At 57.0% G+C, this 57,671-nt stretch carries 50 protein-coding genes and 1 other annotated feature (2 of these 51 cut by a window edge); of the genes, 20 read left to right on the plus strand and 30 right to left on the minus strand.

Annotation, left to right across the window (positions count from 1 at the left end):
• The 5 genes from ACUXAC_RS11485 to ACUXAC_RS11505 form a co-directional block, all read right to left on the minus strand.
• On the minus strand, positions 1–404 hold the 5' portion of the coding sequence (locus ACUXAC_RS11485; RefSeq protein WP_063989367.1) for a fimbrial protein. Its footprint begins 235 nt before the window's first position; 404 of the gene's 639 nt are visible here — the first part of the coding sequence; it begins with the start codon at positions 402–404; its stop codon lies off the left edge, out of view.
• 71 nt (positions 405–475) lie between these two features.
• Positions 476–1,240, minus strand: coding sequence for a fimbria/pilus periplasmic chaperone (locus ACUXAC_RS11490; protein WP_048321394.1), 765 nt, complete (start codon positions 1,238–1,240; stop codon positions 476–478).
• Positions 1,241–1,321: 81 nt separating this feature from the next.
• Positions 1,322–3,856 carry an outer membrane usher protein gene (locus ACUXAC_RS11495; RefSeq protein WP_072271313.1) on the minus strand — a complete coding sequence of 845 codons (2,535 nt, stop codon included), beginning with the start codon at positions 3,854–3,856 and terminating at the stop codon, positions 1,322–1,324.
• A 46-nt stretch (positions 3,857–3,902) separates the two neighbouring features.
• Positions 3,903–4,439, minus strand: a complete 537-nt coding sequence (locus tag ACUXAC_RS11500; RefSeq protein WP_060421578.1) for a fimbrial protein — start codon at positions 4,437–4,439, stop codon at positions 3,903–3,905.
• A 78-nt stretch (positions 4,440–4,517) separates the two neighbouring features.
• A complete protein-coding gene (locus ACUXAC_RS11505) occupies positions 4,518–5,039 on the minus strand; it encodes a fimbrial protein (protein WP_025302212.1) in 522 nt (173 codons plus the stop codon).
• A gap of 665 nt (positions 5,040–5,704) precedes the next feature.
• Between ACUXAC_RS11505 and ACUXAC_RS11510 the strand changes: the two genes are divergently transcribed.
• The 3 genes from ACUXAC_RS11510 to ACUXAC_RS11520 all read left to right on the plus strand — a co-directional run bounded on the left by ACUXAC_RS11510 (position 5,705) and on the right by ACUXAC_RS11520 (position 7,595).
• A complete protein-coding gene (locus ACUXAC_RS11510; RefSeq protein ID WP_047728024.1) occupies positions 5,705–6,025 on the plus strand; it encodes a hypothetical protein in 321 nt (106 codons plus the stop codon).
• Between the two features lie 141 nt (positions 6,026–6,166).
• On the plus strand, positions 6,167–7,084 hold the full coding sequence (locus ACUXAC_RS11515; RefSeq protein WP_072265445.1) for a fimbrial protein: 918 nt from the start codon (positions 6,167–6,169) through the stop codon (positions 7,082–7,084).
• A gap of 19 nt (positions 7,085–7,103) precedes the next feature.
• Positions 7,104–7,595: a fimbrial protein gene (locus ACUXAC_RS11520; RefSeq protein WP_225528983.1), complete on the plus strand. Its 492-nt coding sequence runs from the start codon at positions 7,104–7,106 to the stop codon at positions 7,593–7,595.
• A 99-nt stretch (positions 7,596–7,694) separates the two neighbouring features.
• Here ACUXAC_RS11520 and ACUXAC_RS11525 read toward each other — a convergent pair whose 3' ends face one another.
• The gene (locus ACUXAC_RS11525) at positions 7,695–8,900 is read right to left on the minus strand and encodes a serine hydrolase (protein WP_038881127.1); all 1,206 of its coding nucleotides are present in this window, start codon (positions 8,898–8,900) and stop codon (positions 7,695–7,697) included.
• A gap of 466 nt (positions 8,901–9,366) precedes the next feature.
• Between ACUXAC_RS11525 and ACUXAC_RS11530 the strand changes: the two genes are divergently transcribed.
• Both ACUXAC_RS11530 and ACUXAC_RS11535 read left to right on the plus strand, forming a co-directional pair.
• Positions 9,367–10,734 (plus strand): pyridoxal-phosphate dependent enzyme, encoded by a 1,368-nt coding sequence (locus tag ACUXAC_RS11530; protein ID WP_060440321.1) that lies wholly within the window; start codon positions 9,367–9,369, stop codon positions 10,732–10,734.
• A 12-nt stretch (positions 10,735–10,746) separates the two neighbouring features.
• Positions 10,747–11,892 (plus strand): trans-sulfuration enzyme family protein, encoded by a 1,146-nt coding sequence (locus ACUXAC_RS11535; protein WP_025302206.1) that lies wholly within the window; start codon positions 10,747–10,749, stop codon positions 11,890–11,892.
• 59 nt (positions 11,893–11,951) lie between these two features.
• On the opposite strand, the gene ACUXAC_RS11540 is transcribed toward ACUXAC_RS11535, so the two are convergent.
• Together ACUXAC_RS11540 and ACUXAC_RS11545 are read right to left on the minus strand one after the other, a co-directional pair.
• Positions 11,952–12,974 carry an isopenicillin N synthase family dioxygenase gene (locus tag ACUXAC_RS11540; RefSeq protein ID WP_225529063.1) on the minus strand — a complete coding sequence of 341 codons (1,023 nt, stop codon included), beginning with the start codon at positions 12,972–12,974 and terminating at the stop codon, positions 11,952–11,954.
• Positions 12,919–13,155, minus strand: a complete 237-nt coding sequence (locus ACUXAC_RS11545) for a hypothetical protein (protein ID WP_072271032.1) — start codon at positions 13,153–13,155, stop codon at positions 12,919–12,921. Before ACUXAC_RS11545 ends, ACUXAC_RS11540 begins: the two co-directional genes overlap by 56 nt.
• Before the next feature lie 107 nt (positions 13,156–13,262).
• Here ACUXAC_RS11545 and ACUXAC_RS11550 point away from each other — a divergent pair, with 107 nt between their 5' ends.
• On the plus strand, positions 13,263–13,919 hold the full coding sequence (locus ACUXAC_RS11550) for an HAD family hydrolase (protein WP_004938759.1): 657 nt from the start codon (positions 13,263–13,265) through the stop codon (positions 13,917–13,919).
• Between the two features lie 89 nt (positions 13,920–14,008).
• Entirely contained in the window at positions 14,009–14,629 is a 621-nt protein-coding gene (locus ACUXAC_RS11555) for a glutathione S-transferase family protein (protein WP_049202237.1), read from the plus strand.
• 13 nt (positions 14,630–14,642) lie between these two features.
• Here the strand turns inward: ACUXAC_RS11555 and ACUXAC_RS11560 are convergent, their stop codons facing one another.
• Positions 14,643–15,743: a PQQ-dependent sugar dehydrogenase gene (locus ACUXAC_RS11560; RefSeq protein ID WP_342121249.1), complete on the minus strand. Its 1,101-nt coding sequence runs from the start codon at positions 15,741–15,743 to the stop codon at positions 14,643–14,645.
• 131 nt (positions 15,744–15,874) lie between these two features.
• Between ACUXAC_RS11560 and ACUXAC_RS11565 the strand changes: the two genes are divergently transcribed.
• Both ACUXAC_RS11565 and ACUXAC_RS11570 read left to right on the plus strand, forming a co-directional pair.
• Complete coding sequence (locus ACUXAC_RS11565) at positions 15,875–16,294, plus strand: GNAT family N-acetyltransferase (protein ID WP_041034264.1); 420 nt, start codon at positions 15,875–15,877, stop codon at positions 16,292–16,294.
• Between the two features lie 11 nt (positions 16,295–16,305).
• Positions 16,306–17,289: a magnesium and cobalt transport protein CorA gene (locus ACUXAC_RS11570; protein WP_055312326.1), complete on the plus strand. Its 984-nt coding sequence runs from the start codon at positions 16,306–16,308 to the stop codon at positions 17,287–17,289.
• A gap of 63 nt (positions 17,290–17,352) precedes the next feature.
• Here ACUXAC_RS11570 and ACUXAC_RS11575 read toward each other — a convergent pair whose 3' ends face one another.
• The 4 genes from ACUXAC_RS11575 to speB all read right to left on the minus strand — a co-directional run bounded on the left by ACUXAC_RS11575 (position 17,353) and on the right by speB (position 22,016).
• On the minus strand, positions 17,353–18,165 hold the full coding sequence (locus ACUXAC_RS11575) for a nitrilase-related carbon-nitrogen hydrolase (protein ID WP_060440325.1): 813 nt from the start codon (positions 18,163–18,165) through the stop codon (positions 17,353–17,355).
• A complete protein-coding gene (locus ACUXAC_RS11580) occupies positions 18,162–19,589 on the minus strand; it encodes a purine-cytosine permease family protein (RefSeq protein WP_342121248.1) in 1,428 nt (475 codons plus the stop codon). The genes ACUXAC_RS11575 and ACUXAC_RS11580 overlap by 4 nt, the downstream gene beginning before the upstream one ends.
• A gap of 31 nt (positions 19,590–19,620) precedes the next feature.
• Positions 19,621–21,006: a sodium:solute symporter gene (locus ACUXAC_RS11585; protein WP_087762231.1), complete on the minus strand. Its 1,386-nt coding sequence runs from the start codon at positions 21,004–21,006 to the stop codon at positions 19,621–19,623.
• 77 nt (positions 21,007–21,083) lie between these two features.
• The gene (gene speB / locus ACUXAC_RS11590) at positions 21,084–22,016 is read right to left on the minus strand and encodes an agmatinase (RefSeq protein ID WP_033637774.1); all 933 of its coding nucleotides are present in this window, start codon (positions 22,014–22,016) and stop codon (positions 21,084–21,086) included.
• Positions 22,017–22,264: 248 nt separating this feature from the next.
• Between speB and ACUXAC_RS11595 the strand changes: the two genes are divergently transcribed.
• Positions 22,265–23,170 carry a LysR family transcriptional regulator gene (locus ACUXAC_RS11595; RefSeq protein WP_060421547.1) on the plus strand — a complete coding sequence of 302 codons (906 nt, stop codon included), beginning with the start codon at positions 22,265–22,267 and terminating at the stop codon, positions 23,168–23,170.
• Here the strand turns inward: ACUXAC_RS11595 and ACUXAC_RS11600 are convergent.
• Complete coding sequence (locus ACUXAC_RS11600; protein ID WP_100396918.1) at positions 23,161–24,351, minus strand: MFS transporter; 1,191 nt, start codon at positions 24,349–24,351, stop codon at positions 23,161–23,163. The two genes, ACUXAC_RS11595 and ACUXAC_RS11600, sit on opposite strands and share 10 nt — an antisense overlap.
• Positions 24,352–24,488: 137 nt before the next feature.
• Between ACUXAC_RS11600 and ACUXAC_RS11605 the strand changes: the two genes are divergently transcribed.
• Positions 24,489–25,373: a LysR family transcriptional regulator gene (locus ACUXAC_RS11605; protein ID WP_084826523.1), complete on the plus strand. Its 885-nt coding sequence runs from the start codon at positions 24,489–24,491 to the stop codon at positions 25,371–25,373.
• A gap of 15 nt (positions 25,374–25,388) precedes the next feature.
• Here the strand turns inward: ACUXAC_RS11605 and ACUXAC_RS11610 are convergent, their stop codons facing one another.
• A complete protein-coding gene (locus ACUXAC_RS11610; RefSeq protein WP_015377257.1) occupies positions 25,389–26,213 on the minus strand; it encodes an SDR family oxidoreductase in 825 nt (274 codons plus the stop codon).
• Between the two features lie 229 nt (positions 26,214–26,442).
• On the opposite strand from ACUXAC_RS11610, the gene hisL reads away from it, so the two are divergent.
• From hisL to hisIE, 9 genes are all read left to right on the plus strand, one after another.
• Positions 26,443–26,490 carry a his operon leader peptide gene (gene hisL, locus ACUXAC_RS11615; protein ID WP_100396937.1) on the plus strand — a complete coding sequence of 16 codons (48 nt, stop codon included), beginning with the start codon at positions 26,443–26,445 and terminating at the stop codon, positions 26,488–26,490.
• Positions 26,466–26,592 (plus strand) — a sequence feature (His leader region). Its footprint overlaps the gene before it by 25 nt.
• A gap of 71 nt (positions 26,593–26,663) precedes the next feature.
• Entirely contained in the window at positions 26,664–27,563 is a 900-nt protein-coding gene (hisG, locus tag ACUXAC_RS11620) for an ATP phosphoribosyltransferase (protein ID WP_049202244.1), read from the plus strand.
• 4 nt (positions 27,564–27,567) lie between these two features.
• Complete coding sequence (gene hisD / locus ACUXAC_RS11625) at positions 27,568–28,875, plus strand: histidinol dehydrogenase (protein ID WP_100396917.1); 1,308 nt, start codon at positions 27,568–27,570, stop codon at positions 28,873–28,875.
• Complete coding sequence (gene hisC, locus ACUXAC_RS11630) at positions 28,872–29,960, plus strand: histidinol-phosphate transaminase (RefSeq protein WP_033646737.1); 1,089 nt, start codon at positions 28,872–28,874, stop codon at positions 29,958–29,960. The genes hisD and hisC overlap by 4 nt, the downstream gene beginning before the upstream one ends.
• Positions 29,957–31,024, plus strand: coding sequence for a bifunctional histidinol-phosphatase/imidazoleglycerol-phosphate dehydratase HisB (gene hisB, locus ACUXAC_RS11635; protein ID WP_033637767.1), 1,068 nt, complete (start codon positions 29,957–29,959; stop codon positions 31,022–31,024). Before hisC ends, hisB begins: the two co-directional genes overlap by 4 nt.
• A complete protein-coding gene (gene hisH, locus ACUXAC_RS11640; protein WP_004938803.1) occupies positions 31,024–31,614 on the plus strand; it encodes an imidazole glycerol phosphate synthase subunit HisH in 591 nt (196 codons plus the stop codon). Before hisB ends, hisH begins: the two co-directional genes overlap by 1 nt.
• Positions 31,615–31,619: 5 nt before the next feature.
• Positions 31,620–32,357, plus strand: coding sequence for a 1-(5-phosphoribosyl)-5-[(5-phosphoribosylamino)methylideneamino]imidazole-4-carboxamide isomerase (hisA, locus tag ACUXAC_RS11645; protein ID WP_060421534.1), 738 nt, complete (start codon positions 31,620–31,622; stop codon positions 32,355–32,357).
• On the plus strand, positions 32,339–33,115 hold the full coding sequence (hisF, locus tag ACUXAC_RS11650) for an imidazole glycerol phosphate synthase subunit HisF (RefSeq protein ID WP_041034248.1): 777 nt from the start codon (positions 32,339–32,341) through the stop codon (positions 33,113–33,115). The genes hisA and hisF overlap by 19 nt, the downstream gene beginning before the upstream one ends.
• Entirely contained in the window at positions 33,109–33,729 is a 621-nt protein-coding gene (gene hisIE, locus ACUXAC_RS11655; RefSeq protein WP_060440333.1) for a bifunctional phosphoribosyl-AMP cyclohydrolase/phosphoribosyl-ATP diphosphatase HisIE, read from the plus strand. Before hisF ends, hisIE begins: the two co-directional genes overlap by 7 nt.
• Positions 33,730–33,803: 74 nt before the next feature.
• Here the strand turns inward: hisIE and gndA are convergent, their stop codons facing one another.
• The 15 genes from gndA to ACUXAC_RS11730 form a co-directional block, all read right to left on the minus strand.
• Positions 33,804–35,210, minus strand: a complete 1,407-nt coding sequence (gene gndA / locus ACUXAC_RS11660) for an NADP-dependent phosphogluconate dehydrogenase (protein WP_060440334.1) — start codon at positions 35,208–35,210, stop codon at positions 33,804–33,806.
• Between the two features lie 270 nt (positions 35,211–35,480).
• Entirely contained in the window at positions 35,481–38,918 is a 3,438-nt protein-coding gene (locus ACUXAC_RS11665) for a GT99 family glycosyltransferase N-terminal domain-containing protein (RefSeq protein WP_100396916.1), read from the minus strand.
• 4 nt (positions 38,919–38,922) lie between these two features.
• Positions 38,923–40,242, minus strand: a complete 1,320-nt coding sequence (locus ACUXAC_RS11670; RefSeq protein ID WP_100396915.1) for an ABC transporter ATP-binding protein — start codon at positions 40,240–40,242, stop codon at positions 38,923–38,925.
• Complete coding sequence (locus ACUXAC_RS11675; RefSeq protein ID WP_100396914.1) at positions 40,232–41,065, minus strand: ABC transporter permease; 834 nt, start codon at positions 41,063–41,065, stop codon at positions 40,232–40,234. The genes ACUXAC_RS11670 and ACUXAC_RS11675 overlap by 11 nt, the downstream gene beginning before the upstream one ends.
• A gap of 106 nt (positions 41,066–41,171) precedes the next feature.
• Entirely contained in the window at positions 41,172–42,020 is an 849-nt protein-coding gene (locus tag ACUXAC_RS11680; RefSeq protein WP_187322181.1) for a glycosyltransferase, read from the minus strand.
• A 170-nt stretch (positions 42,021–42,190) separates the two neighbouring features.
• Positions 42,191–43,057 carry a dTDP-4-dehydrorhamnose reductase gene (rfbD, locus tag ACUXAC_RS11685; protein WP_187322180.1) on the minus strand — a complete coding sequence of 289 codons (867 nt, stop codon included), beginning with the start codon at positions 43,055–43,057 and terminating at the stop codon, positions 42,191–42,193.
• Positions 43,057–43,590, minus strand: coding sequence for a dTDP-4-dehydrorhamnose 3,5-epimerase (rfbC, locus tag ACUXAC_RS11690; RefSeq protein ID WP_049202254.1), 534 nt, complete (start codon positions 43,588–43,590; stop codon positions 43,057–43,059). Before rfbC ends, rfbD begins: the two co-directional genes overlap by 1 nt.
• Before the next feature lie 414 nt (positions 43,591–44,004).
• Complete coding sequence (galE, locus tag ACUXAC_RS11695; RefSeq protein ID WP_100396912.1) at positions 44,005–45,021, minus strand: UDP-glucose 4-epimerase GalE; 1,017 nt, start codon at positions 45,019–45,021, stop codon at positions 44,005–44,007.
• Between the two features lie 145 nt (positions 45,022–45,166).
• Entirely contained in the window at positions 45,167–46,540 is a 1,374-nt protein-coding gene (gene cpsG / locus ACUXAC_RS11700; RefSeq protein WP_387445669.1) for a phosphomannomutase CpsG, read from the minus strand.
• A 1-nt stretch (position 46,541) separates the two neighbouring features.
• Positions 46,542–47,966, minus strand: a complete 1,425-nt coding sequence (locus ACUXAC_RS11705) for a mannose-1-phosphate guanylyltransferase/mannose-6-phosphate isomerase (protein WP_084826538.1) — start codon at positions 47,964–47,966, stop codon at positions 46,542–46,544.
• 276 nt (positions 47,967–48,242) lie between these two features.
• Positions 48,243–49,619 (minus strand): TolC family outer membrane protein, encoded by a 1,377-nt coding sequence (locus tag ACUXAC_RS11710; RefSeq protein ID WP_084826539.1) that lies wholly within the window; start codon positions 49,617–49,619, stop codon positions 48,243–48,245.
• A 2-nt stretch (positions 49,620–49,621) separates the two neighbouring features.
• Entirely contained in the window at positions 49,622–50,953 is a 1,332-nt protein-coding gene (locus ACUXAC_RS11715; RefSeq protein ID WP_038881050.1) for an HlyD family type I secretion periplasmic adaptor subunit, read from the minus strand.
• Between the two features lie 54 nt (positions 50,954–51,007).
• Complete coding sequence (locus ACUXAC_RS11720) at positions 51,008–52,774, minus strand: type I secretion system permease/ATPase (protein WP_047728091.1); 1,767 nt, start codon at positions 52,772–52,774, stop codon at positions 51,008–51,010.
• Between the two features lie 381 nt (positions 52,775–53,155).
• On the minus strand, positions 53,156–55,762 hold the full coding sequence (locus tag ACUXAC_RS11725) for a beta strand repeat-containing protein (protein ID WP_187322179.1): 2,607 nt from the start codon (positions 55,760–55,762) through the stop codon (positions 53,156–53,158).
• A 316-nt stretch (positions 55,763–56,078) separates the two neighbouring features.
• A protein-coding gene (locus ACUXAC_RS11730) for a right-handed parallel beta-helix repeat-containing protein (protein ID WP_387444490.1) crosses the window boundary here: on the minus strand, positions 56,079–57,671 show its 3' portion. It continues 279 nt past the right edge of the window; only the last 1,593 of its 1,872 coding nucleotides appear in the window; the start codon falls outside the window, past its right edge; it ends in the stop codon at positions 56,079–56,081.

Genomic DNA, 57,671 nt, shown 5'->3' on the forward strand with positions numbered 1-57,671 from the left:
GCGGCAAACGCCACGGACACCGCAGGTTGACTGCCGCTCCAGGCCAGAACCCCGGTCCAGGCGTCGCGGTTGCTCGCCGGCGCCCGCAGACAGTCTTTCAGCGTCAGCTCGAACGCCACCGGCGTGCCGCGATCGCCCGGGCGCTGGAAGTGCGCCGTCCCCGTCTCCCCCAGCCACACTTCCTGACGAGCGGTGGTCATTTCCAGACTGCAGGCGCTTTCCGTCAACGCGCCGTAGACGTGGAGCGTGCCGTTCGCGCCCTCCACGTCCCAGTTGTCCACCGCGCGGGCCGGCGGCATCAGCATCAGCATCGTGCCTGCCGTCAGCGGTACCATCAGCGCGGCCAATACCGTCAGGCCGATAGTGCGTCGCTGATGACGTTCATAGGCCTTTCCCAACAGCATGGGGATCTTTCGTTGCATGATTCGTTCACTCCGCTGTATTCACTCTGTCTTCCCTGCTTGCGCGCGGATCGTCATTTGGCGACCGGCACGACCTGGCAGGCATTGCCGGCGCAGCGGAAGTTCAACTGCGGCCGCCCACCGTAATCGTTGATGTATGCCAGCGACGGGCCGTTGCCGAGGCTCGCGGCGGAGACGTTCAGCGGGGCACTGGCCTTCGGCGCCACCATCAGCGGTTCAAAGCCCGCCGCTCCTTTTCCGCCCTTGCCGGCGCTCGCCTCAACGATCGTCACGTAATAAGGGGTCGGGTTGTTCACCACGTACTTGTCGCCCTGCCGGGTCAGCGTCAGCTGCTCCTGCCACGGTGCGGCGTTCTTTTTCGGGGCGAGCGCCGCCGGGCGATAAAACATTTTGATGCGCGTCTGCAGCGCTATCTGCAGCGTGTTCGGCTTATTGCTGCGCGGCGGGATCTCGCGCAGGTTGAAGTAATACAGCGTCTCCCTGTCCTGCGGCAGCTGACGCGCGGCCGGCAGCGACTGGATCTTCACCTGGCTCGGTTTACCCGGCTCCACCCGTTGCACCGGCGGCAGCACGGTGAAAGGGCTTTGGATTTTGTTGCCGCGATCGTCTTCGATCCATCCCTGCGCCAGATACGGCAACTGTTTGTTCTGGTTACTGATGTTGAGACTGACCGTTTTCAGGTCGCCGTCGAAAATCACGCGCGTGCGATCCAGCGCGATAGCCGCATGAGCGGGCAGGCTGACCGCGCCGATCGTCAACGCGGCGGCGAGCGGGCCCACAAGGAAAACGGTCTTTCTGGTCATAGTCAGATTCATCATGTCTTCACGGTTCCAGTCGGCCGTAAGCGGACGAGCCCGCCCCGGCGGTTTAGCGGCGGAGCGGGCTCCGCCGGGTGTATGTCAGTTGGCGTCAGCCGCCGGCTTGCTGCCGGCAAGAGGACGGCAAGGCAGCAGCAACGTATTCATCAACATTTCGGCCGGCAGCGGCGACGGCAGCTGGATTTCACACTGCGCCGCGCCGTTCCAGTGCACGCTCATGCGCTCGCCGGGGTTAAGGCCGGACAGGTAAACGCTGCCGCCGTCATTGATGATGCCGGTCTCCTGTTTGCGGGCATTCAGCACCGTGGCGCCAAACGGCGGCTCGCTGCCGTCCGCCAGCTTGACGATCGCCATCGCCTTCTCACCGGCAATCACTTCAAACTTGCGGTAGCCGATGGCCCCCTCGGTCAACGTGGCCTGCACCACGGAACGCGTCGCCTCGACGTTGTCGCTCAGGCTGTTGAGATCGATGCTGGCCTTGTTGCGGTAGTAGCTGTTTACATCCGCCACCACCGCCTTGCCGTAACGGTTGGTCAGCACCGTACTGCCGTAGCCGCGCACCGGCACACCGGCGACGCCTTCGGTATCGAGCAGCAAGCGCGTCCCGCCCGGCGTGTTGACGCGGTGCAGCACCGCCCCTTCCGCCGCCATCGTCAGGCCGCCCTGCGCACCGATGCCGACGGCGCTGTAGCGGCCGGCCTGGTAGCTGGCGTTGGCGTTGATCTGCGCCATGTCGCCCTGATGGCTGTAATAACCGCTGGCCGTCGCTCCGCTGCGTGCGGCGCCGGCGCTGATCTGATAGTTGTTGTGTTCATCGACCCGGTTGTAGTACCCGACCCGGTGAGCGTTCTCTTCGCGATCGAGCGTCATGTTGTAACTGAGCGTGCCTGCACTGCCCCAGGGCAGCGACAGCGACAGATACATCCCGTCGTCGTTGCGCTCGTTATAACGGTTGCGATAGGCCGACAGCGACACGCTGACGTTCTTGAAATCGCCGATGTCGAAGTAGCGCGATACCATCAGGTTGTAACGATCGTTCGGCGCCCGATCCCAGTAGGTTTGGTGGCTGTAGTTGAGATAGGTGCTCAGCCCCAGTTCGCGGAACTGCTTGTTGAAGGTGATGGTGTACATCTCCTTGCTCTTGCCGCTGCGCCCCCCTTCGTAACGCGCATCCAGGTAGTCCCCCATGCTCATGAAATCTTCCTGGGAGAAGCGGTAACCGGCAAAGGTGACCTGGCTGTCGTATTCATCGAAGTTCTTCGAATAGCTCAGCCGGTACGAACCGCCGGTCAGCGTGCCATCCTGCGGCAAACGCGCACGCGACTGCGTGGCATCGAACGACAGCGCCCCCAGCGCCATCAGATCGCGCCCGATCCCCAGCGACAGCGCGTTGTAATCGCCGCCGGCGATGCCCCCGCCGTACAGCGACCAGCCGTTGCTGATCCCCCAGGAGAACTCGCCGGTGCCGAACATCGGCCCGCGCAGATGGTGCCCCCACTCTGACGGTTTGCCCGTCGCCAGCTTGTAACGCACCGTACCCGGCCGCGTCAGATAAGGAATGTTGGCGGTGTTCATCTTGAACTCCTGCACGCTGCCGTCTTGCTCTTCGACACGCACGTCCAGCTCGCCGGAAACCGCATCGTTGATGTCCTGAATGCGGAACGGCCCCGCCGCTACCTGCGTTTCATACAGCACGCGCCCCTGCTGGCTGACCACCACCTTGGCGTTGGTTTTCGCCACGCCGGTCACTTCCGGCGCATAGCCGCGCAGGTTGGGCGGCAACATGCTGTCGTCGGATCGCAGACTGACGCCGGTAAAGCGCAGGCTGTCGAAAATGTCGGAGTTCAGGTAATCCTCACCCATCGTCAGCCGCGAACGCAGCGCCGGGATCGCCCGGTAGGCGTAATAGCGGCTCCAGTCGAACTGTTTATCGGTAGGCTGAGAAGAACCGGTCTGATGGTTGAGGTTGGCCTGCCAGTCGGCGCGCAGACGCCAGGCGCCCAGGTTGGCGCCACCGGTACCGTTGCCGCTCAGGCTGTAACTGCTGCCGCCTTTCTGATGCTTTTGCGTTTGGGCGTTGACGTTATAGTCAAACAGCAGCCCGGGAATACCGTCATCCCAGCGCGAAGGCGGGTCCCAGTTTTCCGAGCTGTATTCCAGATAGGCCTGAGGAATGTTCAGATACAGTGAGGAGCTGGCAAGATCGCCGCGGGCTTCCATCCCCGCCAGACTGGAAGCGTCAAGGCAACGGCCGCCGTGCGTCCAGTTCAGCGTGCTTAACAGTTTTTCTTTCAGCCCCAGTTGGTTGACCAATTCCGGCGAAAGACAGGCTTCGCTGCCTTTTGGATCGTTCTCGGGCGCCATAAACGTTACCGGCTGTTCCGGCAGATCGTTCTTATTGACGTGCACCACCATGGTATAAACGCCCGGCATGATGTAGCCGCTGCGCGTAAATTGGCTCAGATCGATATTTTTACGATCGTTGATGTCCAATACGTCGGTATTGAATTGAATCACGTCGGCGGCATAGACCAACGCGATTGGATTTCCCAGAGAAAGGGCAACGCAAAGCCCCAAGGCCTGAAGACGAAATAACTTCCCTGCCGGTGAAAGCATAATAAAGTCCTTTCAATAACGAATTAACCGTCAGTACGAGAAAAAATCAAAAATAATCCAGCTTAAAACGCACTGTGGAAAAATACGCTCCCACCTTCAACGGCTGGTGATTCGGCATCAACGTCATGGAATAATTCAGCACTCGGTTTCCCGGTATTATTCCCTCCATCGGCAAAGGTTTCCCTGGAATAACCGCCGTGCCGCTGCTGTCTTTTATCTCCAAGGCAACGCCGCGCGCATCGCCCTGTACGCCAAACAGAGCACCTTCCGCATAACCATCAAACGTGACCTGAAAGAATTTCCAGTCAGGCTTGTTTTCCGGCCGTTCCAAAATGCAATTGACCAATTCGATACTGAAAGGTTTGGTCATCCCCTGGCCGTCACGAATGATCTGTCCGAGAGGAATAGTGTCCATATCGATCGTCTGATCGCGGCTGCCGGCAGCAATGGCGCAGGCGGTGTCGATAATGGCGCCGTGCATGTTGACTTTGCCCCACCCCTGCGCGGCGGAAATTGCATAGCCGGGCGCAAACGCCAACGACGCCAAAAGAACGGCACCCGCTCGATTCCTTGGTAAAAACATCGCGACATTCCTTTGACAGGGAGATTCACCAGGCATGCGGCGAACCCCATGCCTGGTTGATTAAGCCTTCGGACTCACTTACTGATAAGCCAGGGTGAAATCGGCTACGGCAGTGAAATCGCCCGGAACGATGGCGGCGGAAGCGCCTTCACCCTGCAGGTAGGCGGCGAAATGCAGAGTGTTGTTGCCGGTGTTCAGGGTCTGCGCGGTAGTCGCTTCACCCAGTTTGATCGGCTGACCATTGTAAGAGATGGCTACGCCGGCGCCGCTGGCGGTACCCGCGATACCCAACAGATCCTTGTCGGTGGACGACGCTACGCCGCTGAAGGTGGTTTTAACGGTTTTCAGCGTGGTGATATCACACTGCTCCAGTTTGATTTCAAACGGACGCGGGTTGGATTTGCCGCCGTTTTTCAACGCCACGTTGGAAACCTGGCCCAGATCTACGGTCTGATCGATCGACTCGGGTGCAATAGAGCATGGCGCATCAATAATAGAGCCCGTGAAGGTGACCTTACCGTGTCCCTGATCGGCTGCCTGTGCAAAAGAACTTGCGCCAAATGCAATCACTGCAGCCATCATGATTTTGTTAAGTTTCATAGAACCTATATTCCTTATAAGAAAAAATGCATATTCCAATCAAGAAAAAGAGCAACAGGAAACCCGCTCGCGCTTATATATGCGCAGCCCTGATTCTTTAGCATCTTGCTGGTTGGTTAACTGCCAAAACCCAAAGGCACCGACAATAAACATGTCGATTACGGCAAGTTCGCAGCGGCCCACCCATTAATGAATTCGTCATATAAAAATAAACAAAATCACAACAGGCAGAGACCAATACTTTCTAATCCGCCCTTCTTGTCCGGCGATGAATATTCTGGCAAATGCCTCCAAGCAAAAAAAGGCTTTTTTTGATCAAGGCGAACATTCGCAATTTATTTCCTAATTGAAGTTAATTTACTGTTATTTTTAGGCTCATAGATCGTAAAAGATGCTTTTATAGAGCAATATCCTGTTTTTCTGTGATTCCCAAGTAATCAGATCGCAAAGTGGCACTTTGTGAATATAATAAACCAAAATTTTAGGTTTCAGCGTGACGCCACCCCTGCCTTGGTATAGGTAAAAACGGGGCGGGCAACGCCTTTTTTTTCAATCCTGATAAATAGATAGGATTTTTCTTTGTTCGCGTTTTACCTCGTTGTTGGTAGGCAGCGAAAGTTTGTTTTTTCTTAGGAATACGGCAATCGGAATACAGAGGAAGTGCTATGGAAGCGTTATCTCCGAAACAAAAGGAAATACGGCAATTGCAGCACGATCTGCTGCAAACATTATTTGCGCAGTCACCCCGCAAGTGCCCCGTCGCCGGTCTGCCGCCGCCGCAGCAATGGCTATCGACGCGGCAACTGGCCAATGCCGTTAACGTCGGTGTTTACCGGGCTCGGCGGCTGTTGTTGGATCTTGTCGCCCGGCAAAAAGTGATTGTGACGGACGGCTCTATCAACAACTCGTTGAGGTGGTATCCCACCGCGTTGCTGAACGGTGATAACGACGGCATCCCCAACAGAGATGCCCTCACTCCCCTTTAACGGAATAAATATGGCCAACCGGCCTGATTGGCGATATTTCATTGCGGAGTAATGCCGCACACTATTTATATATATTGGGATATTATCGTGAGAAAAACAGCCCTGCTATTTTTACGTTGCTGCCTGGCATTATCTTTCTTCATGCTGCTTGGCAATGCCAACGCATTTACCTGCCGCACGTCCGATGGCGGACTGATTCCACCCGGGGGCTCGACCACGCCGGTTGACGTCCGGGTACGCATCGGGCCACAGCTTTCTTATGGCAAAAACGAAATCGTCAACGTCAGCCAGGTCACCTGTAAAAACGACGTCGCGAGCTGGTATGACTATCTCAAAACCGACAGCCCGGCGCTGTCGATGAACAGTGCGATTTTTGGCACCATCGGCAGCGGTACCACCATCAACGGCAGCGATTACAACTCTCCGGTGCCATCAGGTATCAGCGTACTCAGCCTTACCGGGTTACAGACCCAGTCGGTCGCCATCCGGGTCTATATCGTGTTGAACCGTTTCCCAACGCCGGACATCAAGGTGAACAAGGGCGACGTCATCGGCCAAATAAACTTTATTCAGACCAACGATCAGCCGGGTTGCCCGCAGTGCGGCGTTTATCGCTGGCGCCTGATCGCCGACAACGACGCCTACTTCGTCACCACCAGTTGCACCATCAACAACGGCCAGCAAATCAATGTCGACTTTGGCCAGATCCGCCAGGACTTTCTGACTCAAAGCGCCAGCGACGCCCAAATCAAACAGGACAAGGCGCTCAGCTACCAGTGTGACGACCAGAGCGCGACGCAGGATATTCTGATCCGCATGGTCAGCGACGCCAGTGGCTTCTCCAGCGATTTTATCAAAACCAGCAACCCTAACGTCGGCGTGGCCATGGTGTACAACGGCGCGGTGGTAAAGCCCAACAATGCCTTCAGAACGCGCATCGTCAACGGGCTGGGCAACGACACCGTAACCTTTGTGCCGGTGAAGAACAATGTGCCTTACACCAGCATCGCCACCGGCCCGCTGTCAGGCTCGGCCACGCTGATCTTCAGCGCACCTTGAAACGGGAGCCAGAATGAACATGACGAAAAAAACACGCTGCGCTCTGCTGTGGTCGCTGAGCCTGATCAGCGCCACCACCCAGGCCGCCGACCAGGGCACCAAGGTCAACATCACCGCCACCGTGGTGGCGCCTCCGCCTTGCGTGATCAATGACGGGCGCACCATCGATATCGACTTCGGCAAGGTCGGCATCAAGCGCATCGACGGCAATCGCTATATGCAACGCATCGATTACAGCATCAAATGCGAGTTTCTGGATAACAGCCGCCAGCTGAAAATGAAGATCATGGGCGGCGCGGCGGCCTTCGACGGCAGCGTGTTAACCAGTAGCGTCAATGGATTGGGCATCAAGCTGTTGGCCAACGGTAAGGCCTTCGCCATCAATACGCCGCTGAACATCGATTACGCCAATCCGCCGACGCTTGATGCAGTGCCGGTGAAAAACAGCGCCGTCACCCTGGCGGAAGGCGATTTCACCAGCGGCGCCACCATGCTGGTGGACTACTTTTAATCACCGCGACCCAGGAACTCGCGAAAAAAAGCCGCAACGTCTCCGTTGCGGCTTGGTCGAGAATCTTGCGCCCGGGGCGCGCGCCTCACATCAGGGTATTTAGCCGAAGATCCCGCCGAACCACTGGCTCAGCTTCATCATCACCATATCCCAGATGCGGCTGAAGAAGTTGCCCTCTTTCACCTCTTGCATCACCACCAGCGGGTGTTGCTCGATGGTTTTGCCGTCCAGCTGGAAATCGATGGTGCCGACCACCTGGTTTTTCGCCAGCGGTGCTTCCAGCGTCGGCTGGGTCAGCTTGTAGCTGGCCTTCAGGTTTTTCATCTGCCCTTTCGGAATGGTGACCGAGGCGTCTTTCGCTACGCCGAGCGGCACTTCGCTGACGTCGCCGAACCACACTTTCTGGGTGACGAACGGCTTATCGGCCTTGATCGGCGTCGCGGTTTCATAGAAGCGGAAGCCCCAGGTCAGCAGCTTTTCGCTTTCACTGAAGCGTACGCGATCGCTCGGCGCGCCCAGCACCACCGAGATCAGACGCATCGGGCCGTCGGTGGCCGACGCCACCAGGTTATGGCCGGCGCCGCTGGTGTAACCGGTCTTGATGCCGTCGACGTTCAGGTTGCTGCTCCACAGCAGGCGGTTACGGTTAATCTGGCGGATCTTGTTAAAGGTGAACTCTTTTTCTTTATGCAGCGCGTATTCGTCCGGCACGTCGCGGATCAGCGCCTGGCTCAGCAGCGCCATGTCGCGCGCCGTGCTGTACTGCCCTTCCGCATCCAGACCGTGCACCGTCAGGAAGTGGGTATTCTGCAGGCCCAGGGATTTGGCGTAGTTGTTCATCAGGCCGACGAACGAATCCTGGCTGCCCGCCACGTAGTCCGCCAGCGCGATGCTGGCGTCGTTGCCCGACTGGATCACGATGCCCTTATTCAGCTCCAGTACCGGCACCTGATCGCCCGGCTTGATGAACATCAGCGAAGAACCGCGCAGCGCCGGGTTACCGGGCGCCCAGGCGTCTTTGCCGACGGTGACCAGGTCTTCCGGCTTGATCTTGCCGGCCTTGATCGCCTGGCCGATCACGTAGCTGGACATGATCTTGGTCAGGCTGGCGGGATCGAGACGGGTGTCGGCATTGCCTTCGGTCAGCACCTTGCCGCTGTTGTAATCCATCAGAATGTAGGCCTTGGCGTCTACCTGCGGCGGCGCCGGCGGCTCGGCCGCGTGCACGGCCGGGGCGGCCAGCAACAGGATGCCTACGCTGAAGGTCAGTTTTTTCAGGGAAGTGGATAAGTTTTTTTTCATCATGACGTCGCCAGAGTGTCCATTCAAACCATTGAAATAGCGTTAACTTTCAAACATGTTCACGTTTTAAGCCAACCAGCGAGAGTGGCCCGGTGCGCGCGTGCCGGCCGCAACCCCCTGCGGCGCCCATAGCGGGTAACGCAACGCACCGAAAATGCCCTTGCTGTGAGTTTATGTGATTTATCTTATTTTTGCAGGGTTTAGCGTGAATTTTCAGCATTTTTACATAACTGTACGCAGGCCCCCGCTTATCGTTCAAAAAAGCATCGCGACGCGTATTTTTGCATCCACCCACGGCTACACGGCCAAGCATCTGCACCGCTAAACATCTGCGCATCTATACGTCTAAAAAAGATTAATATATTCCATAATGGCATATAGAACCGTTATTTGTTCTTTTTAAAGCGCTTATCCTCAGCGCTATCATCCATATAACGACTTTTATACCGAATAATCCTGGAGATGAGTCATGGCGATCCCCCATTCCGTCATCGAGATGATTGGCAATACCCCGATGCTGGAACTGACCCAGTTCGATACCGGCCCGTGCCGGCTGTTCGTCAAGCTGGAGAATCAAAACCCCGGTGGTTCGATCAAAGACCGCGTGGCGCTGTCAATGATCGAGCAGGCCGAGCGCGACGGCAAGCTGCAGCCGGGCGGCACCATCATCGAAGCCACCGCCGGCAATACCGGCCTGGGACTGGCACTGGTGGCGGCGCTGAAAGGCTATAAGCTGCTGCTGGTGGTGCCGGACAAGATGAGCCGCGAGAAGATCTTCCACCTGCGCGCACTGGGCGTGGAAGTGCTGCTGACCCGCTCGGACGTCGGCAAGGGGCATCCGGCTTACTATCAGGATTACGCCAAACGCCTGGCCGGGGAGATCCCCGGCGCCTTTTATATCGATCAGTTCAACAACCCGGCCAACCCGGCGGCCCATACCACCACCACCGCGCCCGAACTGTGGCAGCAGATGGAGCATGACGTAGACGCTATCGTGGTTGGCGTCGGCTCCGGCGGCACGCTGGGCGGGCTGAGCCGCTATTTCGCCGACGTTTCGCCGCAGACGGAATTCGTGCTGGCCGACCCTGCCGGCTCTATCCTGGCGGACTATCTCGACAACGGCCACATCGGGGAAGCGGGCAGCTGGCTGGTGGAAGGCATCGGCGAAGACTTCGTCCCGCCGCTCAGCGACTTTGACCAGGTCCGCCACGCTTACCGCATCGGCGACGCAGAAGCCTTCACCACCGCGCGCGATCTGCTGCGCAAGGAAGGCGTGCTGGCGGGCTCGTCCACCGGCACCCTGCTGGCCGCCGCACTGCGTTACTGCCGCGCACAGACCGAACCCAAGCGGGTAGTGACCTTTGTCTGCGACAGCGGCAACAAATACCTGTCTAAAATGTATAACGACCACTGGATGCTGGAACAGGGCCTGCTGAGCAAACCGCAGCACGGCGATCTGCGCGATCTGATCGCCTACCGCCACGACGAAGGCGCCGCCGTTTCTGCCGCGCCGGACGACACGCTGGCGATCGTGCACGCCCGCATGCGGCTGTACGACATCTCGCAGCTGCCGGTGCTGGAAGGCGATCGGGTGGTCGGCCTGATCGATGAGTGGGATCTGCTGAACGCCGTCCAGGCCGACGCCGCCCACTTCAGCCTGCCGGCCAGTAGCGCAATGACCAAGCGGGTCCATACGCTGCAAAAAGAAGCCGGCTACGAAGAATTGCAGGCCACTTTCAACCATGGCCACGTCGCGGTGGTGCTCGACGGCGAGCGCTTCCTCGGCCTGATTACCCGCACAGACGTGCTAAACGCCTGGCGCCAAAAATTACGTTAATAAGGACCCATTATGGCCAAGTTTGATACGTTGACCGTTCACGCCGGTTACACCCCGGACGCCACCGGCGCCGTGATGCCGGCAATTTACGCCACCTCCACCTACGCCCAACCGGCGCCGGGCGAGCATACCGGCTACGAATACTCCCGCAGCGCCAACCCGACGCGCACCGCGCTGGAAAGCGCCATCGCCGAACTGGAAGGCGGCAGCCGCGGCTACGCCTTCGCCTCCGGCCTGGCGGCCTGTTCCACGGTGCTGGAGCTGCTCGATAAAGACAGCCACCTGATCGCGGTAGACGACCTGTACGGCGGCACCTATCGCCTGCTGGAAAAGGTGCGCAGCCGCACCGCCGGCCTGCGCGTCACCTACGTGTCACCGGCGGATCTCGCCGGGCTGGAACAGGCGATCGAGCCGGATACCAAAATGATCTGGGTGGAAACCCCGACCAACCCCTTGCTGAAACTGGCGGATCTGAGCGCCATCGCCGCGATCGCCAAAAAGCATCAGCTAATCAGCGTGGCGGACAATACCTTCGCTTCGCCGTATCTGCAGCGTCCGCTGGATCTGGGCTTTGACGTGGTGGTGCACTCCGCCACCAAATACCTCAACGGCCACTCCGACGTGGTGGCCGGCGTCGCGGCGGTGGGGGATAACCCGGCGCTGGCGGAGCAGCTCGGTTTCCTGCAAAACGCGGTCGGCGGCATTCTCGATCCGTTCAGCAGCTTCCTGACGCTGCGTGGCATCCGCACCCTGGCCCTGCGCATGCAGCGCCACAGCGACAGCGCGCTGCGCATCGCCCAGTGGCTGGAGAGCCAGCCGCAGGTGGAAAACGTCTACTATCCCGGCCTGCCGAGCCACCCGCAGCATGAGCTGGCGGCGCGCCAGATGACGCGCTTCGGCGGCATGATCTCGGTGCGGTTGAAAGGCGACGACGCCTATGCGCGCCGGGTCATTCAGCGCTCGCGCCTGTTCACCCTGGCGGAAAGCCTGGGCGGCGTGGAAAGCCTGATCAGCCAGCCGTTCAGCATGACGCACGCCTCCATTCCGCTGGAACAGCGCCTGGCAACCGGCATCACGCCGCAGCTGGTGCGCCTGTCGGTGGGGATTGAGGATGTGGAAGATCTGATCGCCGATCTGCAGCAGGCGCTGGCGGAATAATCGCCCGAATCAATCGCCATCAGCCCGGCCGGCGCGCCGGGCTTTTTTGTGCCTGATGTTCAGACGCCGATGACGTCCCGATAAAAGCGCTGTGCCACATCGGGGTGGGAACGGATGCGGCCTTTCAGGTAGTTATACCCCACGTCGCGCAGCAGCGGATTGAGCGGATCGCTGGCCGGGCCGCGCGCCTGCGCCGCCAGCGACGGCGGCAGTTGATACAACGGCACCACCGCGTCCAATCGCGCGCCGAGGAAGAAGGCGATCGACAGCCTGTCGCGCCCCGCCGGCGGCGTTTCCACCCGGTGCACCGTGGCGCGCAGGTAGCCGTTGGTCGCCAGCTCCAGCAGCTCGCCGATGTTCACCACGAAGGTGTCCTCACGCGGCTGGGCGTCAATCCACCGCCCTTCGCTCACCTCCACCTGCAGCCCTTTTTGCGCGTCCTGCAGCAGGAAGCTGAGAAAGCCGGAGTCCTTGTGCGCGCCGACGCCCTGTGCGCTGGCGGTAGCGTCCCGCCCCGGGTAGCGAATCAGTTTGATGTGTTCGTTGGGCTTCTCGCCGTACAAGCGATCGAAAGCCTGCTCCGGCAGCGACAGCGCCAAAGCGAAAGCGCGCAGCAGCCGCAGCGACATGGCGGTCATCGCCTGTTGCCACTGCAGCAGCAGCGGTTTCAGCGTCGGCAGCGCCGCCGGCCACTGGTTTGGCCCCTGCAGACGCGCCCAGCGCGGGGTGTCGTCAGACAGCGTTAGCGCCGGGCGTTCGGCGCCGATATCGAACTGCTCACGCCAGTCCGGCTGGCCACGCGTCAGCTCCGCCGCCGCCCGGTTGTAACCACGAAAGTGCGGCGAATGCACCATCTGCACCGCCAATTTGTCGGCTTCCGGCAGCGCGAATAATTGTCGCGCGACCTGCTGCAGCCGCGCATTCAGCGCACTGTCCACACCGTGCCCGCGCAGATAGAAAAAACCGACGTCGCGGGCCGCCGCGCGCAAATCGTCAAGAAAGGCGCGCCGCCGGCGCGCATCGCCGTCAAGCTGCGAAAGATCCAGCAGCGGCAGCGTCTTCAGCGTCGTCAGGTGCGTCATCATGCGGTTCCTCTTCTTCCCCGATCGCGATCGGGCTGCCGTACAGGCGAATAATCAACATTGTCTCTCTCCAGCGGGTGGCTGCGTTTGCCTCATAGTTATCACCGCGCTCGCCGGGGCGGCCAATATTGTTGCGTTCTAAGTTATGCAAACGTTCAACAAACTGTCGCAAAACCGTCATCAATGTTTCTTATGCTCTGCGCAATTTCGCCGACGCCGCTGGCTGGCGATGGGCGCTATCCGCTATCCTGTAAACGACCTCATACCCTGCCTGCCGGAGAAATACTGATGGATTTAGCCTTATTCGACCTGGATGAAACCCTGATTGACGATGACAGCGCCAGCCTGTGGATCCGCTGGCTGGTCGGCCAGGGCTTCGCGCCGGCGGAGCTGGAACTGCAAGAGCAGCAGCTGATGCAGCTCTATTATCAGGGCAAGCTGTCGATGGAGGACTATATGCAGGCCACGCTGGCGCCGCTGACCGGCCTGAGCGTGCAAACCGTAGCCGGCTGGGTGCAACGCTACATTCGCCGCGATATCCTGCCGCGCGTCTACCCCGCCGCCCGTGAGCGCCTACAGTGGCACCGCGAGCGCGGCGACTGCATCCTGGTGATCTCCGCCACCGGCGAGCACCTGGTGGCGCCGATCGCCGAACAGCTCGGCGCCGACGATGCGCTGGCGATCGGCGTGGAAATCAGCGACGGCCGCTTCACCGGCAACACCTACGGCACCATGACCTACCAACAGGGCAAGGTGATCCGCCTGCAACACTGGCTGGCGCAGCATCCGCACCTGAAATTCGAACACAGCCACGGCTACAGCGACTCTCTCAACGATAAGGCGATGCTGCAATTCGTCGACAGCGCTACGGTGATCAACCCCGACAGCGAGTTGAGCGCGCTGGCGGCGGAGCACGGCTGGGAAGTATGCCGCTGGGAGCGCTGATCGGCAGGCAAAAAGTGCCCTGTGGTGTGACAAAAAGCGCATTGTGGCGTAGGTATTAAGGGTCTTTAATCCGCTAACGGAGTTATCCCATGCTGACCATTTGGGGTCGTGAGAATTCAAACAACGTCAGGAAGGTGCTGTGGTGCGCCGCCGAACTGGGGCTGAGCTATACCCACATCAACGCCGGCGGCGCGTTCGGCAAGGTGAACGAAGAGAGTTACCGCGCGCTGAACCCGAACGGCCTGGTGCCGCTGCTGCAGGACGATGACTTCGTGCTGTGGGAGTCCAACACCATCGTGCGCTACCTGGCGGCGAAATTCGGCGACGCGACGTTCTATCCGCAAGATCTGCAGGCACGCGCCGCCGCCGAGAAGTGGATGGACTGGACTACCTCGACTATCGTCCCGGCCTTCACCATCGTCTTTTGGGGCCTGATACGCACCGCGCCGGAATTGCGCGACATGGCGAAAATCGAAGCGGCGATCGCCACGCTGGAAAAACACTTCGACGTCATTGAACAGACGCTGGCACGCCAGCCTTACCTCTCCGGCGATGCATTCGGCTTCGGCGATATTCCGCTCGGCAGCTTCGCCTACGCCTGGTTCGAGATGCCGATCGCCCGCCGTTCGCGGCCGAACATGGAGCGCTGGTATCAGCAGCTGCGCGCTCGCCCCGCCTACCAGCGCGGCGTGATGAGCGAACTCACCTGATCGCTGCGGGGCGTTACGACGCCCCGACTTTCAGCAGCTTGCCGTCCCGCTCGTCCGTCAGCAGATACAGGTAGCCATCCGGCCCGCTGCGTACCTCGCGAATGCGCTCGCCGCGATCGCCCAGCAACCGCTCTTCCGCCACCACCTTGTCGCCTTCCAGCGTCAGGCGAATCAGTTCCTTTTGCGCCAGCGCGCCGATGAACAGCGAGTGCCGCCAGGCGGGGAAGCGCTGCCCGTCATAAAACGCCATGCCGCTGAGGCCGGGCGAAACCCGCCAATAGTGCAGCGGCTGTTCGGTGCCGGGCACCCGTTCCCCCCTGGCCTCCGGGATCGGCTGGCCGGAATAATTGATGCCGTAGGTGGCCAGCGGCCAGCCGTAGTTTTTACCCGGCTGCGGGAGGTTGAGCTCATCGCCGCCGCGCGGGCCGTGCTCGTGCTCCCAGATCGCGCCGCTCCACGGGTTCAGCGCCAGCCCTTGCGGATTCCGGTGGCCGTAGGACCAAACTTCCGGCCGTTTGCCGGCCTGGCCGACCCAGGGGTTGTCCGGCGGCACTGCGCCTTCGGCGGTCAGCCGCACCAGCTTGCCCTGCAGCTTGTCGGTCTCCTGCGCCGTCGGCCGCTGGTTGTTTTCGCCCAACGCGATAAACAGGTAGCCCTGCCGGTCGAACGCCAGCTTGCCGCCGAAGTGATTGCCGACCGACAGCTTGGGCAGCTGGCGGAAGATCACCTTGAAGTTTTCCAGCCGCGCGCCGTCTTCGCTCAAACGGCCGTAGCCGACCGCCGTGCCGGCTTTGCCGCCCTCGCCCGGTTCGGCGAAGCTGAGGTACACCCGGCGGCTGGCGGCGAAGTCGGGGGCCGGCAACACCTCCAGCAGGCCGCCCTGCCCCTCGGCGTAAACCTGCGGCACGCCGGCGATCGGCGGCGACAGGCCTTTGCCCTGCTGCCACAGCCGCAGCCGGCCGGGCCGCTCGGTGATAAGCAGGCCTTGTTCCGCCGGCAAAAAGGCCAGCGACCACGGGTGTTCCAGACCGTCCTGCAGTTGGCTGACCGTCGGCACGGCGTGCAGCAGGCCGCTGCACAGCAGCAAACCGGCCAGCAAAGTCAATCGGGGCATGGCATCCTCCTGGGGGTGAAATGACCCGTTTAGTGTAGCCCACTCAGCGGGCGCGGTCGTTTGCATTACATTTCAACAGGTTGCCTTTTGGCCGCAGTGTGCTTAAGTTAACGCATCACCCAGGAGGAATCATGGACATTACCGTTACCGACGCGATTGACGAACACACCCTCGATGCGATCAGGCAAGGCCTGCGCGCTTACAACCTGCCGCATATCGACGCCCGTCACCGCAAGCCGCTCAGCGTCTATGCGCGCGACGAGGCCGGCACGGTGATCGGCGGGCTGACCGCCGAAACCTGGGGCAACTGGCTGAGCGTCGAGTGGCTGTGGGTGGCGGACTCCCAACGCGGCAGCGGCCTCGGCGGCCGGTTGATGCGCGCCGCCGAACGCGAGGCGCAGGCACGTGGCTGCCGCTACGCTCGCCTGGATACCTTCAGCTTCCAGGCGCGGCCGTTCTACGAAAAACTCGGCTATCAGCTGCAAATGACGCTGAAAGAGTATCCGGTGGAACATGAGTGTTATTTTCTCACCAAAACCCTGACTGATTAATGGATGGACGGATGGACAGCAAAAGCATGGTGGTGAACTGTGTGGCGTACAAAGCCGGCCAACGGCTGGGCGAAGTGACCATCGACGATATCAGCGAGGTGGTCAAACAGCCGGACACCTTCGTCTGGCTGGGGCTCCGGCAGCCGGAACCGGCGTTTATGCGCAAGGTGCAGGAGGAATTCGGCCTGCACGATCTGGCGATCGAAGACGCGCTGTGCGCGCACCAGCGGCCGAAGCTGGAGACCTACGGCGATTCGCTGTTCATCGTGGTTAAAACCGCGCAGTGGGGCGAGCACGACGAAATCGAATACGGTGAAACCCACTTCTTCGTCGGCAAAAACTTTCTGGTGACGGTGCGCCACGGCGCCTCGCCCAGCTACGCGCCGATCCGCGCCAAGGCGGAAGAGAACCGCAAGCAGATGTGCCGCGGGCCGGGCTTCGCCCTCTATTCGGTGCTGGACTTCGTGGTGGACAACTACCGCAGCGTGGTGGCGCGCTTCGAGAGTACCATCGAGAATATCGAAGCCAACATGTTCCAGTCGGAGTTCGATCAGGCGGCGATCGAGAACGTCTATACCCTGCGCCGCCATCTGCTGGCGCTGCGCAACGCCGCGCTGCCGATGGATGAAATCTGCAACCAGCTGATCCGCCTGCACGAAGAGGTGATCCCGAAAGAGCTGCGCGCCTACGTGCGCGACGTGCAGGATCACGCGCATCAGGTGGTCAGCAATATCGACGACATGCGTGAAATGCTGACCAACGCCATGCACGTCAATCTGGCGCTGGTGACGGTCAAGCAGAACGAAGTGGTGAAACGGCTGGCGGGCTGGGGGGCGATTTTGGCCATTCCGACGGTGGTCTTCAGCCTGTACGGCATGAACTTCGCCGACATGCCGGAGCTGAAGTTCCCGTGGGCCTACCACGCCACGCTGGGGGTGACCGCCGTCGGCTGCATTTTCCTGTATCAGAAGCTGAAGAAATCGGGCTGGCTGTAAGCGCCAAAACGGCGGCTGTTGCCGCCGGCAAAAAACCTCTGCGGGGCAGCCCGCCCCGCCGCTTCAGTACAGCATCGGCCGCCGATCGCGATGCACGTGATTGTGGCGGCCGATGCGCTTGTCATCGGCCGCGCCGATATCCATCGATGCCAGCACCATGCCTTCGCCCGCCAGGCTCTGCGTCAACGGGTAACCGTCGGCGTCGACGATCGCCGAGCCGCCGATCCACGCAACGCCGCGCTCCGTTTCGCAACGATCGCACACCGCGATGAACAGCCGATTGACGGCGGCGTTGGCCTGCGCCTTCACCATCTCCGCCGGCCGTTCGCCCTGCGGGCGCGGCGCCAGCGGCCAGTTGACCGGCGCGCACAGCAGCTGAGCGCCGGCCAGCGCCGGCAGCCGCACCCACTCCGGGAATTCGAGATCGTAACAGATCATCACCGCCAACCGGCCGAAGCGGGTCTCGATGACCGGCGGCGGCCGATCGCCGGCGGTAAAAATGGTGCTCTCTTCGTGCCACAGGTGCGCTTTGCGATAAATCGCCCTCACCCCCTGCGCATCGATCAATGCCGCACTGTTGGCCACCTCGCCATCGGGCAGGCGCTCGCAGAAACCGGCGACGATCGCCACATCCAACTCGCGCGCCAGGGCTCCCCACAGGCTGAGGCTCGGCCCGTCTTCGGCCTCGGCCAACGCCCGTGCCTCCGCCTTATCGCGCAGCACGTAGCCGCTGTTCACCAGCTCCGGCAGCACGATGACGTTGGCGCCGCGCTGCGCCGCCCGGCGGATCGCCTGGGCGGACAGCGCCCGATTGTGTTCCGCTTCCCCGACCCGCAACGCTAACTGGCAGCATGCGACGCTGATTTTTTCCTTCACTCCCGTTCTCCTTCCAATAAACCCTCGCAGCACAACGCCACCCGCCGTTCGGCTTCAAGATCGAGCTTCCGGCACATCACGACATAAACGCTCCCGGCCACCAGCAGGCCGACCAGAAAAGCGATATCCGCACCGCCCAGTAAAACAGCAAAGGGGCCGGTGTAAAAGCCCAACGTCATGAACGGCACCATCGCCAGCAGGCCGATCGCGTAGGCCGTCAGGCCGGAGCGCCCCCAGCGGCCGTAGATCCCCGCCGGGTTGAAGATTTCACCGATCGCGTAATGCCCGCCGCGCACCACGTAAAAGTCCATCAGATTCACCGCCGTCCAGGGCACCAGGAAATACAGCATCAGCAGCACGAAGGTATTGAAGCTGGCGAGATAGCTCGCCGGGATAGCCAACGCCACCGCAAACACCGTCAGGGCGACGACGCCAATGCCGATCATGCGTAATCTCAACGTCGGCGTCACTTTACGGAACGCGTCAATCGCGCTGAGGCTGGTCAGCATCGCGCCATAACAATTGACCGCCATGATGCCGACCAGCGAGGGCACGGCGATCAGCACGGCCAGCGTGCCAAATCCCGGGTAAACGGCATTACCCACCGCCTGTACGCTGCCGATCGCATCGGGGGCCGGTAGGGCTGAGGCCAGAAATGCGCCCAGCGACATCAGCCAAAGCGCCGATCCGGCCGCCCCCAGATAAGTCCAAAAGATCACGTTGGTAGACGGCGTTTCATGCGGCAAATAGCGTGAATAGTCGGAGACGTACACCGCATAGCTGATTTGATAGCCGGCGGCGGCCGACAGCTGAATCAAAAAGGCCGCCCACGAGAAATGCCCGGCGCCGACGGCGGCATCCATCCGCAGCGACAACACGGCGCCGATCGTCAGCACGCCGAACACCGCCATCATCACATAGGTCAGCCAGCGCTGCACCGCATGCAGCATATCGTGGCCGACGATCGCCAACAGCACGGCCACCGTGATCAGCAACGCATACCAGGGCAGACGGTGCCCCGGCAACACCGTGTTGATCGCATCGGTCGCGAGAATAACGTTGAACACGTTAAAACCGATGTAAACAAACACCACGGCGGCAAAGGGAACGATGGCGCCACGCAGGCCGAATTGGGCCCGCGACTGGATCATCTGCGGCAGCCCCATGCGCGGCCCCTGATTGGCATGACACGCCATGAAGAACGTGCCGAACCCTACGCCGGCGGCAATGGCCAGCATCGAATAAAGCGCGCCCAACCCCAACGCAGGGCCGGTGAAACCGACCACCATCGTCGTCAAAACGAAATTACCGGTAAACCAAAACGGCGCCTGATGCCAAACCTTGCCATGCCGCTCGTGACGGGGCACATAGTCTATCGAGCGCACTTCAATTTTTGGGCGTGACGCCACATTGCGATTGTTCATGTTCCACCTCGTCGCGATCATTAGCCTCGTCTCAACGCTCGGTTTGCGGCTGCAGCTGCGCTGCCGGGCGGCTCAACAGGCTGCCCAACACGAAGGCGACGCCGCCGCCCAGCAGGCCGCCGTAGATCGGGCTGTTGGCGTCGATGCCGTGCCAGATCATCAGCCCCACCACGCACAGGCTGCCGGTCAGCATGCTGGCGATGGCCCCGGCGCTGGTGGCGCGCGGCCAGAAGATCGCCCCCACCAGCGGGATCAGCATGCCGCCCACCAGCAGGTTGTAAGCCAGCGTCAGCGCCGCCAGCACGTCGCGTACCACAAACGCCAGCCCCAGCATGGCCATACCCATGAGAAGCGTGGTGAAGCGCCCGGCGGCCAACCCGCCGGAAGGTTTGCGCCGGATGGCCGGCAATACGTCCTCCAGCGCGATGGTGGAAGAGGCCAGCAGACAAGCGCTGGCGGTGGACATCAGCGCCGCCAGGGCCGCGGCGGCCACCAGCCCGCTGACGCCGACCGGCAACACCGCCTGCGCGATGGCGGCAAAGGCGCCGTCGGTGTTGCTGAGCGACGGCAGCACGATCTTGCCGGCCATGCCGATCAGCGCACCGGTCACGCCGTACAGCACGCAATAGACGCCCGCCCCCAGCCCGGCGAAGCGCGCCACGTTGGCGCTGCGGGCGGTAAACACCCGCTGCCAGATGTCCTGGCCGATCAGAATGCCGAAGAAGTAGATCAGGAAGAACACCAGAATGGTGTCCAACCCGATCGACGACAGTTGGTAGTAACCGGCGGGCAGCAGGCTGGTGAAGGCTTCCCAGCCGCCGGCCTTGACGATACTCATCGGCATCAGCACCAGCATCATGCCGACGGTCATGATGATGAACTGAATGATGTCGGTCAGCGTCAGCGACCACATGCCCCCCAGCGTCGAATACAGCACCACCAGCCCGCCGCCGAGCAGGATAGACGCGCTGAACGACAGGCCGAACATCACCTGCATCACGCTGCCGATGGCGATGATCGAGGTCACCGCCACCATCAGGTCATACGCCAGCATGATCGCGCCGCTGGTGACCCGCGCCGCCGGGTGATAGCGTCGCGACAGCACCTGGCTGACGGTATACAGCTTCAACTTGAGCAGCGGCTTGGCCAGCACCAGGCTCAGCACCACGATGCCCAGCCCGAGCGCACCGCACAGCCAGACGCCGGAGATGCCGTAGGTGTAGCCGAGTTTGACGCTGCCGATGGTCGACGCGCCGCCGAGCACCACCGCCGACAGCGTGCCCAAATACAGCCCCGGCCCCAGATTGCGCCCGGCGACCAGATACGCCTCTTTGGAATTGGCGCGGCGAATGCCCATCCACCCCACCGCGCCTATCACCAGAAAGTAAAACACCACGACCAGCAGATCGAGATTCATGGGTACCTCCACTCCGTTGTTATTGTTATCAGGGGCCCCGACGCAACCGCTCCGCCGGTAGGGTCAGCGCACCGGCCTCAGCGGGCCGGCAGCACGCACAACATTTCAAACAGCAGGTTGGCGGCCAGCAGCGCCGTGTTGCCGGAGCGATCGTAAGGTGGCGACACCTCCACCACGTCGCCGCCCACCAGGTTCAGCCCGTGGCAGCCGCGCACGATCTCCAGCCCCTGCCAGACCGACAGCCCGCCGACTTCCGGCGTGCCGGTGCCCGGTGCGAAGGCCGGATCCAGTCCGTCGATATCGAAGCTGAGGTAAACCGGCGCATCGCCCATCTGTTCGCGGATCTCCGCCATCAGCGGCGTCAGCGACCGGTGCCAGCAGGCCTCGGCCGGCACCACGCGGAAGCCCTGGCGCCGTGACCAGTCGAAGTCGTCCGCCGCATAGCCGCTGCCGCGCAGGCCAATCTGCACCACCTTTTCCGGCGCCAGCAGCCCCTCCTCGAACGCGCGGCGGAAGGTGGTGCCGTGCGCCAGCTGTTCGCCGAACATCTCCTCGTTGGTGTCGGAATGCGCATCGACGTGGATCAGCCCGACCGGGCCATGCCGACGGGCGACGGCGCGCAGCACCGGCAGCGTCAGCGTGTGGTCGCCGCCGAGCGTCAACGGCATGCAGCCGTGCGCCAGGATCTCGTGGTAAGCCGCCTCGATGCGCTGCACGCTGTCCGCCAGGCTGTAAGGGTTGATGGCGACATCCCCCAGATCGGCCACCTGCAGACGTTCGAACGGGGCGGAGCCGGTGCCCATGTTGTAAGGGCGGATCATCACCGACTCCTGGCGGATCTGGCGCGGGCCATAGCGGGTGCCGCTGCGGTTGGAGGTGCCGATATCCAGCGGAATGCCGACAAAGGCGGCATCCAGACCGTGCGCCTGGTCGGCCGCGGGCAGGCGCATCATGGTGGGAATACCGGCAAAGCGCGGCATGTCGTTACCGCTTTGGGGTTGGTTCAGCATGGCGTTTCCTTGTCTTGATCTGCGATGAATTGAAACATTTGAGCAACATTCGCAGACTACCCCGTTGGCCACCCCGGCTACCATTCCCGCTTTTGCATGTAAACATCGAAAAACGCGATGCAACTAACTTATTGAAGTATTGATTTTTATTTCCAATTCATGCCATAAGGAAGGCCATATCTTCAGCGCCGCCCCTATTTCTTCGATGTTAAAAATGGGTTAACCGGCCGACGTTCTGCGGAGGGGGAATGCTCACCAACCTAAGCGATATCGATCTGAAACTGCTGCGGGTGTTCGTCGCGGTGGCAGAAGCCCAGGGCGTCAGCGCCGCGCAGGAAACGCTGCTGATGAACCAATCCACCATCAGCACCCACCTGGCCTCGCTGGAAACCCGGCTGGGTTTTCGCCTGTGCCAACGCGGCCGCTCAGGCTTCCGGCTGACGCCCAAGGGCGAACGCATGCTGATCGCCTGCCGTTCGCTGTTCAACGCCGCCCGCGACTTCACCCGGGTCAGCCAGTCGCTGAACGGCCTGCTGACCGGCGATCTGCAGATCGGTCTGGTGGATAATCTGGTTTCGCTGCCGGGCAACCCGTTCAGCCAGGCCATCAAACACTTCCAGCGCCGACACCAGGACGTGCAATTGCAGTGCCGCATCTGTTCACCGAACGAGATTGAGCAGGGGCTGCTGCACCGGCAGCTCGATCTGGGCATCGGCTACTTCGGCCAACAGTTGGAGGCGTTGCGTTATCAGTCATGGCTGGAGGAGACGCAGGCGATCTACTGCAGCGCGGATCACCCGCTGTTCGCGGTGGAAGAACCGGAGCGCGAGCAGATTGAAAACGCGCGTTGGGTCAAGCGCGGCTACCTGCTGGCGCAGCAGCTGTGCCCGATCGCGCCGCCTCACCTGGCTGCGGTGGCCCACCATATGGAAAGCGTCGCCCATCTGGTACTGAGCGGTTCCTGTCTCGGCTACCTGCCCACCCACTACGCGGCGCGCTGGGTGGAACAGGGGCTGCTGCGGCAGCTGGGCGGCGCGGCGCTCTCTTACCGCGCCACGCTCAGCCTGGTCAGCCGCCCTGTCCAGCCCGACGAGGCGTTGAACGCGCTGCTGGAGGATTTGGCGCGCGCCGCACGCCAATCGCCTCATCGCTGAGAGGCCAGCGCCCGATTCATGGCAAACAGCGTGCCGGTTAAAGACAGGATGAGGAGCCCGATGATGGCCCAGGCAAAAGAGGCCGCTCCGCCCTTGTCGAGCAGCATGCCGCCGATCGCGCCACCGGCGGCCACGGCGGTATTCCAGCCCGTCGTATACATGGACTGCGCCATATCGGCCGCGCGGCCGGAAAGGCGTGACAATGCCGTCTGCGTGAGGGTGGCGAAACCGCCGAAAGCCACGCCCCACAATGCGACCGCGAGATAAACCATCGGGGCTATCCGTCCCCCACTCCCCAGCAGCACGGCGGCGAGGGCAAAGGTGACGATGCTCATTACCGTGAGAGATTGGACTCGTCGATCGACCAGCATCCCGGCGACGCCCAATCCGGCAATCGCGCCCAGCCCGAAGATAAACAGCACGATATCGACCCGCTCGGATAACCCCGACGGCTTGAGGAAAGGCTCCAGGTAGATATACAGAATGTTGTGGGCAACGATGAAGGTGAACACCACGAACAGCACGGCGCGGATCCCGCATTGCAAGAATACGCCGCTCAGAGACGGGCGATGCGCCTTAGCCTGGCCGGGGAAATCCGGCACGATGGCGATGATCCACACCACGAGCATCACCGCCATCAACGTCATCAGGCCAAAGGCGCCTTGCCAGCCGATGGCTCGGCCAAGCAACGTGCCGAGCGGTACGCCAAGCACCAGCGCCAGGGTGGCGCCGGCGCCGGAGATCGCAATAGCGCGGCCGCCAAGATGGGCCGGTGACATGCGCACGGCGTAACCGGCCAGCAAGGACCAAACGATGCCGCCGAAAACGCCGGCGAAGAAACGCGTCGCCAATGAGACGTGGTAATCATGCGACAGCGCCGTGACGAGGTTGACGATGGCAAAGCCGCCGATCGCACTCAAGAGCAAGGGGCGGCGCCGCATGCCCTGCGTCAATGCGGTGAGCGGAATGGCGGCGACCAACGCCCCCACCGCATAGGCGGTGATGAATTGCCCCGCCAGGCTTTCAGACACGCTCAAATCGCCCGCAATCGAAGAAAGCACGCCCGCCGGCATGATCTCGGTCAGCAGCGTGATGAAAGCGGCCATCGCCAACGCCAGCAGGCCCCCCAGCGGCAACCGATCGCTTCTCGCGGCAGGCGCAGGTATCGTCGTTTGATTCATCAATCACTCCCCATTCAAAGATGTTTCCGCCCATTGCGGATGACGTTTGCATCATGCTGCCCACTCGCCGATAAAAGAAAAACAGGCTAAAGTGAATAACACTCATGACGTAAAGGTCATCAATAGAATGGAAGCCTATGGAAAGCTTGGGTTCTCTCGACGTTTTCGTGCGGGTCAGTGAAAGCCGCAGTTTCACGGCGGCCGGGCAACAGCTGGGGATCTCCGCGTCGGCGGTCAGCAAAACCATCGCCCGGCTGGAGGAACGGCTCAGCGTGCGGTTGTTTCACCGCTCCACCCGCACGGTCAACCTGACGCCGGAAGGCGCCTTGTTCCTGGAAAGGTGCCGGCGCATTTTGAGCGAGGTGAAAGACGCGGAAGCCGAACTGTTGCAAACGCGAGGAACGCCCCAGGGTAAGCTGCGCATCAGTCTCCCGTCGCTGGGCACGCTTTTCATGCCAAAACTGGGGGACTTCAAGCGCCGCTATCCTGAGATCGAGCTGGATATTGATTATTCGGATCGGTTGGTTGACGTGATTGAGGAAGGTTTCGATGCCGTTATCCGCAGCGGCACCCCGAGCGATTCACGGCTGGTTGCCCGTCGGTTGGGGACCTGCCGCAAGGTTTTCGTTGGCGCGCCAAGCTATTTCAGCCAAGCGGGTATGCCGAGCAAGCCCGAGGATCTGACAAGCCATGCCCGTTTGCATTATCGCTTTCCCAGCACCGGCAAACTGGATGTCTGGCCGCTGGGGGACAAGACGGAGATGATCCCCGAACGGCCGGCCAGCATGGTGACAAATACCCTCGATCCGCAGGTGTGCTTCGCGGAGCAAGGGCTCGGCATCGCTTATTTGCCGGAGATCGCCGTGCGCAGACAGCTGGAACAGGGCAGCCTGGTGACGGTTCTGGATGAATACGACCGCGAGAACATGGTTTTTCATGTCCTCTGGCCGTCGGGCCGCCACCTGTCAGTCAAAATCAGGCTGTTCGTCGACTTTGTGACGAGCCACCTTTTCCCGCTTTAAACGACGCATGCTGCCTTAACTGACCGGCATGCGCGCCGGATCGGGATACTGGTACTCAAAACCCAGCTCGTTGCAGATGCGGTTGCCGTCCACCAGCCGCTCATCCTGCTCCGCTTCGTCGGCGAACTGCGGCGGCTCCAGGTGCAGCTGCTCGGCCAGCGCCGGATAAAATTCGCGTTTGGCCGGATGACGCGGCGCGCACAGGTTGTACACGTGACCGCCCTTCGGCAGCTTCAGCAACAGCTGGATGGCGGCGATGACGTCGTCCTGGTGCACCAGATTCACCCCCTGCGAACCGCCCTTCACATCGAGCTTGCCCGCCAGGAAGCGACCGGGGTGACGATCGGCGCCCACCAGCCCCGCCAGCCGCAGAATGTCCACCGAGGTGTTCGGCAATTCATGCAGCCAGCGCTCCAGCTCGGCCAGCACCCGGCCCGACGGCGAGACCGGCCGCAGCGGCGACTCTTCGCGCAGCGTGCCGGCGGTTTCGCCGTACACCGAGGTGGAACTGGTAAAGATCACCCGCGGCACGCCGAAGGCCATCGCGCTGTCCACCAGCATACGCACCGCATTGAAATAGTTCTCGCTGCCTTCGACGGTGCGGCGAGCGGGCAGCGTCACCACCAGCGCATCCACGCGCAGCAGCGATTCCAGATCGTCCGGATCGCACACCAGCTCCGGCGTCAGCTCCAGTTGATAGCATTCGATGCCGCTCATGCGCGCGGCCTCGACGCCGTCCGGCGTGGTTTTGCTGCCGACCACATCATACCCGCGCCCCATCAGCGACAGCGCCAACGGCATGCCCAGCCAACCCAAACCAATAATGGCTACCTTTTTCATCCTCTTCCTCTCCTGAAGATCGCAGCGCCCTACCCCTAAGGCTACGCCACTGTGCACGGCGATACAATCTGCCCGGCTTAAGGTTAGGTAAAGCCGTCTGTGGCTAATAACCTAACCTGTTTCAATAAATTAAATTTATGACGTTAAAAAAGGGTTGCGCGGTGGACAGCGGATAGTTTAGCTTAATTGGCATACGGTTTTTACCGGCTTTTGATTAGAGAAAAACACCATGACACGCGTTCAGTTCAACCACCATCATCACCATCACCCTGACTAGTCTTTCAGGCGATGAGTGCTGGAAGACGGTTTGTTAATCTTCCAGTGGCGCGCAGAACGCAAGAGAGAGCCCTCGGAAGATTTCTTCCGAGGGTTTTTTTTTGGCTCCGGACAGACAGAAAAGAATAGTTTTTACAATAAATTCATAAAATTACAGATTAAACAGAGGTTACCATGCTGGACAAGACACGTTTACGGATCGCAATGCAGAAGTCGGGCCGCCTGAGCGATGAATCCCAGGAGCTGCTGGCGCGCTGCGGCATCAAGATCAACCTGCAGCAACAGCGCCTGATCGCCTTCGCGGAAAACATGCCGATCGATATCCTGCGCGTGCGCGACGACGACATTCCGGGCCTGGTGATGGACGGCGTGGTCGATCTGGGCATCATCGGCGAAAACGTGCTGGAAGAAGAGCTGCTCAGCCGCCGCGCTCAGGGCGAAGACCCGCGCTACTTCACCCTGCGCCGCCTCGATTTCGGCGGCTGCCGCCTGTCGCTGGCCACCCCGCTCGACGCCGAATATACCGGCCCGCAAAACCTGCAGGACGCCCGCATCGCCACCTCTTACCCGCACCTGCTGAAGCAATACCTCGACAAGCAGGGCGTGCGCTTTAAATCTTGCCTGCTGAACGGCTCGGTGGAAGTGGCGCCGCGCGCCGGCCTGGCCGACGCCATCTGCGATCTGGTCTCTACCGGCGCCACGCTGGAGGCCAACGGCCTGCGCGAAGTGGAAGTGATCTACCGCTCCAAGGCCTGCCTGATTCAGCGCGACGGCGAAATGCCGGAAGCCAAGCAGCAGCTGATCGACCGCCTGATGACCCGCATTCAGGGCGTGATCCAGGCGCGCGAATCCAAATACATCATGCTGCACGCGCCGAGCGAGAAGCTGGACGAGATCGTCGCGCTGCTGCCGGGCGCCGAGCGCCCGACCATTCTGCCGCTGGCCGGCGCGCAGAACCGCGTGGCGATGCACATGGTGAGCAGCGAAACCCTGTTCTGGGAAACCATGGAAAAACTGAAAGCGCTCGGCGCCAGCTCGATTCTGGTGCTGCCGATTGAAAAGATGATGGAGTAACGCCATGTCGACCTTCAACACGCCGATCGATTGGGCAACGTGCAGCGCCGAACGCCAGGCCGAGCTGCTGATGCGCCCGGCAATCGCCGCTTCCGACAGCATCACCCGCACGGTGAGCGAGATCCTCGACAACGTGAAGGCCAACGGCGATCGGGCGCTGCGCGACTACAGCGCCCGTTTCGACAAGGCGGACGTCGCCGCGCTGCGCGTCAGCGCCGAGCAGATCGCCGCCGCCTGCGCCCGACTGGGCGATGACATCAAACAGGCGATGGCGGTGGCCGTCGCCAACGTGGACACCTTCCACAACGCGCAGCGCCTGCCGCCGGTGGACGTCGAAACGCAGCCGGGCGTGCGCTGCCAGCAGGTGACCCGCCCAATCGACTCGGTGGGCCTGTATATTCCCGGTGGATCGGCGCCGCTGTTCTCCACCGTGCTGATGCTGGCGACGCCGGCGCGCATCGCCGGTTGCCGCCGGGTGGTGCTGTGCTCGCCGCCGCCGATCGCCGATGAGATCCTGTATGCGGCACAGCTGTGCGGCGTGCAGGAAGTGTTTCAGGTCGGAGGCGCACAGGCGATCGCCGCCCTGGCATTCGGCACCGAAAGCGTACCGCGCGTGGCGAAAATCTTCGGGCCGGGCAACGCCTTCGTGACCGAAGCCAAGCGGCAGGTCAGCCAGCGTCTCGACGGCGCCGCCATCGACATGCCGGCCGGGCCTTCGGAGGTGCTGGTGATCGCCGACGCCGGCGCCACCCCGGCGTTTGTCGCTTCCGATCTGCTGTCGCAGGCCGAACACGGCCCGGATTCGCAGGTGATCCTGCTGACGCCGGACGCGGCAATGGCGCAGGCAGTGGCCGAAGCGGTGGAAAACCAGCTGGCCGAGCTGCCGCGCGCCGAGACCGCCCGCCAGGCGCTGGCGAGCAGCCGCCTGATCGTAGCGCGCGATCTGCCTGAGTGCGTGGCCATCAGCAACCGCTACGGCCCGGAGCACCTGATCATTCAGACCCGCAATGCGCGCGAGCTGGTAGACGGCATCACCAGCGCCGGCTCGGTGTTCCTCGGCGACTGGTCGCCGGAGTCCGCCGGCGATTACGCCTCCGGCACCAACCACGTGCTGCCGACCTACGGCTACACCGCCACCTGCTCCAGCCTGGGGCTGGCCGATTTTCAAAAACGCATGACGGTGCAGGAGCTGACGCCGCAGGGCTTCAGCAACCTGGCCGCCACCATCGAGACGCTGGCTGCCGCCGAGCAGCTGATCGCCCACAAGAACGCCGTGACCCTGCGCGTCGCCGCCCTGAAGGAGCAAGCATGAGCATCGAAAAACTGGCGCGCGCCAACGTTCGCGAGCTGACCCCTTATCAATCGGCGCGTCGCCTCGGCGGTAAGGGCGACGTGTGGCTCAATGCCAACGAATACCCGATCGCGCCCGAGTTCCAGCTGACCGCGCAAACCTTCAACCGCTATCCGGAGTGCCAGCCGGCGTTGGTGATCGAACGCTACGCCGCCTACGCCGGGGTGAAGAAAGAGCAGGTGCTGGTCAGCCGCGGCGCCGATGAAGGCATCGAGCTGCTGATCCGCGCCTTCTGCGAGCCGGGTAAAGACGCCATCTTGTTCTGCCCGCCGACCTACGGCATGTACGCCGTCAGCGCCGAAACCTTCGGCGTGGAGCGCCGCACCGTAGCCGCCAAAGAAGACTGGCAGCTGGATCTGCCGGCCATCGCAGACAGCATGGACAACGTGAAGCTGATCTACGTCTGCAGCCCGAACAACCCGACCGGCAACCTGATCGATCCGGACTCTCTGCGCAACCTGCTGGAGCTGGCCAAAGGCAAGGCGATCGTCGCGGTGGACGAAGCCTATATCGAGTTTTGCCCGCAGGCCTCGGTGGCCGGGTGGCTGAGCGACTATCCGCACCTGGCTATCCTGCGCACGCTGTCGAAGGCCTTTGCGCTGGCCGGCCTGCGCTGCGGCTTTACGCTCGCGAACGAAGATCTGATCGCCCTGCTGCTGAAAGTGATCGCGCCTTACCCGCTTTCGACGCCGGTGGCGGATATCGCCGCGCAGGCGCTGAGCGAAGAAGGTATCCGCACCATGCGCCAGCGCGTCACCGACATTGCCGCCACCCGCAGCTGGCTGCAGCAACAGTTGGAAAAATGCGCCTGCGTCGAGCAGGTTTTCGCCAGCGACAGCAATTACCTGCTGGCCCGCTTCACCGCCTCAAGTAATGTGTTTAAAAGCTTGTGGGATCAGGGCATTATCTTACGAGACCAAAACAAACAGCCCGGGTTGTCCGGCTGCCTGCGCATCACCATAGGCACCCGCGACGAATGTCAACGCGTGGTGGACGCCTTGTCCGCCCTGCCCGGTGCCAACCAGACTCGCCAGGAGCCAATGTGAGCCAAAAAATCCTCTTTATCGATCGTGACGGCACGCTGATCGCCGAGCCACCGGAAGATTTCCAGGTTGACCGCCTGGACAAGCTGGCGCTCGAGCCGGACGTGATCCCTTCCCTGCTGGCGCTGCAACAGGCGGGGTATCAGCTGGTGATGATCACCAATCAGGATGGGCTCGGCACCGCCAGTTTCCCGCAGGAAACCTTCGACCCGCCGCACAACCTGATGATGCAGATCCTCAGCTCGCAGGGCATTCAGTTCGCCGATGTGCTGATCTGCCCGCACCTGCCGGCGGACAACTGCGACTGCCGCAAGCCGAAAACCGCGCTGGTGAAGGGTTACCTCGAACCCGGCGTGCTGAATGCCGCCCACAGCTACGTGATCGGCGATCGACCGACCGACGTGCAGCTGGCAGAAAACATGGGCATCCAGGGGCTGCGCTACCAGCGCGGCGTGCTGGGCTGGAAAGAGATCGTGCGCCAGCTGACGCTGCGCGATCGCCATGCGCGGGTTAATCGCGTGACCAAAGAGACGCAGATCGACGTCAACGTGTGGCTGGATCGCGAAGGCGGCAGCAAGATCAAAACCGGCGTCGGCTTCTTCGATCACATGCTGGATCAGATCGCCACCCACGGCGGCTTCCGCATGGAGATCGACGTCAAAGGCGATCTGTATATCGACGATCACCACACGGTGGAAGACACCGGCCTGGCGCTGGGTGAAGCGCTGAACAAGGCGCTCGGCGACAAGCGCGGCATCGCCCGCTTCGGCTTCGTGTTGCCGATGGACGAATGCCTGGCGCGCTGCGCGCTGGATATCTCCGGCCGCCCGCACCTGGAGTACAAGGCCGAGTTCAACTATCAGCGCGTCGGCGATCTCAGCACCGAAATGGTCGAGCACTTCTTCCGTTCGCTCTCTTACACCATGGGCTGCACGCTGCACCTGAAGACCAAGGGCAAAAACGACCACCACCGGGTCGAGAGCCTGTTCAAAGTGTTTGGCCGCACGCTGCGCCAGGCGATCCGCGTCGAGGGCAATACCCTGCCGAGCTCGAAAGGAGTGCTGTGATGAACGTGGTGATTTTGGATACCGGCTGCGCCAACTTGGCCTCCGTCACCTACGCGGTGCGGCGCCTGGGCTATCAGCCGGAGGTGAGCCGCGATCCGGAGATCGTGCTGCGCGCCGACAAGCTGTTCCTGCCGGGCGTCGGCACCGCACAGGCGGCGATGGATCAACTGCGCGAGCGCGATCTGATCGAACTGATCAGGGCCTGCACGCAGCCGGTGCTGGGCATCTGCCTCGGCATGCAGCTGCTGGCGGCCAGCAGCGAAGAGAACGGCGGCGTGACCACGCTCGGCCTCATCGATACGCCGGTCAAGCAGATGACCGACTTCGGCCTGCCGCTGCCGCACATGGGCTGGAACCAGGTGTCCGCGCAGGCGGGCCACCATCTGTTCCGCGGCATCGATGACGGCGCCTACTTCTATTTCGTTCACAGCTATGCGATGCCGATATGCCCCAGCACCATCGCCCAGGCGAACTACGGCGAGCCCTTCACCGCCGCCGTGCAAAAAGACAACTTCTTCGGCGTGCAGTTTCATCCAGAACGATCTGGAGCGGCCGGCGCGCAACTGTTGAAAAACTTTCTGGAGATGTAGGCAGCATGATTATTCCGGCTTTGGATTTGATCGACGGCAACGTGGTGCGTTTGCATCAGGGCGATTACGGCCAACAGCGCGACTACGGCAACGATCCGCTGCTGCGCCTGCAGGACTATCAACAACAGGGCGCCCAGGTGCTGCACCTGGTCGATTTGACCGGCGCCAAGGATCCGGCGGCGCGCCAGATCCCGCTGCTGCGCAAGCTGCTGGCGGGGGTTGACGTGCCGGTGCAGGTCGGCGGCGGCATCCGCAATGAGCAGGACGTCAGCGCCCTGCTGGAGGCCGGCGCCACGCGCGTGGTGATCGGCTCCACCGCGGTGAAACAGCCGCAGTTGGTGCAGAGCTGGTTCGAGCGCTACGGCGCCGACGCGCTGGTGCTGGCGCTGGACGTGCGCATCGACGCGCAGGGCGTGAAACGCGTGGCCATCAGCGGCTGGCAGGAGGATTCCGACGCCACGCTGGAACAGGTGGTGGAGCAGTTCCTGCCCTACGGGCTGAAGCACGTGCTGTGCACCGACATTTCGCGCGACGGTACGCTGGCCGGGTCCAACGTGGCGCTGTATCAGGAGATCGGCCGCCGTTATCCGCAGGTGGCCTTCCAGGCCTCGGGCGGCATCGGCAATCTAGACGACATCGCCCAGCTGCGCGGCAGCGGCGTTGCCGGCGTGATCGTGGGGCGCGCCCTGCTGGAAGGTAAATTTAGCGTTGAGGAGGCGATCGCATGCTGGCAAAACGGATAATCCCGTGCCTGGATGTTAAAGACGGGCAAGTGGTGAAAGGCGTGCAGTTCCGCAACCACGAAATCATCGGCGACATTGTGCCGCTGGCGCAGCGCTATGCGCAAGAAGGTGCGGACGAGCTGGTGTTTTACGATATCACCGCCTCGAGCGACGGCCGGGTGGTGGACAAAAGCTGGGTATCGCGCGTGGCGGAGGTGATTGATATCCCGTTCTGCGTCGCCGGCGGTATTAAAAGCGCCGAGGACGCCAGCCAGATCCTGTCTTTCGGCGCCGACAAGATTTCAATCAACTCGCCGGCGCTGGCCGATCCTGAGCTGATTAGTCGCCTGGCAGAACGCTTCGGCGTGCAGTGCATCGTGGTAGGCATCGACACCTGGTTCGACAGTGAAACCGGCAAGTATCACGTCAACCAATATACCGGCGATGAGAGCCGCACCCGCATCACCCAGTGGGAAACCCTCGACTGGGTACAGGAAGTGCAGCGCCGCGGCGCCGGTGAGATCGTGCTGAACATGATGAACCAGGACGGCGTGCGCAACGGTTACGATCTGCAGCAGCTGCGCCTGGTGCGCGAGGCCTGCAAGGTGCCGCTGATCGCCTCCGGCGGCGCGGGCACCATGGAGCACTTCCTAGAAGCGTTCCGCGATGCGGACGTCGACGGCGCGCTGGCGGCGTCGGTGTTCCACAAACAAATCATCAATATCGGCGAACTGAAAAGGTTCCTGGTTGAACAAGGCGTGGAGATTCGCGTGTGCTGACAGAACAACAGAGAAACCAGCTGGACTGGGAAAAAACCGACGGTCTGATGCCGGCCATCGTGCAGCACGCCGTTTCCGGTGAAGTGCTGATGCTGGGTTACATGACGCAGGAAGCGCTGGCGACCACCGAGCAGAGCGGTAACGTCACCTTCTTCTCACGCACCAAGCAGCGTCTGTGGACCAAGGGTGAAAGCTCCGGCCATTTCCTCAAGGTGGTCAGCATTACGCCGGACTGCGATAACGACACGCTGCTGGTATTGGCCAACCCGATCGGCCCGACCTGCCACCTCGGCAACAGCAGCTGCTTCCACCCGGCCGCCAGCGACTGGACGTTCCTCTATCAGTTGGAGCAGCTGTTGGCGGAGCGCAAGCACGCCAGCCCGGACAGCTCGTACACCGCCAGCCTGTATGCCAGCGGCACCAAGCGCATCGCGCAGAAAGTCGGGGAGGAAGGCGTGGAAACCGCGCTGGCCGCCACGGTCAACGATCGCGAAGAGCTGACCAACGAAGCTTCGGACCTGATCTATCACCTGCTGGTGCTGCTGCAGGACCAGGATCTGGATCTGAGCGCGGTGATCGGCCGGCTGCGCGAGCGGCATCAGAAAAAAGCGTGACGTTAAATTACACGCAATAAAAAAGCCGCCGGGCGTTAACCTCGGCGGCTTTTTTTATCGCTCAACGAGCGGGCTTATTCCATCCATTCGGTATGGAACACGCCTTCCTTGTCGATGCGTTTGTAGGTGTGCGCGCCGAAGTAGTCGCGCTGCGCCTGGATCAGGTTCGCCGGCAGCACCGCGGAACGGTAGCTGTCGTAGTAGGCGATCGCGGCGGAGAAGGTTGGCGTAGGGATACCGTTCTGCACGGCATAAGCCACCACGTCACGCAGCGCCTGCTGGTATTCGTCGGCGATTTGCTTGAAGTATGGCGCCAGCAACAGGTTGGCGATATCGGCGTCCGCCGCATACGCGTCGGTGATCTTCTGCAGGAACTGGGCGCGGATGATGCAGCCGGCGCGGAAGATCTTGGCGATTTCGCCGTAGTGCAGATCCCAGTTGTTTTCTTTAGACGCGGCTTTCAGCTGAGAGAAGCCCTGTGCGTAGGACACGATCTTGCCCAGATACAGCGCGCGACGCACTTTCTCGATGAATTCGGCTTTGTCGCCGGTGAACGGCGCCACTTTCGGGCCGGTCAGCACTTTAGAGGCAGCAACGCGCTGATCTTTCAGCGAGGACAGGTAGCGTGCGAACACCGATTCGGTGATCAGAGACAGCGGTTCGCCCAGATCCAGCGAGCTCTGGCTGGTCCACTTGCCGGTGCCTTTATTGGCGGCTTCGTCCAGGATCACATCGACCAGGTATTTACCCTCTTCGTCTTTCTTGGTGAAGATGTCTTTGGTGATGTCGATCAGGTAGCTGTTCAGCTCGCCCTTGTTCCACTCGGCGAAGGTTTCGGCCAGCTGCTCGTTGCTCAAGTTCAGCGCCTGCTTCAGCAGAGAATAGGCTTCGGCAATCAGCTGCATGTCGCCGTATTCGATACCGTTGTGCACCATTTTCACATAGTGGCCGGCACCGTCTGCGCCGATGTAGGTCACGCAAGGCTCGCCTTCCGCAACCGCAGCGATTTTCTTCAGGATTGGCGCCACCAGCTCGTAAGCTTCTTTCTGGCCGCCAGGCATGATGGAAGGCCCTTTCAGCGCGCCCTCTTCACCGCCGGAAACGCCGGTGCCGATGAAGTTGAAGCCCTGGTCGGACAGTTCGCGGTTACGACGGATGGTGTCCTGATAGTAGGTGTTGCCGCCGTCGATCAGGATATCGCCCTTGTCCAGGTGCGGAGTCAGCGAGGCAATGGTTTTATCCGTCGCTTCGCCCGCTTTCACCATCAGCAGGATGCGGCGCGGTTTTTCCAGCGATTCAACAAACTCTTCAACGGTGTAATACGGCGCCAGGTTTTTGCCCGGGTTCTCAGCGATCACTTCGTCAGTTTTGTCGCCAGAACGGTTGAAAATGGAAACGGTGTAACCACGGCTCTCGATGTTCAGCGCGAGGTTGCGGCCCATTACCGCCATGCCGACAACGCCGATTTGTTGCTTGGACATTTAGGAACTCCTGTCTGAGGATGACCCTGCCGGCAACGTCGGCCAGCAGGTTTTGTGATGTGGCACACATGTTAACTCAGGATTGAGCCGGGTGGGTAGTGATTGGTGCGATAGGTCACATAATAGGTTGCATACGTTTGAACCATATACAATTATCAGCTCTCTCCAGTAAAAACAGTCGCCAGTAGAGGCAGCTTGAGGCTTACAATAAAAAACGGTCAGTCATCTACGACTGACCGTTTTGATTTCAGCGCTCAGATGAATACTGCGTTATACCTTGGTCGTTTCAGACTGATGCGCCTTAAACGCAGCCACTTTTTCGGCCAATAACCGCTCACTGCCGCGAATCATATCGGTATACTGAGTATTTACGAATCCCCACAACGTTGAGTGTTGATCTTCGGCATAGCCGACCATAAACGGCAATGTCGTTACAACGGTCAAACCTGGTGCGGACTCCAGATAACGATCGATAGTATTGCTTTCAGCGTCGATGTTCTTCTCGTTCCATTGGCTGATAAGCTCGATACCGCGGCGAGAATAGATATTCATAACCATACTTGTCATACGGTTGATATAAACATATTCGATGCCATCAATTTCTTTTATAGCCAGAATTTCGGTATCATCATGTAAGTGCGCAATGATGCCCGCAAACACATGCCAGTCCCATTCAGTATGGCGCAAATGCCCGACGACCTTCTCCAGTTGAATGTCAAAATCAAATGGGAACAATACGTCATCTTCACAAATCATGGCCATTTCGGTAGAGCGTTCGGCCAACGTTGACAACATGTATTTATAACTCATTCCGCAACCAATCCAGCCAATACGATGACGGATGCCTTCGATGACCTGGAAGCCATGGGTCGGTTTGCTGAGAAACGCTTGCTTGCGTACCGGTGTTTCTGTCAATGACAAACACAACTTTGGAATATCCACTTCGTTGTGCGGGATAAAGTCGACACTGTTTTTGTAAGTCTGGAAATCAATCAGATCGTTAGCCAGCAAATAACGTTTGAAATAAGCATCAAATTGCAAATCTGTACGTGTAAACGCCGCAATATCTTGCCGGCGACGGGCATAAAGTTTCTCATCAGCCAGCAAGCGTTCGATTTTATCAGCCATCGCATCAATATCGCCTACCGGAGCGAAGTCGATGACGTCATTCAACATGCCATGATGCTGAATATCCGAACTGGTTTCACTGACGATAGGCGTTCCCAGGGACAATGTTTCGTACAAGCGGGTGGTTTCCAGCAGTGCATCCTCGTAATAATGAATATTAACGATCAGCTTCGCTCGCATAACAAGACGAGTCAGGTCTTGACCAAAGACCTCCGAAGCGATATGCACATTAAAGCGCTGGGAGAGTTCACGCAGGTAATTCTGGCGCCGCTCACAGTTTGGATCGCCATAGAACAACACATCAATCGGCGCTTCATCCTTCAACGGTTGAAGATTATACCCTCCCTGCTTTAAATGCTCAGCATAACGATCGTAAGAGGACACCGGCATGTAGAACAGTTTTTGATAGGGTACTCCATGTTGCAGTAAATAATCGATGTTGGTAAGCGAGTAATCGAAAATCGCGATTGCGCGATCAAGAATTGCAAAGTACTCCGGCGTGAACCAGCGCGGGTTAATTGACTGTTCCATCTGGAATGCAACAAAATTCTTCGGCAACTCAGGGAATATCTGGGGACAAATAACAATGTGCATTTGGCCACTGTCTGCTGCAGCCGAGTATGCATGAATAATCGTGACGCCCAACCCGATGTCGGTCAAAGACTTCTCTACCCGATGAGCCACGTAGAGAGTATGTCTGGAAGCAAGAATCACAATGTGCTGAGTATCGATGTGCGTTAACGGCATCGGTGCGTCAGCAGTATTTTTCGCCACCCGGCGCAGGGTAGCGATCAACTCGGAGAATTGACCTTTCGTTATCAGTGAACATGCCGTTTTAGCCTTACGCCCCAATGCGCGATAGGGTTGAGGGTGGCTACGGAATGCGCGCCATGTCTTTGCTGTCAATGAATTCTTAGCGATAAAACGATGTGTAAAATAATGGCGGGTAAAATCGCGAATGACCCCAAACTCGCCGCGCAATGCACGACCAACCATTCTCACTGGCATTGTCAGTTTCCAAGATAGGCTATTACGAATCGAAGCCATGGAAGCATGTTGTTGTTCCAGCAGACCGTCTTTTTGGCTCAACGCGGAATTTAACGTGTTGATTTCGCGTTTCAGCTCCTTCTTACAGTTATTATTATTGTTCTCTTCACTGATTTTTATCCGCTGCAAGGCTTCCTCATGCTGGCTTTGCTTTTGCAACATGATTTGCTCATGTTGATTTTTCGTTTGCAGCATTGACTCTCGCAGTTGCAGATTTTCTTCGAGCTGCAACCGCAAACGTTGCTCCAGCAATTCAATCTGCTGGCATTTCTCATCAATATGCTGTTTCTGCTCTTCAATAACGCGGAAAATTTCGGCTCTAACGTTATTGTCCAGCTTAACATGCTCCGTGATCAACTCACCGATGGTTATCCCTTTCATACTGGTCAACTCGTCAGCTCCTGCTGAATAATAATTAAGATGATACCGCACGATGTCGATTTCTGCCGGCTTAGACAGGCGAAAATGCAGATAGTCCGTATCAAACATCAGTTCGAACGGAACAAGGTAAGAAAACAGATAGAACGCCATTCTGTTCACGCGTTCAGATTCGTCAGCGACCTCATCGATGAAACGATACGAAGTGTCACCCAATATTTGAACATCTCTCTCAAGCAACAACCCTTCCAAACCTACGCTCGAGTTGATGGTTACGAGCCGTTGACAGCGGAGTAAGAACTCGAGGCTATTGGATGAGTGATCGATTTCAGACGCTGTGTTTTGCAGCTGAAAGCGACTGCCGGGATGCGGCCGAACCAGTATGCTTTCGCTAGGACATTGCGTCTGAGCATATGAGAGAATAGATAAGTTATTGAAACCATTGCTATAGGCAATGATATTCGAATCATCCTCAACCTGTAGCGCTAACCCAAGTTCAAATTCCGCAATATCTTTCTGTGGCAATGCATCCTGTGCAAAAAATTGATGCAGCTCAGCCATTGAAAGCTGAACTCGACAATCATGTGCGACAGGTAGATAACGCGCCTGTGCTTCGGTATTGCCATTTACGCCACGAAAATCAATGTAACCGGTTCCCAGATACATCGGCGAACGTAGAGGGCCCACCTCAATGTGAATAACGGGAATCGCCAGCTCTTGCGCAACATGTTCCAGCGAAGGGCAATTACAAATGCTGAGAATCCCTTCAATGCCACATTTTATTTTCGCATGTAAAAGCCCCTTAAGCTCAGACTCCAACTCGGGAATGCGCTGAGTAAGAAACACATTGAACGCAGCCATTGGATTTTCGTGCGTTTCATTCAACAATCGAGCAAACAGGCCATCATCCAGTAGTTCAAACTCATGTCGATCAAATATATCCTGAGTCGGCAACGAATAGCCCAGATTATTCATCGTGGGTACATCGAACTCCCAGCGTCCTTGTTCACTCCATAGCCCAGGCTCGCGCAAGTAATCACCGCCGGTGATAAAAATGCTTTTTTCCTGCAAAGTGCTCAACAACCGATAAAACACCCACAGGTAGGGAGCTTTTACGCCGCGAAAAGGATAAGACGGTAAAAAAATAGCCAGCATAACGTTATTCCTCGTCCAACGAAATTTGTATTGGAGCATGGATAACGCCACCCAATTCACGCGACGACCAGAATTTCAGCCTCATCATCGGCCGACGCTGATCGAGTTCTTCCCTTTCCCCCTTGCCGACGCGAGCCAAGCCACAGTGCACCAGGTAATCACCGGAATTGATAGGCAGTTTGACTTTATATACGATGTGCTGCTCACCGGGTTTCAAAACGATAGGAACGCCAGCGGCAATGTTGCTGTCGCCCCAGATATCCCCCCCTTGAGCTTTGGAAATGGAAACGCCGAGCGCCACATCTTCGATGACTTCCGAAGACAAAATCCTGTAGTCTAAAGTTAGCTCTTCGCCAGACCGCACAAGAGGTTTTTCTGACAATGGCGTACCGTCAGATTTGTAGATCTGCAAACTTTCAATAATCGCACGTGCACTGCCAAAGCGTTTCTCCCCTACTTCAGCATTAGTCTGTTCCGCCTGAATGGCCTGAAGTGTCGCTACATCTTTGACATCAGAACATTCCGCACGCTGTTTTCTTTCTTTCGGCGAGTTTTGGGTCAACAGCATACCTTTTTCGTACGCGAGCACCGCGGCTAATACATCATGCGTATCACCAACCAGCTGGCCATCATTCATCACCAGACAACGATCAGCGTACTCAAGAATACTGCCGGTGGAATGGGTCACCATAATAATGGTGACGCCCTTAGCTCGAAGAGCTTCCATGCGCTTGTAGCACTTGTACTGGAAACCAATATCCCCCACGGCCAGCGCTTCATCGACAATCAGGATTTCCGGTTCGACGCACGCCTGGACGGCAAAGGCCAATCGAACATACATGCCGCTGGAATAGGTTTTTACCGGTTGGTCGATGAACTCACCAATATCTGCAAAATCAATGATTTCCTGAAAGCGAGCATCGACTTGTTCGCGCGAAAATCCTAAAACAGAACCGTTAAGGTAAACATTGTCTCGACCGGTGAATTCAGGGTTAAAACCAGCACCCAACTCCAGCAAAGCGGCAATTCTTCCGTTAACCTGGATCTCCCCTGCCGTTGGCGTTAGCGTGCCGCAAATCATTTGCAGCAAAGTCGATTTGCCAGCACCGTTACGCCCGATAATACCGACAGTTTCACCTTTTTTGATGCTGAAAGAGACATCTCGTAAAGCCCAAAACTCGCGAAAATAGCGCCGAGATTCGCGACGCGCAACTCGTTGTAGTTTAGGAGCGAAAAACTGTTTCAGACGATCGCGTGGGCGATCATAAATCTGATAACATTTGCTTAATCCCTTGACTTCAATAGCTATTTCATTAGAGGACATCCGCAAACCCCTTTCTGGTTTTCTGGAAGAAGACATAACCCAACCACGCCACCGCAGCAGCTGCCAGGGTATATACCATCAGCCCCTGCCAATCTGGCAGAGTCCCCCAAATCAATACGTTACGTGCTTGTTCAATAATGAACGTAAGCGGATTAAGCATAATCCAGATTCGGTATTTCTCCGGCAGCGCGGTAATCGGGAAAAAGACCGGTGACAAAAACATCATTACCGTTGTAATAATCACCGTGGTTTGGCCTACATCTCGGATAAATACCCCAAGAGATGCCAGCACCCATCCCAACCCTAGGCAAAAGATCACCAGTGGCAGGAAAACCAAAGGAATAAACACAATGGTCCAGTGCAAAAAGCCGTTAAAAAGAAAGAAGGCGCACAACAAGACAACCAGGCTAATCAGAGAGTGAAACAAGGCTGCGCATAGGCTGATCACGGGCAGCGTCTCCAGAGGAAACACGACTTTTTTAACGTAGTTGGCATTTCCTAAGATAATCTGCGGCGCACGGTTGATCACTTCGGCGAAGAAACCATGCACAATCATACCTACAAATAAAATCACGGCGAACTGTGTGCGACTCTCATCGCCCCCTACTGACCAACGCGCCTTAAAAACCACCGAAAAAACAAAGGTGTAAACGACCAGCATGAACAATGGGTTCAGGAATGACCAAGCCAAGCCCATCGTTGAACCTTTATAACGACCGACGACTTCTCTCTTGGTCATTTGCGCAATCAACGACTTGAACCCCCACAAAGTGCGAAGGAGGCCTAACGGCGTCAGCGGCCTATTTTTATGAGGGTTACTCATCATTTAGCTCCTTACCGTCTTCGGCAGCGTTGACCACTATCCGATCATCCACATATATTAACATAATCAACACCTTAAAAACTATCAAACATTTATAGCCGGGGGTTCAGCGACGATCGCGAGAAGAAGCCATCGGGATAGAATTCAAGTAGCGCTGGTTGTAACGACAGCGCTCCCGGTCAAAGAACCATCCCCATTTGTTAAAATAAAGAATCGCTGAGCGCATATGGTATCCCAATAAAGTTAGAGATTTATATGATCCCTTACCGAATACGTGTGTGATTGTAGTTCCTGAATAATACATAATATCAGTGAGTTCAAGCGCCCGTCGGCACAGATCAACATCCTCGAGATACATAAAGTAACGCTCATCAAACCCCTCCAAACGAGCCAGTAATTCCGACTTCATCAACATGAAACAGCCTGAAACGGAAGGCACGGCAAAGTTTTTCTCGTAGTCAGCATGTTGCAGTTCGTAGTCAATATCCATCTTAGCTCCCCATTTTGGCAGGAAGCGACGAAGCAAAAGGTTTGCCGGTGTCGGTAACAGACGACAACTATACTGAAAACGGCCGTCGCTATAATGTATCCGTGGAGAGACAAACTGGTGTTTCCCTTCGCTGGCGAACTGATACAAACTCGCCAATGCCCCCATCTCAAAACTGATATCCGGGTTACAGATCAAAAAATACTCGCAGGAGTCCAGGTAGCGGCTCATTGCCAGGTTATGTCCGTGGCCAAACCCGCCATTTCCCTTAGCAGAGATGTAGCTGATACGATCATTTTCCAAAGCATCGGCCCAATCGGCACCGCCATTATTGACCAAAACAATCTTTTCAACACAGCGCTCGGCCAAGAGAGACGTCAAGGTGCCCGCCACCTGCTCATAGCTGTGGTTGAATAAAACGATAGATGCAACGATCTGAAATTGAGATTTTTCTTGGTCTACAGCCATGCTGTATCTAGTTCCTAAACCCGTAATTTACCGCAGTCACAAAGTCATGCCATTAGGGTGGTTAAAAGACTGAACGTCAGGCCCATAAGCGATGTTAACGTTTCATCACCATGCAAAAACGTCAAAGGGGATAGTATTATCCCCTTTAATCTCATCCATTTGAAGGATCATCACTGAGATAATATCTTCTGGAGTACAATTTTAAGTTGCTGTTCCCATGGGCTAGGCTTCAGATCCAGCGCACAAATCTTGCTGGTGCTCAGAATCGAAAAAGCAGGCCTGGATGCAGGCGTTGGATATTCATGGGTTGCGATAGGTTTGACACTCACCTTATGCGGATAATGAGCTGAGCTCTCCGCCTCCCGGAAGATAGCGCAAGCAAAATCGAACCATGAAACCGCGTTATCGCCGCAGTAATGATAGATACCGTAAGGTAATTTAGGATGGGACAGCATAGCGATGGCCGTCGCCGCAATGTCTCCCGCATAGGTAGGGCAACCGAACTGGTCGCTCACCACGCCCAATTCCCCCCTCTGTGCACCGACTCGCAGCATGGTTTTTACGAAGTTGTTGCCGTATTCGCTGAAAACCCAGGCCGTTCTGATCACTACCGTTTTCGGATTTGCCAGCAAAGCCGCACGCTCACCTTCGAGTTTCGTTTGCCCGTAAACGCTCTGGGGTGAACATGGCGTCTCTTCACAGTACGGTTCCGATGAAGTGCCGTCAAAGACGTAATCGGTCGAGATATGTATGAAAGGAATGTCTAACTTCGCCGCTGCTGTAGCCAGGAATCCTGGGCCGAGCGCATTGATCGCCCTGGCCTTTTCAGGCTCAGATTCCGCTTTATCCACCGCAGTATAAGCCGCAGCATTGATAATGGCATCCGGTACTAGCTGTTCAACCGCTGCCGAAACGGCAGCGGAGTCCGCGATATCCAATTGCTGGCTGTCCATCGCCATCAGGGTCCAATTGGCAGGGAAACGATCGATAATACAGCGTCCCAGCTGCCCCGCAGCACCAGTCAAAAGTACACGCATTAAAAAAGCTCTCTAAACAGTTTTCCCTGCAGATCCTTTGGCGACAACAGCGGATCGCTGATTGGCCATTCGACACCTACTTCCGGATCGTTCCACAGTAGGCAACCTTCATTACTTGGATCATAGTAATCAGTGCATTTATATTCAAAATCAGCCGAGTCCGAAACTACGACAAAACCATGGGCGAGACCAGGCGGCACCCAAAGTTGGTTTTTGTTCTCTTCAGACAAGTAGACGCCAACCCACTTTTTGAACGTCGGCGACTCAGGACGAATATCGACGACCACATCGTAGACCTCGCCGCGTACCACCCTTACCAACTTACCTTGCGGTTTTGCCGTTTGAAAATGCAATCCCCGCAAGACGCCACGCGCAGAACGGGAGTGGTTATCTTGTACGAACTCCGCATCAATGCCGAGCAGCTCCTGGTATCGGCTTTTTTGGAACGTTTCCAAGAAAAAACCACGCTGGTCGCCAAACACTTTGGGTTCGATCAGCTTTACACCTTCAACCTGCGTCTCTATCACTTTCATTAGAAATTTACTCACAAAAACGTTACCCAGAGACCTCGAATTATGCTTATAAACACGCGTCGCCACCGAGTTTACACTTCACGTTTGAGGTCTTTTTGAACGAACCTTAAACAAACTCGCGTGCATATGACAGAAATAATATAGGGTCCGCGAAGGTTTGAGAGACTAGCACAATTTGCAAAAACATCCGACACCGTAACGTAAAAAAATACGCTGAATCTGTGTGGTTCTTGTTCAAGGATAAGATTTAACTCAATGGTTTTAAAATGAAATATAGGAAATGTAGTAGAAAGTTTTGCTGTATTTTCTAGGAAGCTGGTTACAATTTATCAAGTATCGCTTACTGATTGCCCAATGGTCGTTTTGGCCCCACCATTTATCCTTTCCTATAAACGATGGGGGTAAACTGCAGGATCAGCGCTGAAAACCCTTAGGATTTTTCTTCTGCCAGTTCCAGGTATCGCGCATCATATCATCGAGCCCCCTGCGCACTTTCCACCCCAGCTCCTGATAAGCCAGATCGGCGTTCGCCCAGAAGGCAGGCAGATCGCCGTCGCGGCGCGGCAATATTTGGTAAGGGATCGCGACACCGGAGGCTTTTTCAAATGCCTGAACCATCGCCAGTACCGAGTGCCCTACACCGGCCCCCAGGTTATAGGCCTTAAATCCGTTGAGCTTCGGCAGATGATCCATCGCTTTCAGATGGCCTTCGGCCAGATCCATGACATGAATGTAATCACGCTCTCCCGTCCCATCGTTCGTCGGGTAATCCCCGCCGAAAATACCCAGCTTTTCCAGTTTGCCAATCGCAACCTGCGAGATATAAGGCAACAGGTTATTGGGAATTCCGTTAGGATCTTCGCCGATCAACCCCGACTCATGGGCACCTACCGGGTTAAAGTAACGCAAGGCAATAATCGAAAACTGCGGCTCAGCCTTGGCGAAATCCTGCAGAATCTGTTCCACCATCAGCTTGGACGTACCATAAGGGCTGGTCGTGCCGCCGATCGGCGTCGTCTCGACGTAAGGCACCGGCGAATTGGCCCCATAGACGGTGGCGGACGAGCTAAAGATGAACGCATGTACGCCGGCACGGCGCATCGCATCCAACAACACCAGCGTGCCAGTAACGTTATTCTGGTAGTATTCCAGCGGTTTACGCGTAGATTCACCTACCGCCTTAAGACCGGCGAAGTGGATCACGCTCGTAATTGAGTGCGCTTCAAAGATGCGATGCAGACATTCGGCATCCTGAACGTCCCCCTGGTAGAACACTGCGGATTTCCCCGTCAGCTTTTCCACGCGGCTTAATGACTCGGCAGAAGAGTTCGACAAGTTGTCCAATACCACCACGTCTTCGCCGCGCTCCAGCAAAGATAAAACGGTGTGAGACCCGATGTAACCGGCACCGCCGGTGACTAGAATTGCCATATCAACCCCTTATACTTCGGTAACACCCTTTGTTTGACAAAAGCACCCCATTTAATAATGGATGCATCATACAACCTTCTGAGCGCACCATGAAGAAAGAGCGGCAAAAAGCCGCCCTTATCCTAAATCTTCAATGTACTAAGCGTTAAATTTTTGCAGCGAGCAGCGCAAGAATTTCATCAGTTTTCTCTTGCATCAGCGCAACATCGGCACGTGATTCGACATTAAGACGCACTACCGGTTCCGTATTGGAGGAACGCAGATTGAAACGCCAGCCTGCAAACGCCATACTGATGCCATCGGTGTAGTCCACCTCGTCGGCTTGCGCCAAATAGTGTTGCTTAACGCTTTCAATAGACACGGCCGGCTGAGTCAGCTTGATATTGATCTCACCGGAAGACGGATAGGCGACAATGCGATCCTGTACCAGCTGCCCCAGAGTTTGTCCCTTCACGCTGACCAGTTCAGCGACCAGCAGCCACGGAATCATGCCGCTGTCACAATAAGCAAAATCTCGGAAATAGTGGTGGGCGCTCATCTCCCCGCCATAAATGGCATCTTCCGCACGCATACGTTCCTTAATGAAAGCATGGCCGGTTTTCGACATCACGGGTACGCCCCCGGCACCGGTGACCACATCGACAGTGTTCCAACTCAGACGTGGATCGTGGATGATCTTCGCCCCTGGCTGTTTCTGCAGGAAAGCCTCCGCCAGTAACCCGACGATGTAATAGCCCTCAATGAAATCGCCTTTTTCATCGAACAGGAAGCAGCGATCGAAATCGCCGTCGAACGCAATGCCCATATCAGCGCCATGCTCACGCACCGCATCGGCGGTATCCGCACGACACTCAGGAAGCAATGGGTTGGGAATACCGTTAGGGAAAGTGCCGTCCGGCTGGTGATGCACCTTGATAAACTCCAATGGCACGCCCTGCGCCTTCAGTTGCGCTTCAATAGCATCGATCACATGCCCCGCCGCGCCGTTGCCCGAGTTGATCACCAGCTTCAACGGTTTGAAATTTGTCACGTCGACATAGGACAGAATGTGCTCTACATAAGCCCCCAACACGTCCTGGCGGACGTAGCTGCCGCGCATTGCTGCCGGTACCTGAAACTGGTTTTTCTCCGCCAGCTCCTGGATCGCTCGTAGTCCGGTATCGCCGCTAATTGGGCGAGAGTCTTCTCGCACCAACTTCATGCCGTTGTAATCGATAGGGTTATGGCTGGCGGTGACTTCTACGCCACCATCCGTTTTTAAATAGGTCGTGGCAAAATAGATTTCTTCGGTCCCGGTTAAGCCGATGTCGATAACGTCAGTGCCCGCATCCTGTAAGCCTTTCGCCAGCGCCAGTTTCAGGCTTTCACTGGTCAAGCGTACATCGCTGCCCAATACGATAGACTTGGGCTTCAAATACTCGCCGTAAGCGCGTCCAATACGATACGCGATGTCCTCATTCAGCTCTTCGCCCAGCTTTCCCCGAATGTCATAAGCTTTAAAACAAGTTAATTTTCCCATGTTATTTTCTTCCATAGCGGTCATGCAGTCGTTCAATATCGTCATCCCCCAAATACTGACCAGACCTGACCTCTATCATCTCCAAATCAATCTTCCCAGGATTTTCAAGCGTATGGATACAGCCAGAGGGAATGAAAGTCGATTGATTTTCAGATAGATAGAACTCTTTATCATCCACTCTAACCTTAGCTGTTCCGCTTACAACCACCCAATATTCGGAACGATGATGATGCCTTTGCACAGACAAACCTTCGGATGGACGTACTACAATTTTTTTTACTTGGTAGTAATTACCATTATCGATCTCGCTAATTTTTCCCCAAGGTCGATATGACGAAGAATGCTTGCGGAAATGATGGAGGTCACGTTTCTTTAATTCATCAACGACTTTTTTGACATCCTGCACTTTGTCTTTATGAGCAATCAGTAGAGCATCACTGGTGTTGACCACAACCAGGTTTTCCAACCCGATGGTCGCCACCAACGCGGACTCAGAGGAAATGTAGTTGTCATTGGAATCGATCGAGATAATTTCACCCACGTTGACATTACCCAAATGATCCTTCTTTGACACTTCCCACAATGAGGACCAGGAACCGACGTCACTCCAGCCCGCATCAATAGGAATCACCACCGCGTCATGCGTCTTTTCCATCACCGCATAGTCAATGGAGTCACTCGGGCAGTGTTTGAAGATGTCTTGCTCAACCCGGATAAAATTCATGTCGCGTTGGCTGTTGCTCACAGACTGCTGGGTAGTGCTGAAAATTTCAGGACTGAATTGCCGCAGTTCCTGCAGGAACTTGGCCGTCTTGAACATAAACATACCGCTATTCCAGCTGTAATCACCGCTGGCGAGGTATTCGACCGCTTTCTCCAAACGCGGCTTCTCAACGAACGAATCAACTTTGAAACATGCATTGGAAAGGTGCTCGCCACGCTTAATATAGCCATAGCCCGTTTCAGGGTGCTCAGGGATAATGCCAAACGTGACCAGTTGGTTGTTTTCTGCAAACGAAATAGCCGTCTGAATAGCCGCGTGAAAATTATCCACTTTGGTGATCAGATGGTCCGCTGCCAGCACCAAAAGCATACTCTCTTCGTCTTCCTCAGCAGCAAGATGAGCGGCTAACGCCACTGCTGGGGCGGTATTACGCCCTACGGGCTCTAAAATAATATTGGTCGCTAATTGTCCAATTTCACGTAATTGTTCGGCAACTAAAAAACGATGTTCCTCGTTGCAGATGACCAGAGGGGCGGCAACTTCAATGCCAGCCAGGCCCGACAAACGCTGTAACGTCTGTTGCAGCAGACTTACGCCACTCTCATCAATAGACAAAAACTGTTTAGGAAACGATTCTCGCGACATCGGCCATAGACGACTCCCAGTACCGCCGGCCATAACCACAGGAATTAGTTTGGACATTATCTACCCTTTACTCAGAATCATGCTTATAACGAAGACGCCACACCTCAGCGGCACCATCATTCTAAAACTCATACGATCGTCAACCAATCGCCGCGCTTTTACTAAAAATATAAATTCCTCTAACCTACTGCCCTTTAACAGCAATTATGTAAAGAAATAGGCTAGGTTAGCAAAAATACGAGAGCAATCACGAGCCGATAACATAACGTATTAACGCAAAAAAGAGCAGCACTGTGCTGCTCTTTCAGATTAATGCTCATAGAGAATATGCTGCTAGCTACTACGGGCGAAATACTGCGCCACGCGCAGCACATCCTTCTCGTCCAACGTGCCGGAGTCGCTCAGCAGGGTAATCCAGGACTTGATGTAGGTGTACTTGGCAGAGGCCAGATCGCGCTGGGCGCTATAGAGCTGCTGTTCGGCGTTGAGCACATCGACGTTGACGCGCTGCCCCGCCAAAACGCTCTGCCGGGTCGCCGTCACCTGCGTGGTCGCCGACTTCACCGCCAGCTCGTAGGCCGCCAGCTTGGCGCGGCTGCTGATGCACAGATTGAACTGTTTGCGCAGATCGTTCAGCGTCGAGCCAACCTGCGTGTCCATCTCGGCCATCGCCTGGCCGTAGCGTGCCGCCGCCTGCCGCGTTGAGGCCGCCACGCCGCCACCGGAGTAAATCGGCAAACTCACCTGCACCCCGATACTGTCGGTGCGATATTTCTGATTAACCGTGTTGTCGCTGCTGGAATCGTTCTCCGAATGCGAAGCATAGAGTTGCACACTCGGCATAAAGCCGGCGCGGTTTCTCTCTACCTCGTATTTTGCCGCATCGACGCCGTGGCGCGAGGCGGCCAGCACCGGGTTATTCTCCAGGGCGATCTTTTGCCACTCTTCAAACTTCGACGGGATCAGCGGAGCCACCTGGAACTTGCCCGGCCGTAAGACCTGCAGCTCATCCAGTTGATTCAACGGCACGCCGATGATCACCTCCAGCTCGCGCTGTGCGGCATCCAGCGCATCGCGCGCCTCGATCACCTGTGCCTCGGCCAGGCTGTAGCGCGCCTGCGTTTCGGAAACGTCGGTCAACGTCCCCTCACCCGCGCTCATCAGCCGATCGTTCAACGCCAGCTGCTCTTTATAGGCTGTTTTTTGCGCCTCGGCCAGGGCGATTTGATCTTTGGAATAGGCCACTTCGACGTAGGCGCTGATCACCCTCACCGCCAGATCGAGCAGTTTGCCGCGGTAGCGTTCATCCGACATCATCGTCTGCGCCACGCCGCCTTTGTAACGCGCATAGGCCTCATAATCGAACAGCGGCTGCGTCAACGTCACCGAGCTGGAGTAGCTGCGGTACTGCTGACGCCGCGTCGCTTCCGTAATGTTGCCAAAGAAATCGCTTTGCGGGTACTTCTGCGTTTGCCAGTTGCGCGGCGAATTCTGGTAGTTCAGCGATACCTTCGGCAGCAGCCCCGCCCTGCCGATATTTTCGTTCTCATCTCCCGCTTCTTTTTCTTTTATAGCCGCCCGGAAGGTCGGGTCCTTTTCTAATGCCAGCGAATATGCGTCTAAAATCCCTATCGAATAAACCGGCGCAGACATCGCAAACAAAAGGGTGCCGATAACCAGACCGGCAGCCTGTCGTTTTGAATGAATCAAAATTATTCCTCGGTTAATGAAGTATGAGCGCGATCCAAAATAGGTTTAAACAGATAGCTCAGCAGCGAGCGTGACCCCGTTTTCACGAACACTTCCACCGGCATCCCCGGCTTGATGTCCTCGCCACTGAGCATTTTCATGCCCTCCGGCGAGACCGTGACCTGCATCTGGTAGTAAGGTTCGCCATTGGTTTTGTCGACCAGACGATCGGCGGAAACCAGCGTGACCGTTCCCGGAATTTTCGGGGTTTTGTTTTGGTTGAAGGCGGTAAACATCAGATCCACCGGCAACCCGTTGTACACCTTATCGATCAGGTCGACTTTGAGGCGAGAATCCACCACCAATGTCGCCTGGCTGGGTACCACGTCCATCAGGTGGTCACCCGCTCCCACGACGCCCCCCTGAGTGAAGATATTCAATCCGACCACGGTGCCGTCCACCGGTGAGGTGATGGCGGTGTTGCCCAGATCGAAATCGGCCATTTGCAGCTTGTTGCGGAACTCGCTGGCGTCCATTTGGGTTTGCGCCAGCTGCGTTCTGACCTCGCGCTGATAGTCGGCGAAGCGCTGATCGATGCGTTGCTGAGATTCCTGCAGCTGCTTTTGCAGTTGGCCAATCCGCCCGACGGTTTCATCGATGCTGCTGTTCACCTCGGCGAACTGGCGCTGAATTTCCAGATAGCGGTTGCGCGGCAGGTAACCGTCCGCCGCCAGCTGTTTCATGCTGTTCATCTGCTCACGCAGGCTGGAGAGTTGGATCTGTTTGTTGGCGCGTGAGTCCTGCAGGCCTTTCAATTGGAAACGGATCCCGTCCATCGACTGCTTATAACCGTCAATTTCACTTTGCAGCCCTTGGCGACGGGAGGCGAACAGCTGCGTCTGCAGCGCAATGATCTCCGCGACACGTGGCTGATCCTTAACCTGAGCGAAAACAGGGGAAAAAGTGACCTTGCTCAGACCGTCCCGTTCAGCCAGCAAGCGCCCTTCGGTCGCCAGCGTGGTGTAATACTGATCGCGCAGCGAATCGACCTGCGCCTGTGCCTGCACCTGGCTCAACTGCACCAGGACTTCGCCGGCTTTCACCTTGTCGCCGTCTTTCACCACGATATTTTTGATGATGCCGCTGGCCGGTGCCTGCACCGTTTTACGGTTGCCGGAAACGGTTACCGATCCCGGCGACGCGACCCCTTTGTCCAAAGGTGCAAACGCCGCCCAGGCCAAGAAACCGAACACGCCCACACCCAGCGCCAACCACCCGAGACGGGTATAACGGCGCTCATCCAGCGGGATCTGTTCTGAGTACGAGTCATTCGGCTCGCCAATATGCGTAGACATACCAACTCCTTTGACTGCCGGCGACGCAACGGCGCCGCCAGGCCAGTTCACGGCTTAATTAATTTGAGTTTTAGGAACATCGCCTTCATCCGGCTCGGAGTTCACCGCACGCACCGCCTGCGTAGGCACCTGCGCTTTTTGCGCATTCGCCAAGGCCTGCAGCACCTGCTGCGTTGGGCCAAACGCATTGACGTTCCCGTTAACCAGCAGCAACAGCTTGTTGGTCATCGCCAGCAGATTGGTGCGGTGCGTAATCAGGATCACCGTCTTATTCCGCTGTTTAAGGAACGTAATGGCCTGGTTCAACGCCCGCTCGCCGGCATCGTCCAGATTGGAGTTGGGTTCATCCAGCACGATAAGAGAAGGATCGCCATACAGCGCGCGCGCCAAACCGATACGCTGTTTCTGACCGCCGGAAAGCCCGGCGCCCCCGCTGCCAATAACCGAATCATAGCCATTGGGGAAGCGCAGAATCAGCTCATGCACCCCGGCCAACTTGGCGGCCTCGATCACTTTCTCCGAGTCCAGTTCGTTGAAGCGGGCGATGTTCTCCGCGATGCTGCCGGCGAACAGCTCAATATCCTGCGGCAGATAGCCGATGTAAGGCCCCAGCTCGTCCTTGTTCCACTGGTAGATGTCGGCGTTATCCAGGCGCACGATGCCTTCGCTGACCGGCCAGATGCCGACCAGCAGACGCGCCAACGTCGACTTGCCGGAGGCGCTTGGCCCGATAATCCCCAGCACGTCTCCCGGCTGAATGGCGAAGCTGACGTTATGCAACACCGCGCTCCCCTTCGAGCCGGGCGGCGTCGCGGTCACCCCTTCAACGGAAATCACCCCTTCCGGGCGCGGCAGCGACATGGCGGTACCACGCGGCGGATGCTGCTCCAACAAGCGTACCAGGCGCTGGTAAGCCAGTTTGGCGGAGCTCCAGCTTTTCCAAACGTTAATCACCTGCTCGATAGGCGCCAACGTGCGCCCCATCAAAATGGAACCGGCGATCATCATGCCCGGCGTGATGTGCCCATCGATCGCCAGCCAGCCCCCCAGGCCCAAAACCAGCGACTGAAGCGACAGACGCACAAACTTCGTGATCGACGTGACCCGTGATGCCCGTTCGCTGGCGATGCGTTGGCTGTTCAGGAAGCGCTGATGCAAACTGAACCAGCGCCCCTTCAGGTTGGGTAACATCCCCAACGCTTCAATCACTTCGGCATTGCGCAAGTTGGTGCTGGCCAGATTGCCCGACATGATTGAAAGCCGGCTGGCATCCGCCAACGGTTTCTTCGACACCACTTCGTTGATCACCGCCAGGGCGATCAACAGCAAGGAGCCCACCAGCGCGAACAACCCCAGCCAAGGGTTAAACAGGAAAATCACCAGCAGATAAATAGGGAACCACGGCGCATCGAAGAAGGCGAACAGCGCACTGCCGGTCAGGAATTGACGCACGTTAGTCAGATCGCTCAACATCTGGCCAGCATCGGAAGAGCCGTTCTTTAAATTCGCCTCGTAAGCCGCCGTATAGATACGCGTATTGAGACGCATATCCAGCTGGCTGCCGATGCGGATCACCACCATGCTGCGCACGTATTCCAGCAAGGACATCATGCCGAACATACCCAGCATGATCAGCGTCAGCATTAACAGCGTGATTTCATTGCGAGAAGGAAGCACCCGGTCGTAAACCTGGAGCATGTAAATGGAAGGCACCAGCATTAACAGGTTAATAAACGCAGTGAATATACCAACGGTCCAGAAGACTTTACTGCGCGTCCGTATAACATCCGCAATTTCGTTGCGCGGGATAAATTGATTCACGTTCTGCCCTTACATCATGTGCACTGTCAGTCCAATCCGCATTGACCTCTTCCCTAAAGAAATTCCTAAAAAAGAATTATCCCGAGAAGACTCACCCCAAAGAAATGCCCGAGACTGCAGATACTTTTGTTAACTATAGGTAGAGAAAGTGAAAACCGGCAAGGTAGGGTATAAAAAAAAAGCCGGTCATCACGTCTTAAAAAGGCATGATAAAACAGAATGATACGGGAAAATGGAAAAGCAACGGGAAGATAACGAAATGGAATAACTTAGAGAGGATGATGCTGCTCACAAATTTAAACATGCGGGGGAATAACCTCCCCCGCATTATTTAAAACTCAATAGTTCCATAGGGAATTATTGGCTGTTGTGGTTTTACTCTTAAGCGTAGTGCAGAGTATCCACCAATTGCTGGTGGTTCTGGCCAGTCAGGTAAATGACGGTATCGTTAGCATCCAGCGTGTGGTTATTGTTATTGTCAATAATCACATAGGAGTCAGCATTGTTACCTGTACCACTGAACACCACCGAGGCCACGCCCACCTTCGCCGTCAGCGAGTTAGGATTGCTCAGGCCCAGGATGCCACCCAACAGACCGACAACGCCGGTAGTCAGACCGCCAACCAGTGAACCTAACAGCGCATCCAACGTATCTGAAGCGCGAGTACCGTAATCCGCCACCGCGGTACCGGTGTTGGACAGGGTCAGGCCGGAAGCCGCATCCACGATTTTGTCTTTCGCAGTGCTGAAGTCGGTGATGGTGACCCCCGCCTGCGAAGTACTGGATTTCAGATCGTAGATATTCGCCCCGGTGCCCCCGGTCAACGTGGTGTTACCCAGTACGTTGAAGCTGTCGGCCGTGGACGTCCCTTCTACCGTCAGTTGGTAACCGTTCAGACCCAGCGTGTTCAGCAGCGGGGTCAGCAATGCGGTGGTAACCGCACTCAGTGGCAACGCGTTCAACAGCTGCACGATAATACCGTCACCCGTACCCGCATGGCTTGAATCCAGGTTCAAACCGCCGGTATTGGTAGAAGCGTTAACGTCACGAACGTTGCTGAAGCCGCTACCCAACGTCAAGTTCAGCGCATGGTCACCGGTCACGTTGACAGTCTGAACCTGCGCATTGGTGCCTGCCAGGGACAGAATGTTGTTGAACGAACCGGTACCGCCGGAAGCCACGTTCACCGTCGTCAGCGCGGTGCCCAACAGCGCACTGCTGCTGCTGTTCAGGCTGATGGCGCCGGCATTCACGTTCGCCGAGCTCACTGCATCAAAGTTGATGTTAAAGTGGTCGGTGGCGTTTTGGACGAAGGTGAAGTTCAGCGTACTGGCTGAGGTCGCATCGCCTTTCACTTCCAGCTGTGCGGCGTTACCGCCGGCAGCGTTGATGACGTTGACGTTAGCCAGGCCGGAGATCACGAACCCTTGCGCCCCCAGGTTGGTCGCCGCTGCGTTCTGGGTGACCGTACCGCCCGTAGTACCTTCTACCGTAGACGTGCCGTTGGTCAGGCCAAAGTCGAAGGTGTTGGTTGGCGTAGTGACGCTGGTGGTGGTCGGTGAACCAATCAGCGGTGTCGTAATCAGCGTACCGACAGACTTACCGATATAACCGGTCAGATCAATCTGCTCAAAGTTCGAGAAGTTGTTGGCGTTGCTGGTCACGGTGCTGGTGCGAACGCCCAGGGCGTTCTGGTTGGTCACGACGGTTTTGGTGATGAAGTTGGCAGAGATGGAATCCGTGCCGGTACCGCCGTCAGCCTTGACGGTATTGGCAACGGTGTTCGCACCGCCGGAGACCGCGTTACCCGCCCAGTGCAGGCTGTCGTTGCCGGCGCCGAGGTTAAACTGTGCGGTCCCGGTCGCGATGTTAGCCGTCGAAGTCACGACCACGTTGTCTGAACCGGAGCTGGCGTTCAGAATGACGTTGCCGTTGTTGACAGTCACCGCCACGCCAGGGTTGACGCCGTTATCAGACAGGTTCACCGTCGCTGCGCTGGTGCCGTTGATAGTCAGATTCGCCAGATGGTCGGCGAACTTCAGGTTGACCGCTGCGGCAGCATTGGCATTAAGAATAACATTCGTGAGAACGGCAGTTTCAGCATTGCTCAGAGCATGGCTGGAGGCTGTATTAACTGTTCCTGTAGCATTACCCCCGCCAGTGGTGACAGACAAAGCGGCAGCCGTCTTGTAAAGCAAACTTGAGCCAATGCCAAATTCAAATGCGTGTTGCTGTGAAACTGTCGTGGCATCGGTTGCTGTCGAACTGCGCATGTCATTGATAATAGCTTGAGCAATAATAGCTTTATCGGTGCCAAGCGCAGAATATGTGGCCAATTGCTGCTGAGTAGCAGCGACACCATGAACCAAGGTATAAACATGCTGAATATATGCGTCGCCGGTAAGTGAACCAACCTTTTGTTGATACTCTGGAGTAAGTAGTTGTTTATTAATTACATCAACATAACTCGTTCCCCGCAGTAAATCAGTACTCCAGTACTTCAAACCGCTAGAATCAACTGGTCGCCCAGGAATACCTAAATACAACGCAGCAATTTGTTCCTGAAGATTCAATGGAGGCAAGCTGGCTGTCGAAGAGTAGAGAATAGAATCAATTTTGTTGGTGAATGTAAGTTGTGAACTTAACAAACTAGGATCAAACCCTTCATAATTCAGTACAGTATTTACGATTGAAGAAAGCACAACAGATAAACTCCCTGTAGCTAAAAGATCGGTGACCGTCGTTGGACTTGGCGCAGAACCATACACCAACGTATAAACTTTAGTGACAATATCTGCACTACTTTTCCCTTGGTAAAGAGCAGTACCTTCCGGGCTTGTCAGTAAAAAGTTTGCAAAACTGCTAATTGTGTACTGCCCCGTCTCGAGACTCTCACCAAAATTTTTGAATGAGTACTCACTCGGGCTACGTCCTAAAACCGCGTAAAAAATCGCAGCAGCGGTCTGCTGATTCGCTAGAGAAGCCATAAATTACCCCTTTAGAAAACTAACCTCAAAATCATCCGAACGAGCGAATGATGAGGGAAAATGTCCGAATCATAAGGTTTGCAGAGACAGGATTTACATCTCCACAGACTAAATAAAGGAGGTAACCAAAATTTTGTCAAGTAACAGCGACACATATTATTGAGCGGGATTTTTTTCTTACTTTTCAATGCCCCTCAAGAATATAGAGCAAATAAAAACAGATGAGAGTACTGACTATATCTTTTTTATCCATGCGGATTTATGAAACACATCATAAATAACACAATAATACCATTGACAACACTCGACATATCGACTACTTGCCGCTAATACTGGTATAGTTAGTTTTTAACGCAGATAAACCATCAGTCACCTTAACTCCGGTAGCACTTTTGTCAACAAATAGGTCATACAAATAGTTACCAGAATCGGACGATAAATCTATTTTTGCGTCGTTTCCTGAGAATACGCCAACGGCATTATATTTTCCCTTTTGATTTATGCCACTATTTTTAACATCAGCTGTGAGAGTGACGTTTTTAAAGTCTTTCAAAACGACACCATCAAGTAATGAGTCTCTGACTACCGCACTGATTTTGGAGTCCGTGGCATTTAGCACCTGAAGAGCAACACCTTTAGTCATCGAAGACTTGATAGAAATTAAACTGTTGTTCAGAGTATCAATGTAGCCTCCGCCGCGGCCGGAATTATTTATTGTTAGATCGGCTACAACATCATGGCTTTTCTCGATAAAAACAGCATTATTGAAACCAGCAAGTGCAACATTATCCGCCAATAATTTAATTTTCCCTGAGCAATCACGTAGATGAATAGCACCACCCTCAACCTGTGAGACAGAAAAATCACAATCAGCATCAGCGACATGGAGCAGTTCTATGGAAAAATCTCTTGCACTTGACTGATTTTTCACAACATTATTGTTAGAAATGAAACCACGAACATATCTTGCGCCAATAGCAACCTTTTTTATATTTTCAAAAGTATTACCAGATGCAGTAACATTTGATATCCAGTTATTTGAGAAAGCCAGTGAGCTTTTTACCGTACCAATTCCAAGCCCACCATAGCAGTTGAGAAAATAGTTATTATTAAACACGCCATTACTGGACTCTTGTGCGTTATCCGCATCTTCAGCATTATTGGCAATCGCCGCCCCTTTTTTACCCAGGCCGATATTTTCAAATCGGCAACCTATAACGCTGACACCCCGCCCTTTAATAACAACACCATCACCACCAGACTGTACTTTTGCAGTATCTGAAAAAAAACACCCATCGATGAACTTGATGTTATAGCATGTTTTTCTGACCACGACACTATCTTGCCCAGAGTTCGTGAATGAGCATTTTTTAAATGTTATCCCGTGACAATTCATTTGCATGGCAAGATTATCAAATTTAGCATTCTTAAAAATCACACTATCGAAAAGGCAACCGCTCCAATCATGTAGAGTATTCTCTGCATAGAGGAATCCAACCTTTCCAGCTGTATCGTGATAATCAGTATCAATAGTCAGATCTTTAAACACTGCACCTCGCACCCCTGAGCTAGAGTGCCGAATATCGTTGGGTGCATTTTCAGCTGTCACTGGAGAAGTGATAAATGGAAACCGAGGAGCATCAGATGATGTAGGGAGGCATTTTATCGTCGCATTATTTCCGATCCATCCAGCTGCTCCAGAATGACTGACCGGCCTACCATAGTAATAAACTCTATCTTTAACCAACTGTACGGGTTGCTTTGATAAATGTTGAGCTATCTCCATCAGCGCACTATCGTCTTTACCCGTTCCGCCTCCAAGGCTTTCGATGGAAAAGAAACCGTTTTTGGCTGCCAGAGAAAAGGCTTTTCCTTCAGAATCAAAAAGTAAAGCTTTGTTATTTATTAT

The sequence above is a fragment of the Serratia sp. 121840015-1 genome, assembly GCF_053627655.1.

Bases quoted from the DNA above. Each gene is read 5' to 3' on its own strand.
- ACUXAC_RS11605 (WP_084826523.1), top strand. From the start codon at position 24,489: ATGGAAAGCTTGGGTTCTCTCGACGTTTTCGTGCGGGTCAGTGAAAGC.
- ACUXAC_RS11670 (WP_100396915.1), bottom strand. From the start codon at position 40,242: ATGTCCTCTAATGAAATAGCTATTGAAGTCAAGGGATTAAGCAAATGT.
- hisH (WP_004938803.1), top strand. From the start codon at position 31,024: ATGAACGTGGTGATTTTGGATACCGGCTGCGCCAACTTGGCCTCCGTC.
- cpsG (WP_387445669.1), bottom strand. From the start codon at position 46,540: ATGGGAAAATTAACTTGTTTTAAAGCTTATGACATTCGGGGAAAGCTG.
- ACUXAC_RS11530 (WP_060440321.1), top strand. From the start codon at position 9,367: ATGGCGATCCCCCATTCCGTCATCGAGATGATTGGCAATACCCCGATG.
- hisF (WP_041034248.1), top strand. From the start codon at position 32,339: ATGCTGGCAAAACGGATAATCCCGTGCCTGGATGTTAAAGACGGGCAA.
- ACUXAC_RS11570 (WP_055312326.1), top strand. From the start codon at position 16,306: ATGGACAGCAAAAGCATGGTGGTGAACTGTGTGGCGTACAAAGCCGGC.
- ACUXAC_RS11680 (WP_187322181.1), bottom strand. From the start codon at position 42,020: ATGGCTGTAGACCAAGAAAAATCTCAATTTCAGATCGTTGCATCTATC.
- hisC (WP_033646737.1), top strand. From the start codon at position 28,872: ATGAGCATCGAAAAACTGGCGCGCGCCAACGTTCGCGAGCTGACCCCT.
- ACUXAC_RS11495 (WP_072271313.1), bottom strand. From the start codon at position 3,856: ATGCTTTCACCGGCAGGGAAGTTATTTCGTCTTCAGGCCTTGGGGCTT.
- ACUXAC_RS11600 (WP_100396918.1), bottom strand. From the start codon at position 24,351: ATGAATCAAACGACGATACCTGCGCCTGCCGCGAGAAGCGATCGGTTG.
- ACUXAC_RS11725 (WP_187322179.1), bottom strand. From the start codon at position 55,762: ATGGCTTCTCTAGCGAATCAGCAGACCGCTGCTGCGATTTTTTACGCG.
- ACUXAC_RS11545 (WP_072271032.1), bottom strand. From the start codon at position 13,155: ATGACGGTTTTGCGACAGTTTGTTGAACGTTTGCATAACTTAGAACGC.
- ACUXAC_RS11610 (WP_015377257.1), bottom strand. From the start codon at position 26,213: ATGAAAAAGGTAGCCATTATTGGTTTGGGTTGGCTGGGCATGCCGTTG.
- gndA (WP_060440334.1), bottom strand. From the start codon at position 35,210: ATGTCCAAGCAACAAATCGGCGTTGTCGGCATGGCGGTAATGGGCCGC.
- ACUXAC_RS11675 (WP_100396914.1), bottom strand. From the start codon at position 41,065: ATGAGTAACCCTCATAAAAATAGGCCGCTGACGCCGTTAGGCCTCCTT.
- ACUXAC_RS11520 (WP_225528983.1), top strand. From the start codon at position 7,104: ATGACGAAAAAAACACGCTGCGCTCTGCTGTGGTCGCTGAGCCTGATC.
- ACUXAC_RS11535 (WP_025302206.1), top strand. From the start codon at position 10,747: ATGGCCAAGTTTGATACGTTGACCGTTCACGCCGGTTACACCCCGGAC.
- rfbD (WP_187322180.1), bottom strand. From the start codon at position 43,057: ATGCGTGTACTTTTGACTGGTGCTGCGGGGCAGCTGGGACGCTGTATT.
- ACUXAC_RS11540 (WP_225529063.1), bottom strand. From the start codon at position 12,974: ATGACGCACCTGACGACGCTGAAGACGCTGCCGCTGCTGGATCTTTCG.
- ACUXAC_RS11715 (WP_038881050.1), bottom strand. From the start codon at position 50,953: ATGTCTACGCATATTGGCGAGCCGAATGACTCGTACTCAGAACAGATC.
- ACUXAC_RS11510 (WP_047728024.1), top strand. From the start codon at position 5,705: ATGGAAGCGTTATCTCCGAAACAAAAGGAAATACGGCAATTGCAGCAC.
- ACUXAC_RS11525 (WP_038881127.1), bottom strand. From the start codon at position 8,900: ATGATGAAAAAAAACTTATCCACTTCCCTGAAAAAACTGACCTTCAGC.
- speB (WP_033637774.1), bottom strand. From the start codon at position 22,016: ATGCTGAACCAACCCCAAAGCGGTAACGACATGCCGCGCTTTGCCGGT.
- ACUXAC_RS11705 (WP_084826538.1), bottom strand. From the start codon at position 47,966: ATGTCCAAACTAATTCCTGTGGTTATGGCCGGCGGTACTGGGAGTCGT.
- ACUXAC_RS11550 (WP_004938759.1), top strand. From the start codon at position 13,263: ATGGATTTAGCCTTATTCGACCTGGATGAAACCCTGATTGACGATGAC.
- ACUXAC_RS11565 (WP_041034264.1), top strand. From the start codon at position 15,875: ATGGACATTACCGTTACCGACGCGATTGACGAACACACCCTCGATGCG.
- ACUXAC_RS11555 (WP_049202237.1), top strand. From the start codon at position 14,009: ATGCTGACCATTTGGGGTCGTGAGAATTCAAACAACGTCAGGAAGGTG.
- hisD (WP_100396917.1), top strand. From the start codon at position 27,568: ATGTCGACCTTCAACACGCCGATCGATTGGGCAACGTGCAGCGCCGAA.
- ACUXAC_RS11515 (WP_072265445.1), top strand. From the start codon at position 6,167: ATGCTGCTTGGCAATGCCAACGCATTTACCTGCCGCACGTCCGATGGC.
- ACUXAC_RS11595 (WP_060421547.1), top strand. From the start codon at position 22,265: ATGCTCACCAACCTAAGCGATATCGATCTGAAACTGCTGCGGGTGTTC.
- ACUXAC_RS11580 (WP_342121248.1), bottom strand. From the start codon at position 19,589: ATGAACAATCGCAATGTGGCGTCACGCCCAAAAATTGAAGTGCGCTCG.
- ACUXAC_RS11665 (WP_100396916.1), bottom strand. From the start codon at position 38,918: ATGCTGGCTATTTTTTTACCGTCTTATCCTTTTCGCGGCGTAAAAGCT.
- ACUXAC_RS11490 (WP_048321394.1), bottom strand. From the start codon at position 1,240: ATGATGAATCTGACTATGACCAGAAAGACCGTTTTCCTTGTGGGCCCG.
- hisG (WP_049202244.1), top strand. From the start codon at position 26,664: ATGCTGGACAAGACACGTTTACGGATCGCAATGCAGAAGTCGGGCCGC.
- galE (WP_100396912.1), bottom strand. From the start codon at position 45,021: ATGGCAATTCTAGTCACCGGCGGTGCCGGTTACATCGGGTCTCACACC.
- ACUXAC_RS11560 (WP_342121249.1), bottom strand. From the start codon at position 15,743: ATGCCCCGATTGACTTTGCTGGCCGGTTTGCTGCTGTGCAGCGGCCTG.
- ACUXAC_RS11505 (WP_025302212.1), bottom strand. From the start codon at position 5,039: ATGAAACTTAACAAAATCATGATGGCTGCAGTGATTGCATTTGGCGCA.
- ACUXAC_RS11500 (WP_060421578.1), bottom strand. From the start codon at position 4,439: ATGTTTTTACCAAGGAATCGAGCGGGTGCCGTTCTTTTGGCGTCGTTG.
- hisA (WP_060421534.1), top strand. From the start codon at position 31,620: ATGATTATTCCGGCTTTGGATTTGATCGACGGCAACGTGGTGCGTTTG.
- rfbC (WP_049202254.1), bottom strand. From the start codon at position 43,590: ATGAAAGTGATAGAGACGCAGGTTGAAGGTGTAAAGCTGATCGAACCC.
- ACUXAC_RS11585 (WP_087762231.1), bottom strand. From the start codon at position 21,006: ATGAATCTCGATCTGCTGGTCGTGGTGTTTTACTTTCTGGTGATAGGC.